At 45.4% G+C, this 49,077-nt stretch carries 44 protein-coding genes; 21 read left to right on the top strand and 23 right to left on the bottom strand.

Translation table 11 applies throughout. From position 1 onward, the window contains the following. On the top strand, positions 1 to 222 hold a 222-nt coding region (locus ACRD6K_RS19170), incomplete at its 5' end, for a hypothetical protein (RefSeq protein WP_430974556.1). On the opposite strand, the gene ACRD6K_RS19165 is transcribed toward ACRD6K_RS19170, so the two are convergent. The 4 genes from ACRD6K_RS19165 to ACRD6K_RS19150 form a co-directional block, all read right to left on the bottom strand. Further along, the gene (locus ACRD6K_RS19165; RefSeq protein ID WP_430974555.1) at positions 208 to 987 is read right to left on the bottom strand and encodes a hypothetical protein; all 780 of its coding nucleotides are present in this window, start codon (positions 985 to 987) and stop codon (positions 208 to 210) included. The two genes, ACRD6K_RS19170 and ACRD6K_RS19165, sit on opposite strands and share 15 nt — an antisense overlap. Positions 988 to 1,294: 307 nt before the next feature. Then, positions 1,295 to 1,846 carry a hypothetical protein gene (locus ACRD6K_RS19160; protein ID WP_299581498.1) on the bottom strand — a complete coding sequence of 184 codons (552 nt, stop codon included), beginning with the start codon at positions 1,844 to 1,846 and terminating at the stop codon, positions 1,295 to 1,297. A gap of 688 nt (positions 1,847 to 2,534) precedes the next feature. Next, a complete protein-coding gene (locus tag ACRD6K_RS19155) occupies positions 2,535 to 2,999 on the bottom strand; it encodes a hypothetical protein (protein ID WP_430974554.1) in 465 nt (154 codons plus the stop codon). 576 nt (positions 3,000 to 3,575) lie between these two features. After that, a complete protein-coding gene (locus tag ACRD6K_RS19150) occupies positions 3,576 to 3,914 on the bottom strand; it encodes a hypothetical protein (protein WP_430974553.1) in 339 nt (112 codons plus the stop codon). A gap of 393 nt (positions 3,915 to 4,307) precedes the next feature. Here ACRD6K_RS19150 and leuS point away from each other — a divergent pair, with 393 nt between their 5' ends. From leuS to ACRD6K_RS19130, 4 genes are all read left to right on the top strand, one after another. Continuing rightward, positions 4,308 to 6,959, top strand: coding sequence for a leucine--tRNA ligase (gene leuS, locus ACRD6K_RS19145; RefSeq protein WP_430974552.1), 2,652 nt, complete (start codon positions 4,308 to 4,310; stop codon positions 6,957 to 6,959). A 255-nt stretch (positions 6,960 to 7,214) separates the two neighbouring features. Then, a complete protein-coding gene (locus ACRD6K_RS19140) occupies positions 7,215 to 8,477 on the top strand; it encodes a POTRA domain-containing protein (protein WP_430974551.1) in 1,263 nt (420 codons plus the stop codon). Between the two features lie 163 nt (positions 8,478 to 8,640). After that, positions 8,641 to 9,510, top strand: a complete 870-nt coding sequence (locus tag ACRD6K_RS19135) for a YitT family protein (RefSeq protein ID WP_299581521.1) — start codon at positions 8,641 to 8,643, stop codon at positions 9,508 to 9,510. Between the two features lies 1 nt (position 9,511). Further along, a complete protein-coding gene (locus tag ACRD6K_RS19130) occupies positions 9,512 to 10,759 on the top strand; it encodes a peptidoglycan DD-metalloendopeptidase family protein (protein ID WP_430974550.1) in 1,248 nt (415 codons plus the stop codon). 91 nt (positions 10,760 to 10,850) lie between these two features. On the opposite strand, the gene purN is transcribed toward ACRD6K_RS19130, so the two are convergent. Beyond that, positions 10,851 to 11,420, bottom strand: coding sequence for a phosphoribosylglycinamide formyltransferase (gene purN, locus ACRD6K_RS19125; protein WP_299581529.1), 570 nt, complete (start codon positions 11,418 to 11,420; stop codon positions 10,851 to 10,853). A 188-nt stretch (positions 11,421 to 11,608) separates the two neighbouring features. On the opposite strand from purN, the gene ACRD6K_RS19120 reads away from it, so the two are divergent. The 5 genes from ACRD6K_RS19120 to rprY all read left to right on the top strand — a co-directional run bounded on the left by ACRD6K_RS19120 (position 11,609) and on the right by rprY (position 16,467). Further along, the gene (locus ACRD6K_RS19120; protein WP_159521093.1) at positions 11,609 to 11,845 is read left to right on the top strand and encodes an acyl carrier protein; all 237 of its coding nucleotides are present in this window, start codon (positions 11,609 to 11,611) and stop codon (positions 11,843 to 11,845) included. A 20-nt stretch (positions 11,846 to 11,865) separates the two neighbouring features. Further along, the gene (fabF, locus tag ACRD6K_RS19115) at positions 11,866 to 13,107 is read left to right on the top strand and encodes a beta-ketoacyl-ACP synthase II (RefSeq protein WP_299581575.1); all 1,242 of its coding nucleotides are present in this window, start codon (positions 11,866 to 11,868) and stop codon (positions 13,105 to 13,107) included. A gap of 4 nt (positions 13,108 to 13,111) precedes the next feature. Beyond that, a complete protein-coding gene (gene rnc / locus ACRD6K_RS19110; RefSeq protein WP_299581606.1) occupies positions 13,112 to 13,849 on the top strand; it encodes a ribonuclease III in 738 nt (245 codons plus the stop codon). A 331-nt stretch (positions 13,850 to 14,180) separates the two neighbouring features. Beyond that, positions 14,181 to 15,821, top strand: a complete 1,641-nt coding sequence (locus tag ACRD6K_RS19105; protein WP_430974549.1) for a sensor histidine kinase — start codon at positions 14,181 to 14,183, stop codon at positions 15,819 to 15,821. Beyond that, positions 15,781 to 16,467: a response regulator transcription factor RprY gene (gene rprY / locus ACRD6K_RS19100; RefSeq protein WP_299581612.1), complete on the top strand. Its 687-nt coding sequence runs from the start codon at positions 15,781 to 15,783 to the stop codon at positions 16,465 to 16,467. Before ACRD6K_RS19105 ends, rprY begins: the two co-directional genes overlap by 41 nt. A 137-nt stretch (positions 16,468 to 16,604) precedes the next feature. Here rprY and ACRD6K_RS19095 read toward each other — a convergent pair whose 3' ends face one another. After that, on the bottom strand, positions 16,605 to 17,369 hold the full coding sequence (locus ACRD6K_RS19095) for a creatininase family protein (protein ID WP_430974548.1): 765 nt from the start codon (positions 17,367 to 17,369) through the stop codon (positions 16,605 to 16,607). 127 nt (positions 17,370 to 17,496) lie between these two features. Between ACRD6K_RS19095 and ACRD6K_RS19090 the strand changes: the two genes are divergently transcribed. The 4 genes from ACRD6K_RS19090 to ACRD6K_RS19075 all read left to right on the top strand — a co-directional run bounded on the left by ACRD6K_RS19090 (position 17,497) and on the right by ACRD6K_RS19075 (position 20,749). Further along, entirely contained in the window at positions 17,497 to 18,621 is a 1,125-nt protein-coding gene (locus tag ACRD6K_RS19090) for a formylglycine-generating enzyme family protein (protein WP_430974547.1), read from the top strand. Positions 18,622 to 18,887: 266 nt separating this feature from the next. Then, the gene (locus ACRD6K_RS19085; protein ID WP_430974546.1) at positions 18,888 to 19,805 is read left to right on the top strand and encodes a D-hexose-6-phosphate mutarotase; all 918 of its coding nucleotides are present in this window, start codon (positions 18,888 to 18,890) and stop codon (positions 19,803 to 19,805) included. 48 nt (positions 19,806 to 19,853) lie between these two features. Then, positions 19,854 to 20,501, top strand: coding sequence for a class I SAM-dependent methyltransferase (locus tag ACRD6K_RS19080; protein ID WP_430974545.1), 648 nt, complete (start codon positions 19,854 to 19,856; stop codon positions 20,499 to 20,501). Next, complete coding sequence (locus ACRD6K_RS19075) at positions 20,501 to 20,749, top strand: hypothetical protein (protein WP_299581627.1); 249 nt, start codon at positions 20,501 to 20,503, stop codon at positions 20,747 to 20,749. The genes ACRD6K_RS19080 and ACRD6K_RS19075 overlap by 1 nt, the downstream gene beginning before the upstream one ends. Here ACRD6K_RS19075 and ACRD6K_RS19070 read toward each other — a convergent pair. From ACRD6K_RS19070 to ACRD6K_RS19040, 7 genes are all read right to left on the bottom strand, one after another. Then, a complete protein-coding gene (locus tag ACRD6K_RS19070; RefSeq protein ID WP_430974544.1) occupies positions 20,746 to 21,207 on the bottom strand; it encodes a putative signal transducing protein in 462 nt (153 codons plus the stop codon). The two genes, ACRD6K_RS19075 and ACRD6K_RS19070, sit on opposite strands and share 4 nt — an antisense overlap. Positions 21,208 to 21,218: 11 nt before the next feature. Further along, positions 21,219 to 22,088, bottom strand: a complete 870-nt coding sequence (locus tag ACRD6K_RS19065) for a pirin family protein (RefSeq protein ID WP_430974543.1) — start codon at positions 22,086 to 22,088, stop codon at positions 21,219 to 21,221. A 44-nt stretch (positions 22,089 to 22,132) separates the two neighbouring features. Beyond that, positions 22,133 to 22,819 carry a hypothetical protein gene (locus tag ACRD6K_RS19060; protein ID WP_299581639.1) on the bottom strand — a complete coding sequence of 229 codons (687 nt, stop codon included), beginning with the start codon at positions 22,817 to 22,819 and terminating at the stop codon, positions 22,133 to 22,135. Between the two features lie 39 nt (positions 22,820 to 22,858). Then, complete coding sequence (locus tag ACRD6K_RS19055; RefSeq protein ID WP_430974542.1) at positions 22,859 to 23,290, bottom strand: hypothetical protein; 432 nt, start codon at positions 23,288 to 23,290, stop codon at positions 22,859 to 22,861. Between the two features lie 328 nt (positions 23,291 to 23,618). Further along, entirely contained in the window at positions 23,619 to 24,089 is a 471-nt protein-coding gene (queF, locus tag ACRD6K_RS19050; protein WP_430974541.1) for a preQ(1) synthase, read from the bottom strand. A gap of 86 nt (positions 24,090 to 24,175) precedes the next feature. Continuing rightward, entirely contained in the window at positions 24,176 to 24,823 is a 648-nt protein-coding gene (gene queC, locus ACRD6K_RS19045; RefSeq protein WP_430974540.1) for a 7-cyano-7-deazaguanine synthase QueC, read from the bottom strand. Then, entirely contained in the window at positions 24,823 to 25,503 is a 681-nt protein-coding gene (locus tag ACRD6K_RS19040) for a queuosine precursor transporter (RefSeq protein WP_299582542.1), read from the bottom strand. Before ACRD6K_RS19040 ends, queC begins: the two co-directional genes overlap by 1 nt. 204 nt (positions 25,504 to 25,707) lie before the next feature. Here ACRD6K_RS19040 and nikR point away from each other — a divergent pair, with 204 nt between their 5' ends. The 6 genes from nikR (at position 25,708) to ACRD6K_RS19010 (ending at position 31,087) form a co-directional block, all read left to right on the top strand. Then, complete coding sequence (gene nikR, locus ACRD6K_RS19035) at positions 25,708 to 26,109, top strand: nickel-responsive transcriptional regulator NikR (RefSeq protein ID WP_430974539.1); 402 nt, start codon at positions 25,708 to 25,710, stop codon at positions 26,107 to 26,109. Positions 26,110 to 26,171: 62 nt separating this feature from the next. After that, positions 26,172 to 27,008 (top strand): ATP-dependent sacrificial sulfur transferase LarE, encoded by an 837-nt coding sequence (larE, locus tag ACRD6K_RS19030; RefSeq protein WP_430974538.1) that lies wholly within the window; start codon positions 26,172 to 26,174, stop codon positions 27,006 to 27,008. Positions 27,009 to 27,014: 6 nt separating this feature from the next. Then, positions 27,015 to 28,190 (top strand): nickel pincer cofactor biosynthesis protein LarC, encoded by a 1,176-nt coding sequence (larC, locus tag ACRD6K_RS19025; protein ID WP_430974537.1) that lies wholly within the window; start codon positions 27,015 to 27,017, stop codon positions 28,188 to 28,190. Beyond that, a complete protein-coding gene (gene larB / locus ACRD6K_RS19020; protein ID WP_430974536.1) occupies positions 28,187 to 28,924 on the top strand; it encodes a nickel pincer cofactor biosynthesis protein LarB in 738 nt (245 codons plus the stop codon). Before larC ends, larB begins: the two co-directional genes overlap by 4 nt. A 14-nt stretch (positions 28,925 to 28,938) precedes the next feature. Further along, positions 28,939 to 29,634: an urease accessory protein UreH domain-containing protein gene (locus ACRD6K_RS19015; RefSeq protein ID WP_430974535.1), complete on the top strand. Its 696-nt coding sequence runs from the start codon at positions 28,939 to 28,941 to the stop codon at positions 29,632 to 29,634. A 229-nt stretch (positions 29,635 to 29,863) separates the two neighbouring features. After that, positions 29,864 to 31,087: a DEAD/DEAH box helicase gene (locus tag ACRD6K_RS19010; RefSeq protein ID WP_430974534.1), complete on the top strand. Its 1,224-nt coding sequence runs from the start codon at positions 29,864 to 29,866 to the stop codon at positions 31,085 to 31,087. A 100-nt stretch (positions 31,088 to 31,187) separates the two neighbouring features. On the opposite strand, the gene ACRD6K_RS19005 is transcribed toward ACRD6K_RS19010, so the two are convergent. The 9 genes from ACRD6K_RS19005 to ACRD6K_RS18965 form a co-directional block, all read right to left on the bottom strand. Beyond that, the gene (locus ACRD6K_RS19005) at positions 31,188 to 32,840 is read right to left on the bottom strand and encodes an AMP-binding protein (protein ID WP_430974533.1); all 1,653 of its coding nucleotides are present in this window, start codon (positions 32,838 to 32,840) and stop codon (positions 31,188 to 31,190) included. Positions 32,841 to 32,870: 30 nt separating this feature from the next. Further along, positions 32,871 to 33,446: a helix-turn-helix domain-containing protein gene (locus ACRD6K_RS19000; RefSeq protein WP_299582566.1), complete on the bottom strand. Its 576-nt coding sequence runs from the start codon at positions 33,444 to 33,446 to the stop codon at positions 32,871 to 32,873. A gap of 215 nt (positions 33,447 to 33,661) precedes the next feature. Beyond that, complete coding sequence (locus tag ACRD6K_RS18995; RefSeq protein ID WP_430974532.1) at positions 33,662 to 35,482, bottom strand: patatin-like phospholipase family protein; 1,821 nt, start codon at positions 35,480 to 35,482, stop codon at positions 33,662 to 33,664. Positions 35,483 to 35,719: 237 nt separating this feature from the next. Beyond that, a complete protein-coding gene (gene glgP / locus ACRD6K_RS18990; RefSeq protein ID WP_430974531.1) occupies positions 35,720 to 38,308 on the bottom strand; it encodes an alpha-glucan family phosphorylase in 2,589 nt (862 codons plus the stop codon). A gap of 130 nt (positions 38,309 to 38,438) precedes the next feature. Then, on the bottom strand, positions 38,439 to 39,797 hold the full coding sequence (locus tag ACRD6K_RS18985) for a glycoside hydrolase family 57 protein (RefSeq protein WP_430974530.1): 1,359 nt from the start codon (positions 39,795 to 39,797) through the stop codon (positions 38,439 to 38,441). 13 nt (positions 39,798 to 39,810) lie between these two features. Further along, positions 39,811 to 41,103, bottom strand: coding sequence for a glycosyltransferase family 4 protein (locus ACRD6K_RS18980; RefSeq protein WP_430974529.1), 1,293 nt, complete (start codon positions 41,101 to 41,103; stop codon positions 39,811 to 39,813). Between the two features lie 18 nt (positions 41,104 to 41,121). Next, a complete protein-coding gene (locus ACRD6K_RS18975) occupies positions 41,122 to 43,068 on the bottom strand; it encodes an amylo-alpha-1,6-glucosidase (RefSeq protein ID WP_430974528.1) in 1,947 nt (648 codons plus the stop codon). Between the two features lie 103 nt (positions 43,069 to 43,171). Beyond that, positions 43,172 to 44,188 carry a GSCFA domain-containing protein gene (locus tag ACRD6K_RS18970; protein WP_430974527.1) on the bottom strand — a complete coding sequence of 339 codons (1,017 nt, stop codon included), beginning with the start codon at positions 44,186 to 44,188 and terminating at the stop codon, positions 43,172 to 43,174. 1 nt (position 44,189) lies between these two features. Then, positions 44,190 to 46,202 (bottom strand): alpha amylase C-terminal domain-containing protein, encoded by a 2,013-nt coding sequence (locus tag ACRD6K_RS18965; protein ID WP_430974526.1) that lies wholly within the window; start codon positions 46,200 to 46,202, stop codon positions 44,190 to 44,192. A gap of 191 nt (positions 46,203 to 46,393) precedes the next feature. On the opposite strand from ACRD6K_RS18965, the gene ACRD6K_RS18960 reads away from it, so the two are divergent. Continuing rightward, complete coding sequence (locus tag ACRD6K_RS18960; protein ID WP_430974525.1) at positions 46,394 to 48,340, top strand: glycoside hydrolase family 3 protein; 1,947 nt, start codon at positions 46,394 to 46,396, stop codon at positions 48,338 to 48,340. Between the two features lie 185 nt (positions 48,341 to 48,525). Here ACRD6K_RS18960 and ACRD6K_RS18955 read toward each other — a convergent pair whose 3' ends face one another. Then, positions 48,526 to 49,053, bottom strand: a complete 528-nt coding sequence (locus ACRD6K_RS18955) for an endonuclease domain-containing protein (RefSeq protein WP_430974524.1) — start codon at positions 49,051 to 49,053, stop codon at positions 48,526 to 48,528. Positions 49,054 to 49,077: the final 24 nt, after the last annotated feature.

Below are 49,077 nucleotides of genomic sequence, written 5' to 3'. Positions count from 1 at the left end.
TTACTGCCCGAACAGTCAATTCGGCAGATGGGAATTGAACCCATTGAAGAAAATACGCCTCACGGCGTACTAACGGTCACTTGTATGTGGTCGGGCGGTCCCGATGCAATCGGGAGTGTCAGACTCGCAGGAAAGTGGGCGCAAGGTCTGACTTGTCAGACCGCTGAAACCCCCGCCTGCCATATAAAAATTGTTATAACACGATTTTTAATTAGATTTTAAGAGTTCATATTCAATATCTCCAATCTGATATTCTGACTTCGTTTTGTCCTTTGCTACGTTTTTTAAAACTAACGTATCCCCCTTTAAAGACCATTGATATTTAAGTGATGGTTCTTGTTTGTTATTTTTATCATCTATCGTTAAAATATTCTCTTTAAATATCCCCACTTTTAACCAAATATTTAACTCTTTACCTTCCCATTCCTTAATTCCTTTGATTGCATTTCTTTTGATATCTACCATATCAGATGTCGCTGTCTGATTCCTGATGATATTATAGTTTCCAGTTATGATATTTCTTATAAACAAATTGTTATTGCGCAAAGGGAAACCATTTGGTTGAACCAGGTCAAGTGCATCTTTTAATTGTTTATAAGCATAATTTCCTGAGTCGTCAGAAAGAATCATTTGAGTTTTACTAGAGTCAAATTTAATTTTAAATTGCTGACAATTAACACTATGATCATCTGTTAACTCATATGGGATTTTTTGTTTTTTTAAAAATCCAGCGGTTGTTATTTGATTTTCATTCGGTTCAAATTCAATAATAAGTCTTTCTGTAATGTCTTTGTCCAATTCGTTTATTCTCTGGGGCGATAGATCAGCATCAGCATAAGCGGTAAGAACCCATGGGAGATTAATTTCTGTACTTGACAGGATTGCGGTGTTTCCAACACTTTCATAATTGTATTTTGTCTTATTTTGAAAACCAGCAAAAATGATTGACAGCGAAATGAACAGAGTCATTAAAATAGTTGTTTTCATTTGATTAATTTTAAGTTGTTCTAATTTCCGAACTAATATTTACTTGTCTGTAAGTTTTCAATCTTGCCCAATGATCATGCCAACCCTCTTATTTAAATTGTGTTATAACGGCCTGCCGCATGAAGCGTATGGAGATCTAACCATACTAACTCCCCAAATTGAGCAGAGCCAAAGCGTTGGTTTTAGTTTTAAGTTTTCATTTTTAAAGTCAAATCAGCGATTTGGCGTTGTGCGCCGAAGTCACAAACTTTGCAAATCGAGCTGACCTCCATATGCTTTATTGCGGTTTGTTAGCCTTTGTGATTTTTTACCACCATTTGCCTTTCTCCAAGTTATCAATCACGATTTGTTTAATAACAGAATCAAATTCTACTGAATCTACTTTTTGAATAATTTCTTTTAATGGAATCAGGTCATGAATTGGACTTTGAAGTTCATAATTGATATAACCAGTGTCAAGGTTGTTAATGTTGTCTTTATATGCTTTTAAAAATAAGTCAGGCCTTTTTTCAAGAACAACGAATAACATTTCATTACTAAATTCTCCAAATTCTACGTTATTACTACAACATCTGTCAATAGTTGCTAATAAAGATGCAATTAATGGTTCTGTTAGGTTGTCCCTGTTTTCTGAAATCGATAAAACTATTCCAAGGTCACATTTAGTCGAATCGCAAGGAGTTTCTTTAATTATTGTTTCTGATTCCTTATTCTTTTCAATTGATGCAGTCTTGCTTGGATTATCATTTGTTTGCTCAACTGATTCAGAACCAATATTATTGTCATTGTTGTCCGAGTTTCGTTTTGGCAAGCAACCAACCAGAAAAATAATGGCTAAAATGTAAATTAACTTATTCATATGTGTGGTTCGTTTTTTTCATAAAGGCTAACACTTGTATACCCACAGTCTTGTGGATATATTCGCTTTAGCTGGATGTGTTTTTACTGGTGAAAACGCTGATTGTGTGCAGTGGGTGTCCGTTGGTTAGTACTGTCATTGGTTTTTTCCTTTTTCGATTTCGCCGATTAAGTTATAAAAATTTACAAAATGTATGTACGAATAAGCATCTTTTTATTTTCGTCCTAAATGACTGATAATCTTTATCGAGCATTTTCTATTTAACACCTCAGGGGGGTACTTCCGAAGTACCCCTCCCCACCTCAAACATGACTCGAGTTACCTCTGAGGTGACTGCAGTCGGTTCTGACCTGACTCGACTTAGCTTCGAGGTGACTGCAGTCGGTTCCGACCTGACTCGACTTACCTTTAAGGTGACTGCAGTCGGGTTCGAACGGACTCGAGTCATCAAAAAGGTGAGTGCAGTCGGTAAAAAGGTCGGCGAAGTCAGTGCTGAGCAAACTCGAGTCGGCAAAAACAGAACTCGGGTTGGTTCCGGACAAACTGCAGTCGGCTTGCACCAAACTGCAGTTGGAGATCAACTACAAGCTTCCAACTGGGCCCATGTTCCTTCCGAAAAAAAAGACAGGAACTCGGTACTGCTCCTGCCTTTGTCACACATCAATCTAAATCTCCCGATTTTAGTCAATCAATCGGTTTTCCGGTTTCCATTGCTGGCAAACCGTTTCCTCAAATCTTCATAAATGGCTTTTGAGCCGGGAATACTAAGTTTGGCCGCCTGTTTCACCGAGTTGTAATAAGTAAGTGCTGCGGTGTAACTTTCCGATCCGGCTTGCGTGGTGGTATCATCCAGGTTCAACACCAACTGCTGCACCGGGCGCAAAACAGCCATGAGTTTCTCCCAGCTATCCATGTCGTTTTTAAAACCATCCACATCCATAAAAGGAGGTGCAAACTGGGGATCGCTGTTGGAATAATCCAGGCATTTCTCAACAAACGGAGCGGTGCCATCGCTCATTTTGGGTAGCGACTGCCGCTCTTCGGCATTTAAGGCAATCAGGTAAGGTTTCAGTAAAGCAACGGCTTCGTTAATGTGGTTTGCCGCTTCTTCGGCTACGGTCTCGGGCAACTGGTAATTAATCTTATTTTCCATTTGCTTAGGTATTAAAAGTTTAGTGACTAAAAGTTAAATGTTCTTTTTCATCTCTCCTAAGAATTTACCATAAATTTCATGAACTGACCATTTTAGCCCAAAAATGAGCCCTCCCGACTCATGAACGAACATTTTCACCCAACAACCAACAGCAAAAAACACTGGTTTTCAGTGTCATTTTTACTGAATCATCCATCAAAAACAGCAAATTAGTTATGAGACTTGAGTGAGAAGAATGCACGAGGGCATGAAGACACGAAGGCACGAAACTGTCAACATCCAACTTCTCCATTTCGCCGAGAGAACAAGATTTCACACCTTACGCTAGTGGTTGGATTTCCTTCTCTTCTCGAAGGGAAGGTGTCCCGGGAACCGGGACGGATGGGTTAAGAAAAAGTGAGCAGATGAGCCAGGCAGCAGGGAGAAGGGAGAGGGCAAGAACACACGAAGTCACGAACGTACGAAGTCACGAAGGCCGAAGCCAACAAAATCTAACTCCCCAACTTCACCGCCAGGTGAAAAGGACGGCCTACGAGGGTTTTAAACCAGAAAACAAGGAAAGGAATCGGCACGGGACTAGCGTTTAATCAAAACCGACAACTTCTGATTAGTAACAGATCCTGAAACAAGTTCAGGAAGACGCTCAAAGCGGATAACCGAAGGCACGAGGATACGAACGCACGAACTCAGGAACGAAAAATCACTTCCTTTTGCGTTGGGCGAAAGTTTATTGTCCGGCTCAGGCCCATTTCCCCGCCTGACAAGGAGGGGTGTCCACGACTTGTCGGGGACGGGGTGGTCAAAACCAGCACAAAGACGATAAACTTGAAAATTCTGAATTAATAACAAAACCACCTCGTCACCGGTAAACCGGTGCCACTCCTCCTTGCCGAAAAGGAGGAGAAAAGAGCGCATCGGCAAACGGTAGCCCACAACCTGGCAGCGTCCGAAGGTCCTGGCAGCGTTTAATTTGAACCCGACAACTTCTGACCAGTAACAGATCCTGAAACAAGTTCAGGAAGACGCTCAATCCGACGAACTTATGAACACACGAAGTCATGAACGTACGAAGGCATGAACTGCTTGTCAACTGAAAACCGATAACTGACAACCGACACCGCTCAACTATCATCCGGCACCACTCAAAGCTCGCCCGTTTTCCCCTTCGCACTGTCCCTTCTTTTTGCTATCTTTGCGCCTCAAATCGAATGAGGTAGACGTTTTATGCCCCGGCAAACAGCGTCAACTCACCGATAAACAACAGTGACGGGTCTTCGACCTAAAAATGCTTTTAATCTTTTCAACACGATGGAATACAAATTCTGGGACATTGAGCCAAAATGGCAAGCCTACTGGGAGGAAAACAAAACCTTCAAAACCGAAAATGATTTTTCGAAGCCAAAATATTACATTCTCGACATGTTTCCTTACCCCTCAGGATCAGGACTTCATGTAGGGCATCCGGAAGGATACACAGCCACCGACATCCTCAGCCGCTACAAACGGATGAAGGGATTCAATGTGCTCCACCCCATGGGATGGGATGCCTTTGGACTGCCCGCCGAACAGTATGCCATTCAGACCGGCACACACCCGGCCATTACAACCAATAAAAACTGCGACAACTTCCGTCGGCAAATTAAAACCCTGGGCTTAAGCTACGACTGGGACCGGGAAATTAACACCACCGACCCGAAGTATTTCAAATGGACGCAGTGGATTTTTACCAAGCTGTACAGCACCTGGTTTGATCAGGAGCAAGGCAAAGGCCGTCCGATCAGCGAGCTTCCCATTCCTGAAGAAGTGAAAGCCGAAGGCGATGCTGCCGTCAAAGAATACATCAGCAAAAAACGCCTGGCGTATTACGACAACGCCCAGGTATGGTGGTGCGAAAACTGTAAAACAGTTTGTGCCAACGAGGAAGTACTGACCGATGGCTCGCATGAGAAATGCGGACACCAGGTGACTCGCAAAAACCTGAAGCAATGGTTGCTCCGTATTCCACACTATGCCCAGCGCCTGCTGGAAGGACTGGACGAGCTGGACTGGCCCGAAGGCGTAAAAGACATGCAGAAAAACTGGATCGGAAAATCGACCGGTGCTGAAGTGGACTTTGCCATTGAAGGGCTGGAAGACAAACTGCGGGTATACACCACCCGCCCCGACACCTTGTTTGGTGCCACCTACATGGTGGTGTCGCCCGAGCACCCAATGCTGGACGCACTGGTGGTAGACGAGAAAAAAGAAGAAGTTCAAAAATATACGCAAGCCGCTTCGCTAAAGTCTGACTTAGACCGTACCGAACTGGCCAAAGAAAAAACCGGAGTGTTTACCGGCCGTTATGCCATCAACCCGGTCAATGGATCAAAAATCCAAATCTGGGTAGCCGACTATGTGTTGATGGGCTACGGAACAGGAGCCATTATGGCTGTTCCGGCACACGACACCCGCGACTTTGAGTTTGCCGAGAAATTCAATATTCCAATCATTTGCATCCTCGATCCGAAAGATGCAGAACCCGAGGTACGCGAGCAAGTTGTGGCCGGCAAAGCCTGCTGGACAGAAGATGGCGCTTACATCAATTCGGCCAGCGAACTGACTGGCATCGACATTAACGGGCTGAACAAGCAAGATGGAATCGCCAAGGTTACGGCCTGGCTGGAAGAAAAAGGAATTGGTGAGGCAACCACCAACTTCAAGCTGCGCGACTGGCTGTTTAGCCGCCAGCGCTATTGGGGTGAACCATTCCCGGTTATTCACTGGGAAGATGGCGAAGTAACCATCGTGGAAGATGACCTGCCGGTAACCTTGCCCGAGATGGAAAAATTTGAACCGGGCGAAGGCGGCGAATCCCCGCTGGGCAATGCCACCGAATGGTTGAACGTGGTGGATGAAAACGGCCGCAAAGGACGTCGCGAGACCAATACCATGCCGCAATGGGCCGGTTCGTGCTGGTACTTCCTGCGCTACATCGACCCCAACAACGATGAGCAGATTTTTGATCCGAAACTGGAAAACTACTGGATGCCGGTTGACTTGTACATTGGTGGTGCCGAGCATGCGGTGCTGCACTTGTTGTACTCCCGTTTCTGGCACAAAGTGTTGTTCGACCTGGGCATTGTATCGACCGATGAACCCTTTAAAAGATTGTATAACCAGGGAATGATCCTGGCTTTTGCCTACGAAACGCAAACCGGAGCCAAAGTCACTTCGGACCTGGTTGAAGAGAAAGACGGCAAATACGTCCACACCCAAACGGGCGAAGAGCTGCGTCAGATTGTGGCCAAAATGTCGAAGTCGTTGAAAAACGTAATCAACCCCGATGATGTGGTGGCTAAATACGGAGCCGACTCCTTACGTTTGTACGAAATGTTTATGGGGCCGCTGGACGACACCAAGCCTTGGGCTGAGAATGGGGTTAAAGGCGTTTTTGGCTTCTTGAGCCGTGCCCACCGTTTCTTTGCCAACCCCGATAATATTGTGGAAGGTGAAGAAGATAAGGACGTGCTGAAACTGTTGCAGCAAACCATTATTAAGGTAGGCGACGACATTGAGCACCTGAAATTCAACACCGGCATCTCGGCACTGATGGTTTTCAACAACCTGGCCATCAAAAAAGGCAAGGTAACCAAAGCCACTGCGGAAACCTTTGCACGCATCCTGGCTCCTTATGCGCCTCACCTGGCCGAAGAGCTGTGGAGCCTGTATGGCAACAAGCAAAGCCTGACTTACGAGCCATGGCCCGAAGCTGATCAAAGCCTGCTGGTGGAAGACACACACGAGTACCCGGTTTCCTTTAACGGAAAGATGCGCTTCAAACTGGAGTTGCCTCTGGATATTTCGCGCGAGGAAGTTGAGAAAACAATTAGCACCCACGAGCTGTCACAACGATGGCTGGACGGTAAAACACCCAAAAAAGTGATTTACGTTCCGAAGAAAATCATTAACGTGGTTGTCTAAATAGTAAGATATCGAATCAAAAAAGGATGAATTCCATGGTGAGTTCATCCTTTTTTTGTGGTTAATTTTGAAGTCCATTTTTCGGTTCTGGAGAAATTATTCTTCGCCTGATTGGCAATCCTTTCATCCCCAAAATCGCGCTTTTTAGCCCTGCCACCGCCGCTACCGGCAGGCGTTTATCCCCAATACCCAAGGTTTATCCCTTTGCTTGCAGAACCAAAGGGCTCCAACAAAGGCTTCCGTTATTTTCGGTTCATGAAAACGACTCAAACGCAAGCCATCCTATTACTTCTTTTGCTGAGTTGCATGAGCGCATTTGCTCAGCAAAGCCAGCAAGAACAACTCGTTATTGATTCCATACGCATCAGTAAGAACTGGCGCACCAAAGATTACATTATCCTGCAGGAGCTGAACCTGAAAACGGGCACACCAACCACCCAAAGTGCCATCGACACGGCCATGATTAAAATCTGGAACATCGGAAACTTTTCCTCCATCAGTTATCAGATTGACACCTTGCCGGATGAGCAAAACCTGCTCAATATTACTGCCAAGGATGCTTTAACAGTTGTACCCTACCTGTCGTTCAATGGCAATAAAAACAACTTCCAGTTTTCGGCTGGCGTCAATGACAACAACTTTTTGGGCCGGAATGTTGGGCTGGAACTGCGCGGAACAACCGGAAGCAACAGCAAACTCATTACGATCAGGACCGCTATTCCACGGCAACTTCTTTACCGGAACATGGCGCTCACCGGAAGCTTCACCTATGGCAATGGCATGAACTACCAGTACGCCGAAGGACAAAAAGTACAAGGAGTCGGTTATCTGAAAAAGGAAGTTTCATTGGCCATTTCCAATCCATGGCACCAGGATTTCAACTACAAATTCTCGCCCGACCTCAGCCTTCAGCTCACCCGACATCGGACCGACAGCAGCCTTATCAGCCCTTCCCTTCCCCAGCCGGACGCCTATAAAGTCACGTACCTGCAACTTGGTGTTAGCGAATCAATGGGCTACATCAAACGCAGACGCCACCAGCAAGATGGTTACAACCTGGGCCTTGGCCTGACTTGGGGGATGGGCCTCACAACCAACAGCCCGAATTACCATTCCCTATCTGCCGCGGCATCCTGGCACCATTTATTCAACTCCCTGGTTCAACTTTCAGCTTCGTTCTCCACGGCCTACACCTCCTCCAATATTCCCTCCCTGCTTTTCTACCGAAATGACGTAAAAGGCACCTATGCCGGTGAAGTCTCCGGAAAAGCCTATTACGCAGCAGCCCTCGGAACCGAACTGACCTATTTCAACCGGCAGTGGCTATCCCTGGTCCAGTCCTTCTATTTCAACATGGGCAATGGAGCTTCAAGCTATTTCAGCCTGTATACTACCCAACCGCAGTATTCGGCCTACACCAACCTGAAATTTACAATTCCCGCCATTCCCTGGCTGTCCATCAGCTTCGATTTGGTATGGTCGCAACGCAAAGACAACTGGTTTATTCTGAACTTGTAGACAGGCCCTACACTTTCCCCGAATGTAAGCTTTACGTTAATCCTGTAAACGCTGACTTTTATCCATCTTTTCCTCAATTAAAAACCATTCTTTTGCAGCCCGATCCCACGGTTAAAAGGGAACGCAAAAACACCCCATTAAGCAATCAAAATAGGAAGAGGAAATGACAAAAGAATACAAAGAAAAATTGAAAACAACCTTCATGGATTACCTGGTAATCACCTTTGGCATGGCGCTTTACGTCCTGTGTTGGACTGTATTTCTGATTCCGGCCGAAATAACCGGAGGCGGAGTCAGTGGGTTGTCGGCAGTTATTTTTTATGGAACCTCCATTCCAATTGCCGTGTCATATTTTGTTATCAATGCGGTGCTCATTCTTATTGCAATCAAAGCACTGGGAACAAGCTTCGGCATTAAAACCATCTTTAGCATGGCCGTGGCGACCTTCCTGTTTTGGTTAACTCCCGGAATCGTCACCACTCCGCTGATTGACGACACCTTCCTTTCAGCCGTGCTCGGAGGTATGCTGGGCGGTGCAGGTATTGGCATTGTTTTTACCCGCGGTGGGAGCACCGGAGGAACCGACATCATTGCGATGATCATCAACAAGAATCGGAACATCAGCCCGGGACGAATCATCTTGTATTGCGATGTTATTATTATTGCCTCCAGTTATTTTGTGTTTCAGTCGCCCGGAAAACTCGTTTACGGTTTTGTTAACATGTGGGTAGTTTCTTATGCAATTGATGCTTTTTTAAATGGATCGAATGCTTCTGCGCAAATTTTTATATTTTCGAAAAAATTTGAAGAAATTGCCAATTACGTCAATAATAATGTAGGTCGAGGCGTTACGGTAATGGACGCAACGGGTTGGTACACCCAGAAAAATGTAAAAATAGTAATGACCGTTGTCCGGAAACGGGAATCCAGCCTGATTTTCAGAAAGCTAAAGGAAATAGACCCTGAGGCGTTTATTTCGATGGGAAGTGTCATGGGCGTTTACGGACAAGGGTTTGACAAGATGAAACATTAATATGAAGAAATATATTGCAGAAGTTGTTTTTTTATTAGCCGCTACAAGTTTATTCGTTCTATTTTCAGTCAATCCTCCGGCTCCCAAGCCGGAGCCCATTCCCGAACCAGAACCAATCCCCATTCCGGAGCCGGTTTTGCTATTCGGGCTCCCTGCCGATTCATTCCATATTGAAACCCGCAACATCCAGCGCAACCAGAACCTGTCCGATATTCTGGTAAAAAAGAATATTTCGTACCAAATGATTGACCAGCTCGCACGAAAATCAAAAGCTATTTTTGATGTGCGAAAAATCAAGCATAAAAACCCCTACCACTTTTTTCTGAAGAAAGACAGCCTGCAAACCCCGGCTTACTTTATTTACGAAATTGACAACACCGACTATGTGGTTTACCAACTGGGGGATTCCATCAACATTTACCGGGGGCAGAAACCAATCCACCGCCAGTTACGAACCGCCTCGGGCACCATTAAATCGTCGCTTTGGAATGCCATGACGGAAAATAACATCAACCCGGTGCTGGCCAATGAACTGTCGGACATTTACCAGTGGACCATCGACTTCTACGGTATCCAGCGTGGCGACCAGTTCCGGGTCATTTATGAAGAAATGTATGTGGATTCCACGCCCATCGGTATTGGTGAAATTTTTGCCTGCCAGTTTCAGCACATGAAGCAGGATTTTTATGCTTTTCAGTTTGAACAAGACAGCAGCCTAAGCTATTTCGATCAGGAAGGCAATAGTCTTAAAAAGGCTTTTCTGAAGTCGCCTCTGGAGTTTTCACGCATCAGCAGCCGCTTTTCAAACAGCCGCTATCATCCGGTATTAAAAATCAGACGCCCGCACCATGGTGTGGATTATGCGGCCCCAACCGGCACACCGGTCCGCTCGATTGGCGATGGCGTGGTAACCCGCAAAGCCTACCAGCGTCGCGGCGGAGGCAACTATGTTTACATTAAGCACAACTCGGTTTACACCACCTGTTACATGCACCTGCATGGGTATGCCAAAGGCATTGCACCAGGAGTTCGCGTCAAGCAAGGACAAATAATTGGTTATGTGGGAGCAACCGGTCTGGCTACAGGGCCGCACCTCGACTTCCGGGTTTTCCGAAACGGCTCCCCCATGGACCCTCTCAAGGTAGAAGCACCCCCGGTAGAACCGGTAAACGAAGCCAACAAGGCTGCTTTTGAGGCCGTGAAAGATTCGTTAAGCAGGCAATTGGAATTAATCCCGCTGTCGAGCTAAACAAACGGGCAGGTTTTCTGCCCTTGGAGTAAAACTACCGCCAACTGCCACATGCGAACATTCTTCCGTGTGGCAGTTGTTGTATATAAAACTAATCCTCGTCGGCAAAAAGCACCTCTTCAATAACACGTGGGTAATGTTCATGCTCCAGTTCACTCACCTTTTGGGCAACATCATCAGCCGTGTCACCGGGCGCCAAATCACAGGTGGTCTGAAAAATAATAGCGCCTTCATCGTAACGATCGTTCACATAATGAATAGAAATCCCCGACACCTTATCCTTATTCTTGACCACCGCTTCATGAACAAATTTCCCATACATGCCTTTTCCGCCATATTTGGGTAACAAAGCCGGGTGTATATTAATAACCGGAAACTCTTCCGTAAGGTATTTTGGCACCAGCCAAAGAAATCCGGCAAGCACAATGAGGTCAATTTTACGTTCACTCAGCTCTTCCAACACATCGATGCTCTGATAAAACTCGTCACGAGAAAAAGTAAAAGTTTCAACTCCAAGTCGTTCCGCACGAATTAAGGCATAGGAATTCTCATTATTCGACCACAAAGAATCGACCAAAACGTGTCGGCTATTCTCAAAATACTCGATAATTTTCTGAGCATTAGTACCTGATCCTGAGGCGAAAATGGCAATCTTCTTCATCTTTTTTTCTATTCTGATTTATTTTTGAATACTGGACCCGAATGTTCAAATATAATTTAGATAATCAACAACTTACAGCTCAAAACAGCTATTTATTTCGATTTTTCTTTGATATATTTTGGGTAAATTTATTACTTTGCACCGGATTTTTTAAAAACAAAATTGAATATTAACTTAAAATTAGAACTATGTCTGACATTGCAGGTAAAGTTAAAGCAATTATTGTCGACAAATTAGGCGTTGACGAAAGTGAAGTGACTAACGAAGCTTCATTTACAAATGACTTAGGTGCAGATTCGCTTGATACTGTTGAGTTGATCATGGAATTCGAAAAAGAATTCGACTTAGCTATTCCAGACGATCAAGCAGAGAAGATTTCGACAGTAGGAGAAGCTGTTTCGCACATCGAGGCAAACGTAAAGTAATAAATTTGAATTAAACATTTATGGAATTTAAACGGGTAGTTATTACCGGACTTGGAACCGTGAACCCGCTTGGTAATTCTGTTGAGGAGTTTTGGGAAGGGCTAAAAAACGGAGTAAGCGGAGCTGGTCGAATTACCAAATTCGACGTTGATCTGCAAAAAACTCAGTTTGCATGCGAAGTCAAAGACTTTGACCCTACAGTTTATGTAGAGAAAAAGGAAGTGCGCAAGCACGATCTTTACACTTTGTATGCCTATGCTGCGGCACAACAAGCAATGGAAGATTCAGGTCTTGACCTGGAAACCATCGATAAAGATCGTGCCGGAGTCATTTGGGGAGCAGGAATCGGAGGACTTCAAACATTCTTTGAAGAATCCCGGGCCTACAATATTGAACGCCCCAAGTTTAACCCGTACTTTATTCCGAAAATGATTGCCAATATTGCCGGGGGTATGCTCTCCATCCGTTACGGATTCAGAGGACCAAACTTCACGACAGTTTCTGCTTGTGCCTCGGCCTCTCATGCCATAATTGAAGCCTTCAATTACATCCGCATGGGCAAAGCCAACCTGTTCATCACAGGGGGATCAGAAGCAGCAATTAACGAAGCCGGACTAAGTGGTTTCAATTCCATGCGTGCACTTTCGACCAGAAATGACGATCCCAAAACAGCATCCCGCCCATTCGACAAAGACCGTGATGGTTTTGTGATGGGTGAAGGTTCAGGCGCCCTTATTCTTGAGGAGTATGAACACGCTGTAAAACGTGGAGCTAAAATTTATGGCGAAGTTGCCGGTGGAGGAATGTCTGCTGACGCTTACCACATGACTGCCCCTGATCCTGACGGCAAAGGCGCTACTCTAGTCATGAAATGGGCTATGGAAGATGCCGGCATAAAACCGGAAGACGTTGACTATATCAATGTTCACGGGACCTCTACTCCGCTAGGAGATATTGCAGAGCCAAAAGCAATTCAAAAATGTTTTGGCGAGCATGCTTATAATTTAAGCATCAGTTCCACCAAATCGATGACCGGACACTTGCTGGGAGCAGCGGGTGCTATTGAAGGCATTGCCTCCATTCTGGCCATCAAAGATGGAATTATCCCTCCAACAATCAATCATTTTACTGATGATCCTGAGATTGACAGTAAATTGGATTTCACCTTTGGAAAAGCCAAAGAGCGTAATGTAAATTATGCCCTAAGCAATACCTTTGGTTTTGGAGGACACAATGCGACTGTTATTTTTAAGAAATACTGAATAAGTGATTAGAAATATCGCACAAAAAATAAAACTCTTTTCTTCACCGAGAAAAGAGTTTTATTTATTTTTAAGAGCACTATTTAACAGTACTCCAAACAACCTCAAGCTTTACGAAACGGCGCTTACCCATCGGTCAGCTTCTAAAACGGATTCGCAAGGAAATTGGGTTAATAATGAACGTCTGGAATACTTGGGCGACGCCATCTTAGGAGCAGTAATCGCGGAATTTTTGTATAACCGTTTCCCCAACATGGATGAGGGGTTTTTAACCCAAATGCGCTCCAAATTGGTCAACCGCAGCTTCCTGACCGAATTAACCTTTCAAATCGGGCTGAACTACTACATCCAGTCCAACACCAACAACACCAAAGAAAACAGCCACATCTACGGCGATGCGCTGGAAGCCATTATTGGTGCCTTGTACCTCGACAAAGGCTACCAGGTAACCCGGCAATTCATCATCCGTAAACTGCTTCTGCAGCAAGTTAATCTGGAAAAGGTTCAACACACCAACACCAATTACAAAAGCCAGTTAATTGAGTGGAGCCAGAAAAACAAAAAAGATGTAAACTTTGAAACGGTAGAAAAAACAAGCGCAACGAACCGTCAACCACTTTTCCAGTCAACCATTTCCATCGAAAATCAGGTTGTGGGAAAAGGACAAGGCAGTTCCAAGAAAGAATCGCAGCAAAACGCATCGAAAGAAGCCCTTGCCAAGCTGGACACCCTAAATACCTAAGGGAGATTTATCCTTCCAAAACAAGACGAACAAAATAAGCGTTCCTTTCGATAGAGCACAAAAAAAGCGGAGCTGCTCGACTCCGCTTCAAAAACTAAAACCTAAATTCCATTTCTAAAAAAAATGCTGTTTGTCTCTTGTTCTGTAAAGTATTCTTCTACATTTGCTTGTTACAAATATAGAGACTAGAAGCGTTTAAGGGTGCAAACGAATGTTAAAGCCTGTTAAGACTTTAGTCGCCAAAACCGCTTGGGAATCCCTTTGTTGCCAGCAATGTTAAATATTGTTAAGCAGCGAATTGCCCTATATTTTAAAGTTTATCTTTGTACCTATGAGTAGAAGAGTTATCATTTTTTTAATTGTGATCATGGCCACTGTAATGACGAGCCTGATCCTGGTTCAAACCAATTCAATTAAAAAGGCTTTTCAGATAAAGGAGGAACAATTTGATCAGACGGTAAACCGTTCGATCCGACAGGTTGTGCGTAGTTTGGAATTAGAAGAAGCCGCTCAGCTTATTGCCCAAACCAACCGACAAAACTACAGTGGTTCAATCTTCCCGCGCGGCAATCAAACAAACAATATATTTCCGGGAGGAACGGCCGACCCTGCCCAAGCCCGACAAGGTCAGGTAAATATCTCATTCCGCTACTCAAAACAAAAAGGAAACAGCAACTACAAGGAAGAGCTTTCGATTACCTATAACGACACCAATTCCATTTTCAACAACGAGCGTGGAATGCCTGGTGATTTTCCTTCGGCCTTTGACGAAATTCATGATTACGACATTTATTTTGCGCAAGAGTATGAACGGCGGATGAACGAAAAAGCCAATATGTACCGCTTGCTCCAAAACGAAGTTATGTTCTCACAGCTCCCGATTAAGGAGCGTATCAATCAGAAATTACTGGAACACGAAATTCAACGTGAATTTGAAAATTCGAACATCGACCTGGAATACAAATATGCCGTTTACACCTTCCCTCCGGGGAAAGAACAGCGGCGGGTAATGGGAAACGCGGAATTTGATTTGCAAAATAAAGTCACTTACCGCACCAATCTTTTTGCCAACGACCGTGACCCCAAAGCCAATTACCTGTTTATCCACTTTCCTAAACGACAAAGCTATCTGCTTAAAGAAGCCGGCTTGATGGTTATTCCAACAGCCATTTTAACGGCCATGCTGATCGGTATTTTTGTGTACACCATTCTGATCATTTTGAAACAGAAAAAACTATCGAGCATAAAAAATGACTTTATCAACAACATGACTCACGAGTTGAAAACCCCCATTTCAACCATTTCCCTGGCTAGCCAAATGCTTCACGACAATAGCGTTAGCAACACGCCACGAACCATTGAGCATGTTTCCAATGTGATTTTGCAGGAAAGTAAGCGTTTAAGTTTTCAGGTTGAGAAAGTCCTTCAAATGGCGGTTTTCAATGAAGGCCGCTTAAAACTTAAATTCAAAGAAGTTCATTTAAATGAATTGATTAACAATGTAATCCTTAACTTTGAATTACGGGTTAAAAGCAAAAACGGCACACTTACCTCAATCATCATGGCTGACAACGACCTGATTAAAGGAGACGAAGTGCACATTACCAACGTCATTTTTAACCTGTTGGACAATGCCATGAAGTACAGCAAGGACACCCCGGCAATTGACGTAAAAACAGAGAACAAAAAAGATTTTGTGGTCGTTTCAATTAAAGACAATGGCATAGGAATTGCCAAAGAGCATCAAGATCAGATTTTCGAACGTTTTTACCGGGTTCCGACAGGAAACGTGCACGATGTAAAAGGCTTTGGACTGGGACTTAGTTACGTGAAGAAAATCATAGACTCTCATCAGGGAAAAATTAAAGTTGAGAGTGCCTTAAATAAAGGAACAAAATTTATGATCTATTTTCCACTAAATATGAAAGTAAATGGAAACAAAAGCAAAACTTTTATTGGCCGAAGACGATGAGAACCTGGGCCTCTTATTAAAAGAATATTTGATAGCCAAAGGATACGACACTGACCTTTTCGGCGATGGCGAAGTCGCTTACGAGGGCTTCAAGAAAAATCAATACAGCCTGTGCATCCTCGACATTATGATGCCTAAAAAAGATGGGATGACTCTGGCTAAGGACATCCGGATGATCAATTCCGACGTGCCTATTATTTTTCTGACGGCTAAAAACCTGAAAGAGGATGTATTGGAAGGCTTCAAAATGGGAGCTGATGACTACATCACCAAACCATTCAGCATGGAAGAGTTAATCTTTCGGATTGAAGCAATCCTGCGCCGCACCAGCGACAGCAAAGGGGCCGAGCAATCGACTTACCAACTGGGGAAATACACTTTCGACCACCGCAAGCAAACCCTGGTAACCGATGGCGAAACCGTGAAACTGACAACCAAAGAGTCGGAACTCTTACGTCTGCTGTGCAACAATGCCAATGATGTGCTGGAACGCAACTTTGCATTGAAAACCATCTGGATTGATGACAACTATTTCAATGCCCGAAGCATGGATGTGTACATCACCAAATTGCGCAAACATCTAAAAGATGAGCCCACCGTTGAAATTATCAATGTGCACGGGAAAGGCTATAAACTGATTATGTAAGTGAAAGACGCACACAATACCAAAAATCCCGCCCAATAACCAGGGTGGGATTTTTTATGCACTATTGTCGGCACATTTCCTGAAAATTAATACCGACTTTTAAAATCGCATCGCACAGAAAAACGCCTTCCAAACAGTTATTCGAACAAGCCTTCATCCAAATCAAGCTTGGAGAGTTGAAGTACAAACTGGCTATACTGCTCCACCAGGTATTCGAAAAACTCCCGCCCTTTCTCTGCACTTGCCAAATAAGGAGACCCAATGCCGGTATCCTTACTAACCTGGCTCCATTTCCGCTCAGCCCATACCCAACCTTCATTAAACGCCTCCAGCCGGAATGACTTGCTTTCGCCCTTTCCTGCCTCACTCAAAGGCAAAACCAAGTCCGGGCGCAAATACATCATCAAACTGGTTTCCGACTCATCAGCATGATCGCCCGGAGCCTCAAAAAAACGATCTCTGTCGGAAAGTTTGAACCACGAACTGGTACAAATCAACATCCCTGGGAAACGGACATTCACCTCCCTGATAATTTGCTTAAAATCATTTCCTCCATGTCCATTCATGATTAAAAGCTTACGAATTCCCTGCCGGCTCAAACTTTCTGCCACATCTCCCAATATTTTCGTTTGGGTTGACGGATAAAAGTTAATGGTCAGTTTGAGGTCTTGCTGTCCGGTATTCACGCCAAAAGGAATAGCGGGTAATACGATCGCCTTTGCACCTTGTTCATTGGCCTTTTGCACGGCAGCCCCTGAAATAGCTTCTACCTGGTAATTGTCGGTAGCATAGGGCAAATGGTAGTTGTGAGCTTCAGTGGCTCCCCACGGAAGGATGACCAACTCAATATCCTGGTCTTTGATCGTCTTCCAATTATTTTCTGCTAAATAGGCTGATGTCATGATCGTTCAATTTTAAGATGCTTGAAATTAAACACTAAATTCTGTTTCTCAAATTCTTATTCTAAATAAGCCAGTCCGCTAAACCCTTTTCAACAGCAGCTGTTTAATGGTTCTAAATTGACTGTTCATGAAACAACTCGCATATATTTTAGCCCTTTCAGGCCTGCTAGGTTGCCAATCCACTCCTGAAAAGAAAAAAGAGCAACATGCCGAAGACAGTGATTCCACCCTCAGTTGCTGTTCCAACTTACCCGATCGGTTTGCCGTTGCAGGCCAACCTGCAATTAGCGAAACCACTGCAGCAAAGGCAAAGTTGGAAGGAATGGTCTATATCCCGGGAGGGAGTTTCACCATGGGAGGCGATTCTATTTGGGGCCGTCCCGATGAATTTCCTCACCACGAAGTGACAATCTCCCCCTTTTACATGGATGAACACGAAGTAACCAACAAGCAATTTCAGGCGTTTGTTGTTGCTACCGGCTATGTAACCACGGCCGAACGAAAACCCGACTGGGAAGAGCTGAAAAAACAAGTTCCTCCGGGAAGCCCTAAGCCGCCAGAGGAAATGCTGGTTGCCGCATCGCTGGTTTTCAAACCCACCGATGGTCCTGTTTCGTTGAACAACCCGACAATTTGGTGGAGCTGGGTATCAGGAGCTGACTGGCGTCATCCGGAAGGGCCCGGCAGCTCGCTTGAAGGCAGGGAAAACTACCCGGTGGTGCACGTATCATGGGAAGATGCAGCGGCCTATGCCCAATGGGCAGGCAAACGACTCCCCACCGAGGCTGAGTGGGAATACGCTGCCCGCGGAGGACATCAGGCCATCATCTACCCCTGGGGCAACGAACGAATTCATGAGGGGCAGGTGAAAGCCAATTCCTGGGATGGAAAGTTCCCTTACGAAAATCTGGCCAAGGACGGTTTTGAGCGAGCTGCCCCAGTGAAACAATTCGCCCCGAATGGATATGGTTTGTACGATATGGCAGGCAATGTCTGGGAATGGTGCGCCGACTGGTATCGAAGCGATTATTACCAAACCTGCTTAACGGAAGGGATCACCCACAATCCACCAGGACCCGACCAGCCCTTTGATCCGGATGAGCCTTATGCTCAAAAGAAAGTTACCCGAGGTGGCTCTTTTTTGTGCAACGACCAATACTGCTCCGGATTTCGGGTGGCAGCACGTATGAAAACAAGCTGGGACACCAGCCTCAACCATACGGGGTTTCGCTGTGTCGTTTCTGCCAAATAAGGTCCAAAGCATGAAGCGGGACACCCGCAAACTTTTGCATTTCACCCTCAAGATTCTCTTTTGTTTTTGTAGTTTTAGGACTTTTATTGCGAATGATGAAGTTGAAAAATCTAAATCTGATTCATGATGATATCATTAGCTTAGAACAGCAATACCATTCGTAGTTTTTCTTCGATTCCGGCGCAAATGAATGGAAGGGCATTCCTTTTCATCGATTCATTTCAACCATCGAAGAACAAAAGCATTAACGGATTAAAACAGACAAAATGAATTTAGAATCTCCCCTTGATATCGATTTACTGGATGAGAAATTTAGCCTAGAAGGCGAACTAGGGTTTATAGAAATGGAAGGTGAACTGCCATTCATCAGCGTGTCCAACAAATATGCACAGGCAGACATTTGCCTTTATGGCGCCCATGTGATGAGTTTTACTCCGCACAACACCTTTGAGTTACTATGGATGAGTCCGTCTAGTTTTTCGGAAGAAGGCAAGGCTATTCGGGGTGGAATTCCGGTTTGTTTTCCGTGGTTTGGCCCGCACAATTCAGACCCGCAACTGCCTCAGCACGGCTTTGGACGCCTGATGTATTGGGAGGTTATTGAAACCCGGGCAGAGGCCAATGGCGAAACCTTAATTCGCTTTCAGTTAAACGCCTCGGAAGCCACCAAAGCCTATTGGCCGCACGATTTTTCGGCCGAACTGGTCATTACCGTTGGCGCCGCGCTAAAACTGATCCTGAACGTCACCAACACCTCAACCGAAGCCTTTGAGTACAGCTGCGCCCTGCATTCGTATTTTAACCTGTCAGGCATTGAGAATATTCACATCGAAGGCTTGCAGGGAACGACCTATTACAACCAGCTCACCAAGGCAAATGCCATTCAGGAAGAGGCGAACCTGACCATTTCCGAACCGGTCACACGCCACTACCTGGACACCCAAACTCCCGTGATAATTGCAGACCCTGTTTTTCGCCGAAGGATTCAGGTTCAAAAAGCAGGAAGCCAGGTAACCACCGTTTGGAATCCGGGACAAGAAGCTTGCCTGAATATGCAAGACATGCCGGATGATGGCTACGAAACCTTTGTTTGCGTGGAAGCCACCAACGCCTTTAAACACAGCATCACCCTGGCTCCGGGCGAATCGCACCAAACAGCCACCATCATTGGACTGGAAGTATAAAACCGGCATTTTTCGCCATCGTAATTGTTAACCGAATTTAGCTTCAAAATGAATATATTTGCCGAAAAAGATATTGCTCAAGAATATGACGCCTACTATGGAACTGCTTTAGGAAAGCAGATTGACCTTCAGGAAAAACAACTGATTGAAGATTTAATCCAGCCCATTGCCCCCGGAAACCTTTTGGAAATTGGCTGCGGCACCGGACACTGGACCGCTTTTTTCAGTCAACATGGTTTTAACATTATAGCCACCGATGTGTCGGAGGCGATGCTTGAGCAAGCCAGAAAAAAAGACCTGCCCAACACACAAATTCAAATGGCTAGTGTTTTACAGCTGCCCTTCCCCGATAATCATTTTGATCAGGTTGCAGTCGTTACGGCCCTGGAGTTTTGCGGAGATATCCCACGGGCTTTTGCCGAAATCAGGCGAGTTCTCAAACCCGGCGGATGGCTTATTGCCGGCTGCCTGAATGCCGACTCGGTCCTTGGCAAAAACAAAGCGCAGGACCCGGTTTTTAAACACGGTCATTTTATGAATGAAACCGAACTGCTTGAACACTTGTCTTCCTTTGGAAAACCAGTTATCAAAACCGGCGTTCATCTTTCACCTGAATTTAAACTCGTCAGCGAAACCACCGATCAAGAAGCCATCCCAGGTGTTTTCATGGCAGCCACCGTTCAAAAAGCAAGCTGATGTACATTACTGTCGAAATAAGTTATTACCCGCTTACCGAAAAGTACGATCAACCGGTTTTTCAACTCCTGGAGATACTCAACAGTCAGCCAGAAATAGTGGTTGAACCGGGCACCATGAGCACCTTGATTCGCGGAGAATATGATGAGGTTATGTCGATTCTCAACACCGGCATGAAAGAATTAATGCGTAGTTATCCTTCAGTCTTTAATTTGAAAATTGCCAATGCGTGCGAGCTAAAAAGTTAACCAGTGGTTTTTACAAATTTCCAATGCTGTCCGCAGTCAAAGCAGGTGTAACTTCTTTTCATAAACGGAAATAATAAGCCGGAAATAAAATAAACAATAATCATCAACACGCCTGGCTTTCGGTTAAGGCTTATGTTTTCCGACTGACAAAACGGACAATGTTCCTGATCCACATGATCTGACATTGACAAACGAACAACTTTAGACGATCCGGACACCGAGGGTGCATAAGCACCCTTTTTCAATACTTCCAGCCCTTCAGCATAGTCCGACTCCCTGACCTGAAGTTTTATTCCTCCAATAGCATTCGAATAAAAGTTGTGGACCTGAACGGTCATTTCATCAACCAGCACGCAGTCAATTCCTTCTGATTTCAGAAAACTTTCCGCAAGGTGTGCTTCATGTGGATAAGTAAAAGCCATCAGGGTTTTCCAAGCATCGTCAAAAGGCTGTTCCATTGGCATATCGTTTATTGTGAATTTGACAAACAATCCATTTCTTCGAAAGCAGGCGAAAATGCATGGTCTTCCCAAGCTTGTTTCGCTTCTTCAATCCGTTTGGGGTCAGAATGAACAAAATTCCGATGCATCGCACGCTCTTCTACTAAAGGCTCACCTCCAAATAGATAGACAACCGATTGCTCCTCCATTTCAAAGGAACACAAATGACTTCCCTGCGGAACAAAAAACTGATTGGGCATGTAAGTATGCCCTTCATGTTGAATATGCCCTTTCCGCAGATACAAGGCTTTTTCGCCCAACAGTTCGGCCCCAAAAGTTAACGAAACACGATGCGTACTTTTCAGCTCCATAAAAAATAGACCGCTGTGAACCGGCACCGGTGATTTCTGCCCAAGAGCTTCGCCAGCAATCAATTTAATCTGAACCCCTTGCTGTTCCCATTCCGGAAGCTCGCTGGCTTCAACATGAACAAATGAAGGTTCAAGCTCTTCCTGCTGTTTAGGCAATGCCACCCAAACCTGCAGCCCATGCAATGGCTTACGCATTTGTCGCAGATAATTAGGTGTCCGCTCCGAATGAACCATGCCCTTGCCGGCAGTCATCCAACCAACAGCTCCGGGCTGAAGTTCCACTTCCGTCCCCAGACTATCCTGATGGAGAATAGTCCCTTCAAACAAATACGTCATTGCCGAAAGTCCGATGTGCGGGTGTGGCGCAATATCCAGGGTTTCTCCGGATTCCAAAACCGTGGGCCCCACAGGATCGACAAAAACAAAAGGTCCTACGGTTGTTTTTTGCTGAAAAGGCAACCATCGCCCCACCAGGAAATCGCCAATTGCAGTTGCTTGTTCTTTTTCTATTAATTCAATCGTTGACATTATTATTTGAAGTAGAGGGTATTTGGTTTTTACTAATTGAATGATTAGCGATAAACAATCAAGGCATCGTGCCCAATGGAAGCCTCCATTCGGGCTTGTTCCCCACCGATGGAAGTACTCGCTTTTACTTCGTTATTTTCCACCTTATAGCTTTTAAAGTATGTACCGGGTTCATCCTGTTCATTCGTATTATCTTGAAATTCAAGGTAGACATCCGAAGCCGATAAAATCCGAAGAAAACTTCGGGACTCCAGAATTGCTCCAGGTTCCCGGAGACGTATTTGTATGCCTTTGTCAAAGCTCAACGTCATTGTTTTGGAAAAATTGTCATAACCAACAGCATTAATTTTTACAGGGTATTCGTAGGGGGCACCAAACCAATCACCAAAGATTCGAATTGTTCCTCCTTTAAATACGTTCAGTCCCTGGTCCCATAAATCGACCAATTCCTGCGGGCTTCTCTGTTTCGTTTGGCTATCGGCAGTTGGCTCCAAATTATCCAAATCAGGAGAAGCATTGACAACAGTCAGGAAATCAATTATTCCGTTCCGTTGAACTTTCACGTAAATGGAATATCCAGCCCAACAGGCAGCACTTACAAGCAACAAACTAAGCACAATCCCCAGCATATTAGGCCATTCATTGTACAGAAAGAAGCTAATCACTGCAGCTATTACCAGAGGGAAAAGGGCCACGATAAACCCACTCAGCCTGTTGATTGTCTTTTTCATACCTGTTCTTTTTAGTCTGGTTTTGATTTTATTCTCCAACTACGATTGGGATACTAAATAAACATGTTTTCCAACTGTCAGTCGTATTTCTCCATCCACTTTTTCAAGGAGTAAGCTAAGAATTATCTTTCCCTGAACTTCAATGACAACATCACTTTTTAAACTCAGTCCAAAAGTGCTGTTCCCCATCTTCTTTTCCGCTTTCCACTTCCAGTTTCCTGAAATATCACTTTTAGCCCCCCTGTCATAAACCACCACGGTAGCTGTCGAATCCGAATTTAGCTTAAAACTAGTTACTAACCTTCCTGTTGAATCCTGCTTTTGGATCGCTGAATCATCCTTCTCCTTTTCAGCCAGTTGCCAGGAACCTACCACATGGTCTCGCTTGATGGAGTCAGTACTTGTAGGCGAAGAACACGAGGCCATAACAAGAATTGAAAAAACAAGGGCAGCTGTCTTGAAATATTTCATAGCTCGGCTGTTTAGATTTTAGGAGTCAGCAAACAAGAATTTAGTCCTTTTGCCAGAATCAACTCTTGTTAAATTTAGCAATAATATTTCACATGATAACAAACAACCCCGCTATTTTTTTTGAATCAACACAAAAACACGACTAACAACGTCAATTTAAAACAATCCTCGAGGAGTGAACCAAAGGGCATCACAGCCCTTTAAACAAAGTGCATCTTTCTTAAAAAAGCCAACAAAAAAAGTAGCTATACTCAATACACATAATAAAGTATAACCTATTTAGAAATAAAAAAGGAGCTGACTTTCATTTCCCGACGCCAATTATAAGCTAGCGATTGTCTACACGCTCCGGGTTTAAATCATGACGCTGCATCCGAAACCACGCCAGTTCCTCATACTTGGTACCCGGCTGCCCATAGTTGGCATACGGATCGATGCTGATGCCCCCACGAGGTAAAAACTTCCCCCACACTTCAATGTATTTGGGATTCATCAACCCAATCAGGTCTTTCATAATGATATTGATACAATCTTCATGAAAGTCGCCACGATTGCGAAAACTAAATAAATACAACTTCAGCGACTTGCTTTCAACCATTTTTTTACCCGGCACATAACTGATGTAAATGGTGGCAAAATCGGGCTGACCAGTAATCGGGCATAAGCTTGTAAATTCCGGGGCATTAAATTTCACCCAGTAATCATTGTCCGGATGCTTGTTATCAAAAGCTTCCAACACTTCAGGGCTGTAATCAAACGAATAATTGGTTTCGTTGCCCAATTGTTTTAACTCATTCATAAACCAGTAATTTGTAATTAAACTATAAGGAAATCGTCTTCAGCTAGCGGTCTTGTGGAGAAAGCCCCACAAGTAGCGCAGCTCTTTTACCGTCTTTTTAAGTAGGCCTCCAAACCATTTTGGCGCAAGCGACAAGCCGGACACTGTCCACAACCCGCTCCAACCAGTCCGTTGTAGCATGTGAGCGTTTCGTACCGAACCAAATCGAATACCCCCAAGTCATCAGCCAACTGCCAAATTTCTTCTTTGGTTTTCCACATCAAAGGCGTATGAATTTCATACGGGTAATCCATAGACAGGTTCAGGGTTTGATTCAAGGACCGGATAAACTCATCCCGACAATCCGGATAGCCACTGTAGTCAGCCTGCCCAACTCCAGTTACCAGGTGATGAATCTCTTTGGATTTGGCAAATATGGCAGCATAAGTCAGAAACAAGAGATTACGCCCTTCAACCAAGGTATTGGGAGGACGGTCAGCTGGTTTATCCGTTTCCACCGCCAAGGCAGGATCCGTTAACGCATTGCTGGTCAATTGCGACAATAGATCAAGCTGAAAGACATGCAAAGGAATGCCAGCTCGCTCAGCAATCGAAGTGGCCAGTTCCAACTCTAACCGGTGCTTTTGGCCGTAATCAAATGAAATGGCTTCAACACTGTCGAATTGAGATTTGGCCCAGTACAGACAAGTCGTTGAATCCTGCCCGCCTGAAAACACAACCAATACCTTTTTCATCAGATTTCTTTTAAGCGAAATGGATTGTAGGAAATGTTTTCATCAAAGGTATCTACCCCTTCAATGGATTTTACCTTTTGCACCACTTGAAAAGTCAGGGGCAAAACCAGGATTTCATAGGCTGTTTTCAGCAAGGCCTGTGTCAGAATCATCCCCAGAATAACGGGTATTGGGAAGATACCGGCAAAAGCAATCGTAATAAAAATCAGCGAGTCAGCTCCCTCTCCCGCCAAGGTTGATACAATGGCTCGCAACGAGAAATTCTTTCCCTGAGTCATCAGTTTGAACTTACTCATTACATAGGCATTCAAAAAAGAACCAACGACATAGGCCATTAAACTGGCAAAAACAATACGAATGGAACTTCCCAGAATGGACTGAAAAGCGGCCTGATCTTCATAGAATGGAGCCGACGGCATGCTAATGGCCAGCATAAAAAAGAAAGCGGCCAAAACGTTAACACCAAAGCCAGCCCAGATAATCAACCGTGCTTTCGCATAGCCCCACACTTCTGCAATCACATCATTGATGATGTAAGCCAATGGAAAAATCAACACACCCGCTGGTGCCGACCAAGGCCCAATGAGAATAATTTTTGACGCTAAAATGTTTGAGATTAACAGACAGGCAGCAAACAATACTCCTGCCAACAGGAATAAGACAGATACTTTGTTCTTCATGATTTCTTGTTTTTTACGTGGTTACCAAGCACACGATGTTCATACTTCCGCAAAGATAATTGTTTTTCCTGAGATGCAATCCGCCATTTTAAAATCGATCTATCAAGATCTGAGGCAACTAGCAAATAAATGTTAACAGCTCCTACCCTATTCAATTTTTATTAATTTTGATAAAATGTTACCTTTTCACTAAAAGATGTTACTATGAGTGTTTCCCGATTTGGAGTTTCCCTGGAAAAAGACCTGCTGGATGCGTTGGACCAATACGTTAAGGAAAATCATTTCTCCAACCGTTCGCAGGCCATCCGCCAGTTAATCAGCCGGAACATTGCTGAACAAAAATGGCAATGCAACAACTTGGTAGCAGGCTCAGTGACTTTGGTCTATGATCCCAGTCGCCGGGAAATTCTCGCTCAACTTGCCGATGTTATGGCTCAATACCATGAAGAAATTTTGTCGACCCAGCGGTTAATCTTAAGTCCGGCAAAACACATGGAAATTTTAGCCATCAAAGGAGTTGCCAAACGACTGACCGAACTGGCCGACAAATTAATCACAATAAAAGGCATACAACACGGCAAGCTCTCAATGAGCCGGGCTGACTAGGCATTTTATCCAGCCTTGTCATTCGGTTAAAATTTCTGTCAACCCAATGAAAATCAGAAAACATGAACAATCCAGACCCCCAACTTCAAAATAAACTCAACCTGCTGGAAAAATGGTATTCCGAGCGAAAAGGCTCCATTGTTGCTTTTTCCGGAGGAATCGATTCAACGCTGGTTCTTTTTCTTGCCCGGAAATTTCAGGGGAAGGACAATGCCATTGGTGTAATCTCCAACTCCGAGAGTTTGAAAACAAAGGACTTTGAGCTGGCTCAATCGTTCTGCCAGGACTTTGACATCCACCTGGAGATCATCAAAACAGAGGAGCTCAGCGACCTGCGCTACAATCAAAACCCGGAAAATCGCTGCTATTTTTGTAAAGAGCACCTGTTTCACGACTTGCAGACCATCCAGCAGAAATACCCCACTTTTGATGTTTTAAGCGGAACCAATCAGGACGATCTGGGCGACTACCGGCCCGGCTTGCAAGCTGCAGCCAAGTACCAGGTATTGTCTCCTATGACTGACTGCCAGATCAGCAAAGAAGAGCTGCGCCAGATAGCCCGGTATTTTGAGTTGCCCAACTGGGACAAACCCGCCAGCCCGTGCCTGAGTTCACGCATCCCTTACAACCACCAAATTACCCGTGAAAAACTGCAGCAGGTTGAAGCAGCCGAAAACTACCTCAACGAAATGGGATTCCGGGATGTGCGCGTTCGACACTATGGAGACTATGCCAAAGTAGAAGTTCAGCCCTCCGAAATACAAAAGCTGTTAATCCTTGAAAAGGAAGTGGTTGAAAAGATTGCAGCATTTGGCTTTCAGAAAGTTCAAATAGACAAAGAAGGCTTGGTGTCCGGGAAATTGAACCGGGCTTTGAAAGGAATTAATTACACGAAATAACCAGCTATGAAAATTCTATATTACGATTGTTTTGCAGGAATAAGTGGCGATATGAATTTAGGCGCCTTGCTTGACCTGGGTGTTGACGCCAACTACCTGAAAACAGAATTGGAAAAACTCAATATTGAAGGTTTTCACCTCGAAATAAAACAAGACCAGCGACGGGGCATAACCGGCACCAAAGCCGATGTGATTATTGAAAACCCGGATAATGAAAAGCACCGTCATCTGAGACACGTGGAAGAAATTGTCAACAACAGTTCGCTGCCACAACAAGTCAAAACCAATGCATTAAAGATTTTTGATCTGGTAGCCGAAGCTGAAGCCAAAGTTCACAACATCTCAAAAGAGAAAGTCCATTTCCATGAGGTAGGGGCGCTCGACTCCATTGCCGATATTGTCGGGGCTGCTATTTGTCTTGATTACCTGAAGGTGGATAAGGTGATGGCCTCTCCCATTCAACTGGGTGCCGGAACCGTTAAGTGTGCCCATGGCATTATGCCCGTGCCCGCTCCTGCTACGGCTGAAATTGTAAAAAACGTTCCCGTCAAAACCGGCCTCGTAAACCACGAAGCCACCACGCCCACCGGTGCAGCTATTCTGGTTGCCACGGTCGATCAGTTTACCGGGCACATCAATCTGCCCATTACAAAAACAGCTTACGGCATTGGCAATCGCGACAGCGAAGTTCCCAATGTTTTGCGCGTGTACTTGCTCGAAGATGTTCAGTCCCTGCATGATGTTAGCACCGAGGAAGCCCTCGTGCTGGAAAGCAACATTGACGATATGAATCCTGAGCATTATGATTTTTTGCTGGATCAACTTTTTGATGCCGGCGCCAACGATGCCTGGCTCACGCCCATCATCATGAAAAAGTCACGCCCGGCCGTTCAGGTTTCCGTATTATGCCCGCTGGAACAGGCCTTCAATCTTAAAAATGTGATTTTCAAACACAGCACCTCGTTGGGCATACGCGAATACCGCGTAAGCAAAAACAAACTGCGTCGCGAAGAAACAACGGTCGCAACCTCTTATGGCCCTGTTCGGGTGAAAAACAGTTATTTTGACGGACAACGGGTTCGTTCAAAAGCGGAATTTGAAGACTGTAAAAAGCTGGCTTTAAAACATAAGGTCAGCCTTTCAGAAATTGAAAAAGAAATTCGTAAGCAACTGGAATCATGAGTCCCAAAGAACTGCTGGAGAAATATAAAAAAGGAGAGATCAGCCTGACAGAAGCTCTGGAACATTTTCCCGACCGCGGAATTGAAGAAATGGGTTTTGCCACCATCGACACCGACCGGTTGAGCAGAACCGGTCTGCCGGAAGTAATTTATGCCTCAGGCAAAACCGTGGAGCAGGTGAGTCTGATTGCCGAACGCATGTACCAAAAAGGAATTGATGTACTTGCCACACGCGCCACTCCAGCAATGTTTGAAAGCGTGAAACAGCGAATTCCGGGGGCTCAATACAACGAGCTGGCCAAAACCATTACTTACAAACAGAGCCAAACACCTGCAACAAAAGGCTATATTGCGATTGTTGCAGCCGGAACTTCCGACATTCCTGTGGCCGAAGAAGCCGTTGAAACAGCCCTTTTTCTGGGTAACCGCGTTGAAAAAATCTACGACGTGGGAGTGGCAGGCATCCATCGCCTGTTTCATCGCCTGGAATTGATCCGCAATGCGCGTGTGATTATCGTCGTGGCCGGCATGGAAGGCGCTTTGGCCAGTGTGGTTGGCGGATTGGTAGACAAACCGGTGATCGGTGTGCCCACCAGCATTGGCTATGGAGCCAATTTTGAAGGGCTGTCCGCTTTACTATCCATGCTCAACAGCTGTGCCAGTGGCGTTAGCGTGGTCAACATCGACAATGGCTTTGGCGCAGGCTGCCAAGCTTCACTAATCAATAAACTCTAAAGCAAACAAATAAAATGAACGAACTGTATTTACTATCTCTTTCAGCCGCCTCGCTAGGTTTTATTCATACCATTTTAGGTCCTGACCACTACCTGCCTTTCATTGTATTGAGTAAAGCCAGACAATGGTCGAGCAACAAAACAATGTGGATTACCTTTGTTTCCGGCGTAGGGCACGTTGCCAGCTCCGTCCTGATTGGTTGCCTTGGAATTGCCTTGGGAATCAGCCTCAACAAGCTCGAATCAATTGAAGCGATCCGCGGCGAAATGGTCGGTTGGCTGTTACTGGCCTTTGGACTGGGTTACTCCATCTACGGAATTTACAAATACCTGAAAAGTGTGCCTCACAGCCATCTACCAGCCTTTCTGGTTCCTAAAAAAGTAAGCGAATGGCAACATCTTTCTGCTGAAGAAAAAGAAGATAACACCAAGTTAACGCCATGGCTCCTGTTTCTCATTTTTGTTTTTGGTCCCTGCGAAGTGTTAATTCCCATGCTTATTTTCCCGGCCTATGCCCACAGCACCGTCGGCATGGTTACCGTATCCCTGATCTTTGGAATAGCCACCATTGGCACCATGCTATTAACCGTTTACCTCGGTCACAAAGGCAGCGCGATGGTTCGTTTTAAAAAGCATGAACGCTACCTGCATTTGCTGGCCGGCATGGTTATCCTGATAAGCGGAGTTGGCATTGTCTTTATGGGGTGGTAATAAGAGCCATACCTCCAAAGGATAAAGAACCATATTTAATCTCCGGAATAGTACATTGAGGTACGAGCTCAAGATGCTGTATTCTGGGGATTAACTTTTTACTCCAGAACCCCACTCCTTTAAACTCCAAAAAAAATACTACTTTTGTGTGGAACAGATCCGGACAAGCACCTTTCTCAAAAGGCAAGATTCTTATTCCTGATAGTTAGAAACACATTCCATTTTTTATATGAGATTTGACGATTTTGATTTACATGATGACATTCTAGATGCCGTTTTCGATATGGGCTTCGAAGAAGCCACTGCCATTCAGGAAAGCACCATACCGATTATTCTTGAAGGGCACGATTTAATTGCCTGTGCACAAACAGGAACCGGAAAAACTGCCGCATTCATTCTTCCTATTCTGGATAAAATAGCCAGCTACCCGGAAGGAAAAACCCGCGCTTTGGTTATTGCTCCTACACGCGAATTAGCCATTCAAATTGAACAGCAAGTGCAAGGCTTTGCCTATTATTTGGGCATCACCTCCATTGCCATGTATGGCGGTGGCGATGGCAGCGAGTGGGAACTTCAGCGTCAGGCGCTGAACAAAGGGGTTGATCTGATAGTCGCTACTCCGGGGAAATTAATTTCTTTTCTTGACAACGGAATTGCCCAACTGGACAGTGTTGAGTTTGTGGTGCTGGACGAAGCCGACCGTATGCTGGACATTGGCTTTTACGATGACATCATCAAAATTTTCAGCAACCTGCCGGAAAAACGACAGACCCTAATGTATAGCGCCACCATGCCACCCAAAATCCGCACGCTGGCGTCTAAAATTTTAACCGATCCCAAAGAGTTCAGCACAGCCATCAGCAAACCGGCCGAAGGCGTATTGCAAGCAGCTTATTTGTGCTTCGAAAATCAAAAAACGCCGCTGATTGAATCGCTGATTGAAGGCAAGGATGACTGCCAAAGCATCATCATTTTCAGCTCAACTAAGAAAAAAGTGTCGACGATTGCGCGTGCTCTTAAAAAGAAAGGGTTTATTGCAGAAGGCATCTCCTCGGATTTGGAGCAAAAAGAACGGGAAGATGTATTGATGCGTTTCAAAGCCCGTCAGATACGTATTTTAGTGGCAACAGATGTATTAAGCCGGGGCATTGACATTAAAGATATCAACCTGGTGGTTAACTACGATGTGCCAGGTGATGCCGAAGACTATGTGCACCGCATTGGACGTACGGCCCGTGCCAACACCACCGGAATTGCCCTGACCCTGATTAATGAGGACGACATGTACAAGTTTCAACAGATTGAATCGCTGATTGAAACCGAAGTCTTTAAAGCGCCACTTCCTCCACACCTGGGTGATGGTCCTGCTTGGAAAGTTAGCTCCAAAGGAAAGGGCAAAGGGAAATACGGCAAAAAGAAAAATTTTCGGGGAAAATCAGGAAAACGCAACTAAGTTCCAACCCCATTTAAAATAAAAGAACCCTCTGGAGTCAAAGCGCTCACAGAGGGTTTTTAGTTTATTCCGATCCGGAATCCCAAACAATCGGTTGGGGCTATACCACCTCAATCCCTTGTTTCTTCAGTAATTCCAGACCAACTTCTTTCAGTTTGTATTTTTGTATTTTTCCGCTGGCAGTCATCGGGTATTCTTTAACAAAGAAGATGTACTTTGGAATTTTAAACCGGGCAATTTTTCCACGGCAGTACTCCTTAATGTCTTCTTGTTCTAGGGTCATTCCTTCTTTCAGTTTGATGAATGCCCCCACTTGCTCTCCATATTTGGGACTGGGAATTCCGGCAACTTCTACCGATTCAATCTCCGGCATTTGGTACAGGAAGTTTTCAATTTCACGGGGATAGATGTTTTCACCGCCACGGATAATCATGTCTTTAATTCGTCCGGTGATCCGGTAAAACCCATCGGTAGTTTTCACGGCCAGGTCCCCCGAATGCAGCCATCCGTCTTCATCAATGGCATTTCGGGTAGCTTCCTCATTTTTGTAGTAGCCTTTCATGATGTTATAGCCACGACAGCAAATCTCTCCCTGCTCGCCTTCTTCGCACTCTTCTCCCGTTTCCGGATTGACAATCTTCACTTCTACATTCGGAAATTCAAAACCAACCGTTGTGGCACGTACTTCTGCCGAGTTGTGGCTGCGTGTTGCCGTCATTCCCGGTGAAGTTTCGGTTAAACCATACACACTGATGATGTCTTTACAGTGCATTTTGGTCATCACTTCCTTCATGGTCTCAATCGGACACAAAGCGCCCGCCATAATTCCGGTACGCAGCGAACTCAGATCAAACATGTTAAACATGGGGTGATTAAGCTCGGCGATAAACATGGTAGGCACGCCATGAAGCGCCGTACAACGCTCTTTCTCCACCGAGGCAAGCACCATCAACGGATCAAAATTTTCAGTAACAACCATGGTTGCACCATGACTAACAATCGCACAAACCGCTAAAACACAACCGAAGCAGTGGAAGAAAGGTACACATACCAACAAACGATCGTCGGCGGTAAATTTCATGCATTCGCCAGCCGAATAGCCGCTGTTCAGAATATTGTGATGCGACAACATGACCCCTTTGGGAAAACCAGTTGTCCCTGATGTATATTGCATGTTAACCACATCATGTGGATTCACCTTCAGCTTAGCTTCTTCCAACTCCAGGTCATCCAGATGCTCACCAAGCAAAATCAGTTCGGCGGTATTAAACATGCCCCGGTGCTTTTCCGGCCCAATGAAAATAACATTGCGAAGTTCCGGAAACTTCTCTGATTTGAGATGACAGCGGAGATGCGTTTTCAGCTCCGGCACCAACTCAAATATCATGTTGACATAGTCGCTGTCGCGCCAACCATCCACCAGGCACAGGGTATGAATATCTGCATTCTTCAGCAAATACTCCAGCTCGGCCAGCTTGTAGTTGGTGTTAATAGTCACCAGAACTGCTCCGATCTTTGCCGTTGCAAACATAAAAGTTAACCAATCCGGAACATTATTGGCCCAGATGCCCACTTTATCGCCAACGCCAACCCCGTTGAACATTAACCCTTTGGCCAGTTTATCTACCCGTTCGTTAAATTCGTGGTAAGTAAAACGCAGGTCGCGATCAGGATACACGATGAATTCCTGATCGGGAGTTTCGTAAGCATACTTCTCTAAAATTCCGCCTAGCGTGTAGTCGAGTAATTGCATTTTTCTTTCTTTTATAAATCGAAGCGTGTTTTAGTAAGGAGCATACACTACCGCCAATATTTTGGCTGGCTGTTTGTTTCCTGCATGCACATTGTGCGATACAATGGAGTCCAGGTAAATGCTGTCACCGGTTCCCAGTTGATACAGTTCTTTACCATAATTTATCTCGATTTGTCCTTCCAAAACATAGATAAACTCTTCTCCTTCATGCGATGATAGCATGTAATCCGATTGCTCTCCGGGTTCTATTTCTACGATAAATGGTTCCATGTTACGTCCTACTTTGTCAAATGCCAGCGACAGAAAATTCAGGTGTTCACGCGAGCCATTTTGCTGCGAGGTAAACCGAACGCCTTTTTCATGCTCGTTGGCACGCACAATTGCCGGCCCCAGGTTACTGCTGTCATCCAGGAAAGTTCCAAGACGAACACCCAAGGCCCGGGCTATTTTTATGAGGGGTGCCAGAGAAGGCAACACCTCACCTTTTTCTATTTTTTGAAGCTGATCAATACTGATATTCGTTTTTTCGGCCATGATTTCCAGGCTTACTTCTTTCATCTCACGAATTTGCTTTACTTTCTTTCCAAGATCATGTTTTTTTGCCATGCTGGTCCACTTTAAGTCTGGTCACAAATTTAATTTTATTTTTAAGCCAGACAAACCTGAACTTCCAAGAAACCGCTTATTTATCGCCATTTACATGACATTTAGAAACAATATAAATTTCAATCCGACTTGTGAAAAAATCCAGATTTTTACTAAAGAATTCATATCGAAGTGAATTAAAAATCGCAGGTATTTTGCTCAAAAAGCACACAAAATCAGAGATCATCCAAAAGTAAATGCCGCTTCTCCAGTTCAATAATGACCGCATCGAGGAATTTCGTAGCCATTAGCTTTTTGGCTTGGGCAATACCAACACGCCTCCCCACCCGCGAAGCCACCCGCAACAGGATCTTTTTCAGCAGGCTTTTTTGGCGCAAGCGGCCAATGATTTGGCTGGGAGCCTTATCGCCTTGTCCATGCCGTTCGCCATTCATGATGTTTTCCAATACTGCTTCAAACCGATCCTGCAGTTTATCTTCCAACTCCCGCAACTCCCGCACACTCATTTTAACCGAATCATAGGCAATACCAGTTTCTTCAGGCACCTGCTCCAGCAATCGACTTGTTCCATCCGGGTTTTCCACCACCCGCAAATCCGGGATAATCGGCAGAAAGACACCGGGTCCTTCATGCGCCGGAATCCGGAAGCGTTCTACATCACGGTATCCTGCCATCAGGATGGGATTGTTCTTTTCCAACGGAACGCTGAAATACTTTTGCAAAAAAAGCTGACAATTTCGCCGTCCCAATAAGAAGTCGTGCTCCCGGAATTCCTTTTTAAAGAACCCGGCAAAGCCGCCTAAACCACCACATGCTAAGGGAAAGCTCTGCTTTTCATGATTCTGATAACGGACAGGCAACACCATAAAACGGGTGTAGTTTTCCTCATCGTAAGCCTTAACCAACTCTTCCTCCTTAAACATCAATTGTTGCCGCATAGCATTCACCAACTCCGGAACGGCAAACTTAATCGCGTCCATGGGTTCGTTTTCCTCCACCATCCCCTGATCACTCGGAAAAGGATCAATCATAATCAGGGTGGTATCGAACGACGATGCAGACCGTTTTAACTCATAGTTGCGGGCTTCCATCTTTTTCCCTTCTGCCAGCAGGCAATCCTTGGCGCGACGTATCAAAATCTGGTCTGTCAGGCCAAAAGGTTCATTGTTGATCACCCCGCCATCCACATTCACACAGGTATAATCGTGTTCCGTTTCCAGTTTGAGATGCTCTTTCCCCGTGTTCAGAAACAAATTATCAAGCACATAACGTGGTGAACGGCTCAATTTACGGGGACTTAAGCCTACCGGGAATGCTCCGGTGGCAATGGCAGCATCAATCAATAATTCCTTATTAACTCCTTCTATACTATTAAACGACAAAGGAATCATGCCATTCCCTTCGTAGTGCCCATCTTCGGAAAGTTTGAAATGCGCCAAATCCTGGTGACGGGTCATGCGATGAACGCTTTCACCCAAAGCCGTTTTAAAGCGCAACTCATAATTGTACCCCCGCAAATTGGTTTGGGTGGTTAGAATTTCCAAATCCGAAGCAACATAAGGCCGGTCGACCTGTGGATCTTTAACTGCAGGATCAATCAAGCGGGAAGCGACTTTTTCAATAAAGCCAGAATCAAAAAGCGATTTCACTTCATGGCCCGGATGCCGAATGATATCTTCCGTATCCAGCATTTGCTCCATCATGTTTTGATACTCATTTTCGGTCAGGTTCACCCAGGCATCAAACAAGGGATTGCTGGCGGCTTCCGATGATTGGTAGTTGGCTGTTGTTACCGGCGGAAATCGTTGCTGAAAGGCACAAGAGCTAATCGCTGCGGTCATTCCTCCGGCCGAAGCTCCAGTAAGCACTTCGATGATCACATTATGCCGGGGAACTCCCGGCAAGTTCAAGTCTTTGGCTTTTTGCCAATGATCCAGCGATTCGAGCAAATAATCAATCACTCCAGCTGTGTAAGCGCCTGCCGAAACAGCACCGGCCATGCAAATACCAATCCGAATTGTTTTAGGTTCAGTCATACCACGTTTTTTTAGGGTTAACATTCAAAAGCATACTTGCTTTGCAGGGAGAAGATGTTGGACGAAGCCAACTTCACGGTTGGTCGGGCTAACTGGTTTTAGTACTAAAGATACAACATAAAAAGCAGACGAGTCAAATATAATCGGAGAATGGTTTCACCGCTCTGTCAAACGCAAAAACGGAAGACAACCATTAAGCCTATCTTCCGTTTACAAAGTCATTTTCAATCCCTTTTATCAGAACCAACGAAGGTATCTAAAATCCTGCCGGTGTGGTAATTTTTCGTTTTTGGGGAACATCCGAATGGCGTAATTGTAAGCCCCCGGATGAACCAGACGAAGGTTTAATTTATAAGTGGTCAGCCCATTTCCGGTTTTCACCAAGTCAAATTCCTTTCGCTCTACCAGTTCCGGTTCATCATTGAGGCCAGCCGTCTCAGTCATCACAATTTCCACGCCTACTTCGTCGGGCGACAGACCTTTCAAATCCAGAACCACCTGTGCCAGATATTCTTCTCCAATACGAATGGCGTTGGTAATACCATCTGCCATTTCAAGTTCCTTGAGCTCAATGCTCTCCCAGGTGGAGGCAACCTTATTCTTCCAGGCCACAATTTCCCGTGCTTCTTTAAAATCATCCGCTTTCAACCGATTGCCACGCGCTGCCTGCGGCACATAAAAGCGCTCCTGGTAATCCCGGATCATCCGGCTGGTTGTAAAGTTTGGCGCCACCTGAGCCTGTGTATTCTTGATGTAGCCAACCCACTCTTCAGGAATATTATCTGCGTTCCGCTTGTAAAAAGTCGGTACAATCTCATCCTCAAACAGGTTGTAAATTGTTTGCGCATCCAATTCATCCTGAAAGTCCTGAACATCGTAAGATCGCTCCAAAGGCAAAGCCCAACCGGCCCCTTCGTGGTAACCTTCCACCCACCAGCCATCCAATACCGAAAAGTGCAAGGTTCCATTCATCACTCCTTTTTCACCGCTGGTTCCGGAAGCTTCAAGCGGACGGGTTGGAGTATTCAACCAAATATCAACCCCCTGAAGCAATCGTTTGGCCAAATCCATATCGTAATTCTGAATGAATAGAATCTTACCCAGAAATTCGGGACGTTTGGAAATTTCGATAATGTATTTAATCAAATCCTGTCCGGCTTTGTCAGCAGGATGGGCCTTCCCGGCAAAAATAAACTGAACGGGACACTCGGGATTATTAACAATTGCCGCCAGACGATCGAGGTTGCGGAACAGCAAATGCGCCCGCTTGTAGGTGGCAAAACGCCGGGCAAAACCAATCGTCAATGCTTTGGGATTAAGACTGCTAATCACCTCTGTAATCAACTTGGGGCTTTCATTCCGCTTCACCCAGTTATCGGCAAAACGTTTCTTGATATACTCAATCAGCTTGGCTCGCAGGCTCTCTTTGAGTTCCCAAATTTCCTCATCAGGCACTTTATAAATCTTGTCCCATAAATCAGCATCCAGCTGGTTGCGGGTAAAGTTATCGCCAAAATATTTCTGATGAATGGTCTTCCACTCATTGGCAGTCCAGGTATCGTAATGAACACCATTGGTCACATAGCCAATATTCAGTTCTTCGGATAAATAGCCCTGATACAAGGGTTTTAAAATATGTTTAGAGACCTCGCCATGCAGCATACTAACACCATTGATGCCTTGGGACAGGTTTGCCGCCAAGAAACTCATGTTGAAATGATCTTCATGCGGAGCAGCTTTCCCAAGCATAATGAATTCTTCCCAGGCCAAACCAATTTTCGCCGGGAATTTATTCATATACGTGGCAAACAAATCCTGGTGAAACGAATCGTGACCGGCAGGAACCGGCGTGTGCGTTGTAAATAAGGTAGACGCCCGAACAATTTCCTTGGCTTCGGCGTAGGTCAGCTTACTTTCTTCAACCAAACCCCGAATCCGCTCCAGCCCAATCATAGCAGCATGCCCTTCGTTACAGTGGTAGATTTCAGCATCCCGATGGCCCAGTTTCTGCAGGGCGCGAATTCCCCCCAGACCAAGCAACATTTCCTGCTTCAGCCGGTTTTCATTATCTCCGCCATACAGGTGATGCGTTACAAAACGGTCGTTCTCACTGTTCGCATCAAAATCAGCATCAAGCAAATACAAGCTAACGGCTCCAACTTTCGCTTCCCAAACCTGCGCATAAAGCGTCCGTCCGGGATACTCCACTTCCACTTGGATCCACTTTCCGGCTTTGTCTAAAGCCGGCTGCACTGGTATTTTCGAGAACTGCTGTGCTTCGTAGTTGGCCATCTGGTCGCCTTGCAACGAAATGGTTTGTTTAAAATACCCATACCGGTAAAGCAGCCCTACAGCCACCAGGTTCGCTTTCGAATCGCTGGCTTCTTTCAGGTAATCACCCGCAAGAATTCCCAGGCCACCTGAAAATATCTTCAGGCTGTCATGTAAACCATATTCCATACTGAAATAAGCCACTTTGGGCCCTTCCCGTTGCTCCCGTTCCTTCTGGTAATTTTGAAAACGGCCATAAATTTGATTCATCGCTTCAAGGAAGGCTTCATCGCTTTCCAATTCGATAAAACGCTGGTAGCTCACCTGTTCCAAAAGCGTAATTGGGTTACGCTCACAGTCTTCCCATACATCTCCATCTATACTGGCAAATAATTCACTGGTTTCGGTATTCCAGGCCCACCAAAGGTTTTTACTTAACTCTTTCAAAGGAGTTAACTTCTCCGGCAAGTTCGACTCAACAAACAACTTTTTCCAATTGGGCATATCTACAACAGGTCGCTTAATATATCTTACACCTTCTGTCTTCATCTCCATCTAACAATTAATGTTTTACTAAACTCATTTCAAACTGAATCTTAAGCATGTTAATTTGAAAAAGCGTCCAAGCATACAACGCTTCCTTCAATTTCTCACAACGATCAGATTCACTGTCATTTCGCTATACTTATTTCTTGCTTTTTGCTTTTTTTATTGAAGTCGTTTTCGATTTAGCTGCGGCTTTTTTTCGTTTTTCCCGGCTTTGAAGCTGAGCAATCTCCAGCTCATATTTTTTTAACTTTTCTTCCTTCTCTCCCAAAACTTTATTGAGTGCAGCCAATTTGATTTCCAGCTCACTCTCTGGAACAAATGTATTGAGTCTTAGTTTAAAGTCGCTGTACACATTCATGAAATTGATAAACGCTTCATAAGGACTTTCATAAGGATTGAAGTAATTATGCACTTCTCCGTCAGAGAAAAATTTGGTACTCATGTAATAAAAGTGGTCACTTACCTGAAGGTAATGCCAGTCTTTATTCAAGGCTTCATCACTTACCTTGCTCATACGGTCTGCCAGCTGGTATACTTTATCGAAGGCCTCCTGCTGCATTTCATTGCCCAGCCAGGCAGTAATATCCCGCTCTTCGTCCGCCCACGAAATAGGATGTTGCACACTAACCGCCGAAACTGGCTGAAACTCATCAGCGATTTCGGAAGGCGTTGCAAAACGGAAATTGGATTGGCTGAACACCGCCTGGGGCAAATGCTCCATAAAGCGAAAAATACCGGATTCCTCAGATTGACGTTCGCCAAAGGCTTCATAGTTCATAAACAGGTTGATAATTTCATCCTTCTTATCATGATTGATCCAACGCACAAATTTCTCGGCCGTCAAAGGGTATTCATTCCATGCCTGGTTGGAAAAGCGAAAAGCAATGTCATCGCTCAATTTGTGGTTGCGCATCAATACCTTTAGTCTGGGCTTAATTGCATTGCAATACAAAAAGTTGGGCGACTTCCAACCCAGAATATGTTTGGCCCCTTCGGTTAACATGGCTTTAAAGCCCATATCAGCCACCATGGCACCTATTTCATCGGAATAAACCAGTTCGGTATTCCTAAAAACCTGCGGTCTCTGCCCAAAATAATGCTCAATGGTTTCGCTGTGTTTTTGCACCTGTTCTTCAAAAAGCTCCTTGCTTTTCAAGGCCACCAGTGAGTTGGAATAAGTTTCGGCCAAAAACTCCACCTGTCCGGTTTGGGCCAATTCCTGAAAAGACTGCAGCACCTCGGGCGCATACAGTTCAAACTGTTCCAGCGCAGTTCCGGTAATGGAAAAGGCAATTTTAAATTTTCCTTTATGCTTTTTAATGAGCTCAAGCATCCGTTTATTGGTCGGCAAATAGCAATGGTCAGCTACTTTTCGAAGAATGGTTTCATTGGCATAATCATCGTAGTAGTAATGATCATTTCCAATATCGAAAAAACGGTAACGACGGTAACGAAAAGGCTGATGAACTTGAAAATAAAAACAAATGGCTCTCATATCTTTTGTCTTTTTAATCGTTTTGTAATGCTTGGTAATACACATCGCGAACATTTTTAGCAGAGTTTTTCCACTGCAAACTGTCCACTTCTTTTTTTCCATGTTTCATAAACATGTTCCACATTCCCGGGTAGTTCAGCAGGCCGTATATGGCATCGGCCATGGCGTGCACATCCCAGTAATCTGTTTTGACGGCATATTTCAGAATTTCCGCAACACCTGACTGGTTTGAAATAATAACCGGCACATTGGTCTGCATGGCTTCAAGCGGCACAATGCCAAAAGGCTCCGACACGGATGGCATGACAAACACATCGCTCATTCGGAACATATCAAAAACATCATCCCCTTTTAGGAAGCCCGTAAAGTGAAAGTGATCCGCGATTTTCAATTCAGCAGCACGTTTCACCATTCGGTTCATCATATCTCCGCTTCCGGCCATCACAAAACGAACATTTTTCATTTGCTTCAGCACCAAATTGGCTGCCTCCACAAAATATTCCGGTCCTTTTTGCATGGTAATGCGCCCCAGAAAAGTGACGATCTTCTCATCGACTCCTTTCTTCAGGCGGATTTTGTCTTCCCGGCTTAAGGGTTCCACCGCATTGTAAACCGTGGTTACCTTCTGCGGATCAATGCCGTATTTTTCAATCACAATCCGGCGGGTCATGTTGCTCACCGTAATAATTTTATCAGCGGCCTGCATGCCGCGTTGCTCGATTTCAAACACCTGAGGATTTACACTTCCGCCACTCCGGTCAAAGTCAGTGGCATGCACATGAATCACCAGCGGCTTTCCACTAACCTCCTTGGCGGCAATGCCTGCCGGATAAGCCAGCCAGTCATGCGCATGAATCAGGTCAAACTCCTCGTCGCGGGCAATCACCTCAGCCACCAGCGAATACTTGTAGATTTCGTGCAACAGATCATTGCCATATGTTCCGGTAAACTCCAACCGTCCTTCTTCATTGGTTTCAACAAAGCGCGTCTTTTTTGAATATTTCTTACTGCTTAATTTCCAGAATTCTTCCGGATCCATGTAAGGTACCATGCCGGATTCTACTTCGTAATAGTCAATTTTACGCTGAAGGTCCCGAAACTGAACTTGTTTTCGGGTAATGGGGACTTCGTTCGCTCCGATCAGTTTCATGCTTGATTGATCCTCGTCACCATGCGCCTTGGGAACAACAAAAATGACTTCCACATCCTTGTATTCTGCCAGCCCTTTGGTTAATCCATAACAAGCTGTACCTAAACCTCCGGAAATGTGTGGAGGAAACTCCCAACCAAACATTAAAACTTTCATAAATATTCCGTTTTTCAGTTATTCGATAAATTTAAGAGCCATTTTATAGGCACGAATCAAGGCAGAAACACTCCAGGCCTGCGATATCGCTCCCTTCCCTTTGTGTGGCGGATTACCATTATAATTCTCAGGAATGGTACCAATACAATGCTCTGTCATTTCTTCTTCAAACCCCTCAATTATTTTTTTGACAAAGGGCAAACCACCTCTTTTATGAATTTTCAGGTACCCCTCAACAAAAAACTGCAACAACCAAGGCCAAACCGTTCCCATGTGCAATGTTTTCTCCCGCTCAGCCACACTTCCAGCACAAATTCCCTCATAGTCATTGCTCTCGGGCGACAAAGTCCGCAAGCCTCTGGGTGTTAACAGCTGTTGCTTGGCAACACTGAGGATTTGTTTTTGCTTTTCCCGATCCAAAGGGCTGTAGTCAAGCGCTGCGGCAATGACCATGTTGGGGCGAACCGACCAGTCTTTCTTATCGCCTCGCACGCTGTCGGCCAAATAGCCATGTTCTTCGCACCAGAATTCCTGAATGAAGGAATCAGCGATCTGCTTGGGCAAAGCCTCCCACTCTTTCACAAAGGCCTTGTCGCCCACAGCCTGCGCCAGTTCAAGGGCAAAACAAATTGTGTTGTACCATAAAGCATTCACCTCAACAGGCATGCCGGCACGTTGTACCACCGGCTTTCCGCCAACATAAGAATCCATCCACGTCAAGGCCATGTTTTCAGCTTCCCCTTCAATCAAGCCCAAGTGGTTCATCCGAATGTTGAAGTTGGTTCCATTGCGATAAGCATCCAGAATTTGCTTCATCGCCTGCCCGTACTTTTCCCAGATATAATTGCTGTTTTTCACCTCATTGGCATATTGTTGCAAGGCCCAGAAAAACCAAAGCGGCGTATCCATGCAATGGTAAGCCGGATGTCGCTTCCCATTCACACAGGGAAACAAGCCATCTTTAAGATACTTCAACTGGGTGTCAACCACGGCTTCAAACAAGTCTGTCTTTTCTAGGTCAAGCGTCAGGCCGGGCAACGCAACAAAGGTTTGGCGTGGCATGTAGCCATACCAGGGGAAACCGGCCACCAGATCCGCCGTTTGTCCTTTGAATACAAAGAACTGCTGTCCGGCATTCACCAGGCTGCCAATAAAGGTATCACGGGGATGTCGTTTATTGAGCTCACGGGTAAACCGGGTTTTCAAAGCATTGGCATTCACTTCGCTGGTAGAGGCTGAAAAAACAATGCTTTCTCCTTTTTCTATCGGCACTTCAAAATAACCCGGCACAAATAAATCTTCCTGATAATCATATCCTCTGTTTTTCTCTTTCAGGTATTCAATATTGTTGTACCAGTCAGGTACCGCAATAAACTCGGCAGGTTTTGAAAATTGCATGTGCAAAAACGGATAGCCCTCATACAGTTTCATTTTTATTCCGTTGGGCACCTTCTGATACTTGGTGTTGGCATACAGGTTGGCCTTACTCAACTGATGCACACTCCGAAACGCCAAAAAAGGCTTAAACCTCAACACGGTAGGCGAACTGGCCTCCTTAAGGGTGTACCGGGTAAGTACCTGCTGCCCCTCAGGAACCAAAATTCGCTCCTTATGAAGAATGACCCCGCCAACCCGAAACGTTGTTCTTGGGATGCGGTCAATCACAAAGTTCCGGATGTATTTATGTCCTTTGGGCTCATAATAATCATCGCCATATTTGTGAATTCCCAGGTTGAATTCAGCACCACGCTGAACAACGGTCTCATCAAAAGCTGAGAGCAGTACATGCCGGTCTCCGTCTAGTTCATCCAGCGGACAAACCAGCAGTCCATGGTATTTTCGGGTGTTGCATCCGGAAATAGTTGTACTTACATACGAACCTGTCCGATTGGACCGGAGTACTTCTCTTGACAGGGAATACTCCAGGTTCACTAAACGACTTTTATCAAATTTTAGGTAGCTCATAGTTCCAGACTTTGGGCTTTATCAATTGAGTAATTTCTATTTGTCTGAACAGGCGATCAGAAAGCCAGCGAGGCTATGCACAAATGTAAAGAAAGAAACCGGTTCATTTACCGGCTCTCTGCTGATAACCAATCCATTCCTGTTCAAAGTGTTTTTTTTCACTTTCTAAATTAAGAAAAGGAAAAATTTCCAATAATTTACTGATCTCTTTTAAGTTATATAACAGAAATTTCGCGTAAGCCTGAGCATCTTCATTTTGCGGACGATGCTCGCGGGCCTTCACAATCTTCATTACCTTTTTATTGACTTCCAGGCTTTCCTTGCTCAGCATTTTTGAGCAGAACTTTTGCCAGATGTGCTCTACCGCCTGCTCACTAATATGCAACATATCAGGCGCATAAAACCGATAATCACGTAGTTCATCCATCACAATCTCGTAGGATGGGAAGTAGGCGCATTGCTCTTCTCCGAAGCCGGTTACCAACCGGTCGATGGCCAGCAACAAGGTGGCTTTGCTAAGCTGATTCTCCACGGCACCATCTTTCCAGTGGCGTATTGGACTGACTGTGAAGAGGATCTTTAAGTTTGGGTTAAATTTCCAAAGCGCTAAAATCAGCTCCCGGTATTCTTCCACAATTTCGCCCGGCGTCAGGCGAAGTCGCTTAAAATCAGCAGCCGGCAACTTGTGGCAGTTTGACACGATTTCGCCGGTTCGTTTCAACTCATAAATCCAGGCAGTCCCCATCGAAAGAATCAAAAAATCGCTTGTTTTCAAATGCGCTGCCGACTGAGCCAATTGCCGGTTCATACCATCCAGCGCTTCCTGCTTATCGGTAGAAGAAAAGCGGCTGTGATGGTCAAAACTGTGCCACACGCCCTGGTGCTCAAATAAGTCGTCGGCGGTATATTGTTTTTCCTCCATCAGCAAGCGAAGACTTTTGGCCAACGATTGCGGATTGTATAAAATTCCAAAGGGATTCAGATCCACCTGAAACTTGAGCCGCTGCATTTTTAGCCCAATATTTTCAGCAAAACAGGATCCTGCCATCATCAGCTTCGACTGATGATTAATCTCCCATCCAAAATCTTTTAATTTAACTTCTGTAAAAAACTGATTCATATTATCGTATTCGTTTAAACGCTTCTCTTCTTAAGACCAAGGCTGTTCGTGCCGGTAAGTAGAGATGCAAATAGTGCTGACTCGCGAAGCCGGCTGACGGCCGCGTAAAATAAGTCATTCGTTGGTCAATGCGTTCCTGTCCTCCAAAGCGTTCCTCATCGGTTGTGAAAATGATTTTGAACTTGGACGGCTCAGAAGGAATTCCATAATCGGTAAAAGACTGGGTTGGATGAAAATTGAAGACCATCAGGAAATCGCCCCGCTGGTAACTCAAAATCTTATCCATCTTATTGTCATAACGCCAATTCACTTCCGGAGTTTCCAGCAAATGCTCCTGCCGTACCCACTGCATCATCACCTGGTCAAAATCAGCCAACAAGTGGTAACGCAACTCCGTATTGTCGGTCAAACTCCAGATTCGTCGGGCATGCTTGTACGACCAGTCATTTCCCTGCCGCGGAAAATCAATCCACTCGGGATGCCCAAACTCATTGCCCATAAAATTGAGGTAAGCTCCGCCGGCACAGGTCACCGTGGCCAGCCTTATCATTTTATGCAAAGCCATTCCCCGGTCAACAATCATGTTCGGCTGATCTTTCCGCATGCTATAATACATTTCCTTGTCGAGCAAACGGAAGATCAGGGTCTTGTCACCCACCAGTGCCTGGTCGTGCGACTCGGCATAACTCACTACCTTCTCGTCCATGCGCTTCGAGGTGAGCTCATGAAAAATCTGCCCCATATCCCAGTTATCATCCGGCACCTCCTTAATCAGCTTGATCCAAAAATCGGGCACGCCCATAGCCATCCGGTAGTCAAAGCCATAGCCTCCCTCATCAATGGGCGTGGCCAGCCCGGGCATGCCACTCATTTCTTCGGCAATCGACAGCGCATTGGGTGCCACTTCGTGAATCAGCTTGTTGGCCAAGTAGAAATAACTGACCGCTTCTGGGTCCACGCCTCCATCGTAGTAATCGTCATATTTTGTAAAGGCTTTACCCAGCCCATGATCGAAATACAGCATGCTGGTTACCCCATCAAAGCGAAAGCCATCAAACTTAAAGTCTTCAAGCCAGTAGCGAATGTTGGACAGCAGAAAATGCAAGACTTCATTTTTACCGTAATTGAAGCAGTAAGAATCCCATGCCGGATGCTCGCCCTTGGCGCCGGAATGAAAAAACTGGTAGCGGGTACCATCGTAGTTACCGAGGCCCTCCATTTCATTCTTTACCGCATGCGAGTGGACCAGGTCAATAATAATCGCCAGCCCCATGCCATGCGCTTCATCAATCAGCTGTTTCAACTCTTCGGGCGTACCAAAACGCGAGGAAGGCGCAAAAAAACTGGAAACATGGTAACCAAAACTTCCGTAGTACGGGTGTTCCGGTATCGCCATCAACTGCACCGTGTTGTATCCGGCAGCTTTGATTCGAGGTAAAACCTGCTCGCGAAATTCATTGTAGGTGTGTACCCGTTCTTCTTCGCCGGCCATGCCAATATGGCTTTCATAAATCAGCGGCGCTTCATCGGTTCGTTTGTAATCCGGGTGCTTCCATTCAAAATCCTTCTCCTGAATCCACACCTGTGCATTGAAAAGCTTGGTGTGCTCATCCTGCACCACACGCTTGCTCCAGGCCGGAATTCGTTTTCCACTTCCTCCATTCCAGTGCATGGAAAAGGCATACAACTGTCCGTGCCTCAACTGCTCTTCCCCCAACACCAGTTCCCAGCCTCCATCACCAATCCGGTTCAAGCGGTAGGCTTCCTGCTCTTCCCAGTTGTTGAATTCGCCAATCATAAAAATCTGCGAAGCATTGGGCGCCCAATCGCGAATCACCCAACCGTCTGCTGTTTTATGCAAACCATACCAATGATGTCCGCTGGCAAAGTCGCGCAACGAGCCTTGCTGCGTGAGCTCATGTTCTTTTTCGCGGGCTTGATTCAGGCGTTCCACAATAACCGCAGCATGCGGCTCCAGGTATCGGTCGTTCTTAACAAGTTGAGGTAATTCCATAGTTGAATGCTTTCTCTAAAGATAAAAAATTGCGCGATAGCTTCCCCTAAAGTCACTTTTAAATCAACAATAAATTATTCATCCATGTTTTCTGAAGAATTAACCAAAACCTATTATTGAACAGTCGATAAAATTTCATCCACAACTTAATTCCGCTTATCTTATACAACAAAAGCTGAATGGATGCCAACATGAAAACACTATTTAAAGCCACACTCTATTTTGTATTGATCGCCCTTGGAATCATCCTGGTGGCCACCCTCATTTTTAACAGCTATTACAGGCTGGTGAACAAGCGAGCGGAAAAAGAACTGCAGGCAGTATCCTTATTAACTGTTGACGGGCTTCAGTTTCGTGACCTGAATAAGAACGGAAAGCTTGATCCTTATGAAGACCGCCGCCAGCCGGTGGAGGTTCGGGTGGACGATATTCTGAAACAAATGACACTGGAAGGAAAAGTTGGTTTGATGTGGCATCCGCCAATTGGCATTGACGACGGAGGTGAGCTTCAAGCTAAACCCAGCATCCTCAGCCCGGTTTCGACCTACGACGCCATCATCCACCGAAAGCTTAATCATTTCAACCTGTTTGCGGTTCCCGGAACACGGGAGCTGGCACTCTGGTCGAACAAAATCCAGCAACTGGCCGAGAAAACACGGCTGGGCATTCCGGTAAGCATCAGCACCGACCCGCGACACGGCATTCAACCCGATACCGAACTATTGGGGGGAAACTGGTCGAGATGGCCGGACCCCATTGGGCTGGCAGCTACCCGCGACTCGGCGCTGGTGGTTGAGTTTGGACGCATCGCCAGCCAGGAATACCGTGCCGTAGGCATCCGGACAGCCCTGCACCCCATGGCCGACCTGGCCACCGATCCGCGCTGGGCCCGCATCAACGGCACCTTTGGCGAAGATGCCCAGCTGGCCGCCCAAATGACCGCGGCTTATATTTACGGCTTTCAGGGCGATGAGCTGGGCCCCAGCAGTGTGGCCTGTATGACCAAGCACTGGCCGGGTGGCGGCCCCCAGGAAAACGGCGAAGATGCCCACTTTCACTATGGCAAAAACCAGGTTTACCCCGGCAACAATTTCAAGTATCATTTAATCCCCTTTCAGGCTGCCTTAAAAGCCAACACGGCCATGATCATGCCCTATTACGGCATTGCGGTGGACCAGACCAACGAAAATGTGGGCATGAGCTTCAACAAGGAAATCATTACCAAGCTGCTGCGCGAAGAATACGGATACGATGGCGTGGTATGTACCGACTGGGGCATCATTGAAGGGTTTTCGTTTCTGGGGTACGAATTGGTGGAAGCCAAAAACTGGGGCGTAGAGAAACTTCCGGTTGAAGAGCGGATTGCCAAGGTCATTCGTGCCGGTGTTGACCAGTTTGGCGGCAACATGCATACCCGCCAACTGCTTCGGCTGGTTCGGAAAGGCGAAATTTCAGAAAAGCGAATTGATGAATCGGCCCGCCGCTTGCTGCACGCCAAATTTGTGCTGGGCTTGTTCGACGATCCTTTTGTTGATCCGGACCGCGCGGTTGAGATTGTCAACCAGGAAGCCTTTGCTGCCAAGGGGAAGTTAGCCCAGCGCCGATCACTGGTGCTGCTGAAAAACAAAGCAAACGCTACTGGCACGCCGATCCTTCCGCTGCAAAAAGGAATTAAGGTGTACACCGAGAATATTGCTCCCGCAGCAATTGCAAACTATGCCCAGCCAGCCAAACTGGATGAAGCCGATGTGGCCATCCTGCGCCTGAGAACGCCTTTCGAAGAGCGGGATGACGATTTCATGGAGAATAAGTTCCACCAGGGAAACCTGAATTTCCCGGAACCCGAGCTGACCCGGATCCTGAAGATCATACAGCAAAAACCCACCATTATTTGCCTGTATATGGACCGCCCGCCGGTGATTCCCGAAATCAGCCGCCAGTGCAGTGGCCTGCTCGCCGACTTTGGCGCCCAGGATGATGCCGTGCTGGACATTTTGTTTGGAAACATTACCCCAACAGGAAAGCTGCCTTTCGAAGTGCCATCGTCCATGGAAGCAGTAAGCGCCCAAAAGGAAGACCTGCCCTACGACTCAAAAGACCCCTTGTTTCCCTTTGGCTTTGGACTGACTTACGAGTGAGGAAGAGTGACAGTTGATAGTTCTCAGTGCATGAGTGCATGAGTACATAAGGACTTGGACTCGTAGGTTTGTCGATTTTTAATGACTTTAGTAAACACCACCTACTCCTTTCTCCTCCTGCCAAGGAGGAGAAAGGAGTAGGTGGTTGTTGGGAATTTTAGTTCGGAGTGCATAAGTCAGTTAAATTACATTTTTGCTTTTCGCTCCTTAACTTTCTCAATTTCCTCAATAATATCCTGTGGGTATTCATAAACCCAGCGATTTTCAAAATGAAGAACTTCAATCCCATTCTGTTTCATAAATGCGTCTCGTTCACGATCTTTCTCTTCAGCATGGTATCCGGCGTGCGTTTCTCCATCCAGTTCAATGGCCAGCTGAAGTTCCGGGCAATAAAAATCAAGAATATAATTTCCGATGGAATGCTGTCGTCTGAATTTTAGCTTAGCAACTTGTTTGTTTTTTAGCAGTTTCCACAAGCTTGCTTCAGCAGCCGTTGAATGACTACGTAAGCCTTTGCGGTAATTCTTCAGGTAGTTATGGTTATTAAGCCTGACCATTTTTTTATTGAAGTTCTGAAAAATACGGGAATTAGTCAAGCTCCTTATTTGCTGCATGTTTTGACCACCCCGTCCCCGACAAGTCGGGGCCACCCCTCCTTGGCAGGCGGGGAAATGGGCCTGAGCCGGACAGTTGAGTTTCGATGCTGAATGCATGTGTTTATCGGTCTAAAAAGTTGA

The organism is Sunxiuqinia rutila (assembly GCF_050589705.1).
In the GTDB taxonomy this organism is placed as follows: domain Bacteria; phylum Bacteroidota; class Bacteroidia; order Bacteroidales; family Prolixibacteraceae; genus Sunxiuqinia; species Sunxiuqinia rutila.
The sequence above is the reverse complement of the archived record's forward strand: the minus strand, read 5'-3'. Positions and strand labels throughout refer to the sequence as shown.

Bases quoted from the DNA above. Each gene is read 5' to 3' on its own strand.
- ACRD6K_RS19165 (WP_430974555.1), bottom strand. From the start codon at position 987: ATGAAAACAACTATTTTAATGACTCTGTTCATTTCGCTGTCAATCATT.
- ACRD6K_RS19160 (WP_299581498.1), bottom strand. From the start codon at position 1,846: ATGAATAAGTTAATTTACATTTTAGCCATTATTTTTCTGGTTGGTTGC.
- ACRD6K_RS19155 (WP_430974554.1), bottom strand. From the start codon at position 2,999: ATGGAAAATAAGATTAATTACCAGTTGCCCGAGACCGTAGCCGAAGAA.
- ACRD6K_RS19150 (WP_430974553.1), bottom strand. From the start codon at position 3,914: ATGCGCTCTTTTCTCCTCCTTTTCGGCAAGGAGGAGTGGCACCGGTTT.
- leuS (WP_430974552.1), top strand. From the start codon at position 4,308: ATGGAATACAAATTCTGGGACATTGAGCCAAAATGGCAAGCCTACTGG.
- ACRD6K_RS19140 (WP_430974551.1), top strand. From the start codon at position 7,215: ATGAAAACGACTCAAACGCAAGCCATCCTATTACTTCTTTTGCTGAGT.
- ACRD6K_RS19135 (WP_299581521.1), top strand. From the start codon at position 8,641: ATGACAAAAGAATACAAAGAAAAATTGAAAACAACCTTCATGGATTAC.
- ACRD6K_RS19130 (WP_430974550.1), top strand. From the start codon at position 9,512: ATGAAGAAATATATTGCAGAAGTTGTTTTTTTATTAGCCGCTACAAGT.
- purN (WP_299581529.1), bottom strand. From the start codon at position 11,420: ATGAAGAAGATTGCCATTTTCGCCTCAGGATCAGGTACTAATGCTCAG.
- ACRD6K_RS19120 (WP_159521093.1), top strand. From the start codon at position 11,609: ATGTCTGACATTGCAGGTAAAGTTAAAGCAATTATTGTCGACAAATTA.
- fabF (WP_299581575.1), top strand. From the start codon at position 11,866: ATGGAATTTAAACGGGTAGTTATTACCGGACTTGGAACCGTGAACCCG.
- ACRD6K_RS19105 (WP_430974549.1), top strand. From the start codon at position 14,181: ATGAGTAGAAGAGTTATCATTTTTTTAATTGTGATCATGGCCACTGTA.
- rprY (WP_299581612.1), top strand. From the start codon at position 15,781: ATGGAAACAAAAGCAAAACTTTTATTGGCCGAAGACGATGAGAACCTG.
- ACRD6K_RS19095 (WP_430974548.1), bottom strand. From the start codon at position 17,369: ATGACATCAGCCTATTTAGCAGAAAATAATTGGAAGACGATCAAAGAC.
- ACRD6K_RS19090 (WP_430974547.1), top strand. From the start codon at position 17,497: ATGAAACAACTCGCATATATTTTAGCCCTTTCAGGCCTGCTAGGTTGC.
- ACRD6K_RS19085 (WP_430974546.1), top strand. From the start codon at position 18,888: ATGAATTTAGAATCTCCCCTTGATATCGATTTACTGGATGAGAAATTT.
- ACRD6K_RS19080 (WP_430974545.1), top strand. From the start codon at position 19,854: ATGAATATATTTGCCGAAAAAGATATTGCTCAAGAATATGACGCCTAC.
- ACRD6K_RS19075 (WP_299581627.1), top strand. From the start codon at position 20,501: ATGTACATTACTGTCGAAATAAGTTATTACCCGCTTACCGAAAAGTAC.
- ACRD6K_RS19070 (WP_430974544.1), bottom strand. From the start codon at position 21,207: ATGGAACAGCCTTTTGACGATGCTTGGAAAACCCTGATGGCTTTTACT.
- ACRD6K_RS19065 (WP_430974543.1), bottom strand. From the start codon at position 22,088: ATGTCAACGATTGAATTAATAGAAAAAGAACAAGCAACTGCAATTGGC.
- ACRD6K_RS19060 (WP_299581639.1), bottom strand. From the start codon at position 22,819: ATGAAAAAGACAATCAACAGGCTGAGTGGGTTTATCGTGGCCCTTTTC.
- ACRD6K_RS19055 (WP_430974542.1), bottom strand. From the start codon at position 23,290: ATGAAATATTTCAAGACAGCTGCCCTTGTTTTTTCAATTCTTGTTATG.
- queF (WP_430974541.1), bottom strand. From the start codon at position 24,089: ATGAATGAGTTAAAACAATTGGGCAACGAAACCAATTATTCGTTTGAT.
- queC (WP_430974540.1), bottom strand. From the start codon at position 24,823: ATGAAAAAGGTATTGGTTGTGTTTTCAGGCGGGCAGGATTCAACGACT.
- ACRD6K_RS19040 (WP_299582542.1), bottom strand. From the start codon at position 25,503: ATGAAGAACAAAGTATCTGTCTTATTCCTGTTGGCAGGAGTATTGTTT.
- nikR (WP_430974539.1), top strand. From the start codon at position 25,708: ATGAGTGTTTCCCGATTTGGAGTTTCCCTGGAAAAAGACCTGCTGGAT.
- larE (WP_430974538.1), top strand. From the start codon at position 26,172: ATGAACAATCCAGACCCCCAACTTCAAAATAAACTCAACCTGCTGGAA.
- larC (WP_430974537.1), top strand. From the start codon at position 27,015: ATGAAAATTCTATATTACGATTGTTTTGCAGGAATAAGTGGCGATATG.
- larB (WP_430974536.1), top strand. From the start codon at position 28,187: ATGAGTCCCAAAGAACTGCTGGAGAAATATAAAAAAGGAGAGATCAGC.
- ACRD6K_RS19015 (WP_430974535.1), top strand. From the start codon at position 28,939: ATGAACGAACTGTATTTACTATCTCTTTCAGCCGCCTCGCTAGGTTTT.
- ACRD6K_RS19010 (WP_430974534.1), top strand. From the start codon at position 29,864: ATGAGATTTGACGATTTTGATTTACATGATGACATTCTAGATGCCGTT.
- ACRD6K_RS19005 (WP_430974533.1), bottom strand. From the start codon at position 32,840: ATGCAATTACTCGACTACACGCTAGGCGGAATTTTAGAGAAGTATGCT.
- ACRD6K_RS19000 (WP_299582566.1), bottom strand. From the start codon at position 33,446: ATGGCAAAAAAACATGATCTTGGAAAGAAAGTAAAGCAAATTCGTGAG.
- ACRD6K_RS18995 (WP_430974532.1), bottom strand. From the start codon at position 35,482: ATGACTGAACCTAAAACAATTCGGATTGGTATTTGCATGGCCGGTGCT.
- glgP (WP_430974531.1), bottom strand. From the start codon at position 38,308: ATGGAGATGAAGACAGAAGGTGTAAGATATATTAAGCGACCTGTTGTA.
- ACRD6K_RS18985 (WP_430974530.1), bottom strand. From the start codon at position 39,797: ATGAGAGCCATTTGTTTTTATTTTCAAGTTCATCAGCCTTTTCGTTAC.
- ACRD6K_RS18980 (WP_430974529.1), bottom strand. From the start codon at position 41,103: ATGAAAGTTTTAATGTTTGGTTGGGAGTTTCCTCCACACATTTCCGGA.
- ACRD6K_RS18975 (WP_430974528.1), bottom strand. From the start codon at position 43,068: ATGAGCTACCTAAAATTTGATAAAAGTCGTTTAGTGAACCTGGAGTAT.
- ACRD6K_RS18970 (WP_430974527.1), bottom strand. From the start codon at position 44,188: ATGAATCAGTTTTTTACAGAAGTTAAATTAAAAGATTTTGGATGGGAG.
- ACRD6K_RS18965 (WP_430974526.1), bottom strand. From the start codon at position 46,202: ATGGAATTACCTCAACTTGTTAAGAACGACCGATACCTGGAGCCGCAT.
- ACRD6K_RS18960 (WP_430974525.1), top strand. From the start codon at position 46,394: ATGAAAACACTATTTAAAGCCACACTCTATTTTGTATTGATCGCCCTT.
- ACRD6K_RS18955 (WP_430974524.1), bottom strand. From the start codon at position 49,053: ATGCATTCAGCATCGAAACTCAACTGTCCGGCTCAGGCCCATTTCCCC.